The sequence below is a fragment of the Gemmata sp. genome (genome assembly GCF_051859125.1).
Lineage (GTDB): Bacteria > Planctomycetota > Planctomycetia > Gemmatales > Gemmataceae > Gemmata.
Genome location: NZ_JBHYGG010000271.1, coordinates 1 through 42,447, shown reverse-complemented (window position 1 = coordinate 42,447; position 42,447 = coordinate 1). Strand labels below are relative to the sequence as shown.

Below are 42,447 nucleotides of genomic sequence, written 5' to 3'. Positions count from 1 at the left end.
TACCCGCCACGCGGCGGGTGCGCACCGGCACCGAGCTTATCGTGAAGAACATCTACTGTCGTCCCTCCGGGACTGAAAGCATTGAGCCCCCGAACGGGGGCGGCAGTCCGTAGCCCAGGGTGCGAACCCTGGGTCCGAGGGGTGCGAACCCTGGGGTTCCTGGGTGCCAACCCTGCGTCCCCTCGCCTCTGGAAACACGCCCCAGATTGTGGACAATGGCGCGACCCACCCGAGGTGCGCCATGCTCCGTGTCACGCTCGCTGCACTTCTCGCGCTCCCCGCGCTCGCGTCCGCCGCGCCGCCGGACTTCGACAGGGACGTTGCCCCAATCCTCGCGGCCCGCTGCATTGACTGCCACTCCGGGCCGAAACCGAAGGGCAAGTACGACGTGTCGCACAAGGCGAACGTGGACGCGGTCGAGCTGTGGAAGCGCGTCGAGGCCGGCAAGATGCCGCCTAAGAAGCCGCTGCCCGAGGCCGAAGCGAAGGTGCTCAAGGCGTGGGTGGACGGGGGCGCGAAGTGGGGCACCGACCCCATCGACCCGTTCCGCATCACCACCGCGACGCGGGCCGGGTACGACTGGTGGTCGCTGCAACCCGTGAAGCGCCCCGCGGTTCCCGATGTCGCGAATCCGAAGCTCGAAGTCCGAAACGAGATCGACCGGTTCGTACTCGCGAAGCTGAGTGACAAGGGGTTGTCACCGTCGCCGCCGGCCGACCGGCGCACGCTCATTCGCCGCGTCACGTTCGACCTCATCGGTCTGCCGCCGACGCCGGAGGAGGTGGAAGCGTTCGTCAAAGACGACGCGCCGGACGCGTACGAAAAGCTGGTCGACCGCCTGCTCGCGTCGCCGCACTATGGCGAGCGCTGGGCCAGGCACTGGCTCGACGTGGTGCGGTACGGCGAGACCGACGGGTTCGAGCGCAACAAGCCGCGGCCGAACGCATGGCCGTACCGCGACTGGGTGATCCGCGCTCTCAACGCCGACCTGCCCTACGACGAGTTCGTGCGGTTGCAACTCGCGGGCGACGTGCTGAAGCCGAACGACGCCGACGCGGTGCGAGCCACGGGGTTCCTCGTCGCGGGGGTTCACAACACGGTGCTCGGCAACGAGCAGATGCGGCTCATCGCCCGGCAGGACGAACTCGAAGACATCGTCGGTGCGGTCGGGCAGACGTTTCTCGGCCTGACGGTGAACTGTTCCCGCTGCCACGACCACAAGTTCGACCCGATCTCGCAGACCGACTTCTACCGGCTCGCGGCGGCGCTCGCGGGCGTCGGCTTCGGCGAACGGGCGATCCCGAACACGAAGGCGACGCAGGAGCTCGCGGCACTCGGCAAGCAACTCGACGAGATCAAGGCCGAGTTGGCGGGCCTGGAGGAGCCGGTGCGTGTGGCGGTCCTCAAGGACAAGGGGATGGCGATGCCGGGTGCGGCGGTGCCGGCCCCGGTCGCCGCGTGGGACTTCCGCAAGTCGGCCGACGACCTCGTCGGCAAGCTGCACGCGAAGCCCGAAGGCGGTGCGAAACTCACGGCGGACGGTGCAGTCCTCGACGGCAAGAAGGGGTTCCTCCGCACGCCAGTGATCCCCTTCGAGTTGAAGGCGAAGACGCTCGAAGCGTGGGTGCGGCTCGACAACCTCACGCAGCGCGGCGGCGGCGTCATCTCGATCCAGTCGCCGGACGGGGTGGTGTTCGACGCGATCGTGTTCGGCGAGCGCGAGCCGGGCCAGTGGATGGCCGGCAGCGACCAGTTCGTGCGGACCAACTCCTTCAGCGGCCCGCCGGAGCCAGACGCCACGAAGGAGCCGGTCCACTTCGCGATCGCGTACACGGCCGACGGCGCGATCACCGGATACCGCAACGGCAAGCTCTACGGCAAGGGGTACGCTTCGCGCGGGCTCCAGACCTTCGCACCGGGCAAGGCGGTGATCCTGTTCGGGTGCCGGCACGAGCCGTTGGGCGGGAACAAGATGCTCGCCGGGACCGTCAGCGTGGCGCGAGTCTATGATAGCGCGTTGTCACCGGAGCAGGTCGCCGGGTCGTTCGCGGGCGGGGCCGGGTTCGTCACCGAGGCCGAGATAGACGCCAAACTCACCGCCGAGCAGAAGGCGACCCGTGCCGACCTTCGCAAGCGCTCAGCACAACTTACCGCGGAACTCGACCAAATGCGGCAGCGGGCCGTGGCCGATAAGACCTACGCGAACGTGCCCGGGAAGCCGGCAGTCACGCGGTTCCTGGTCCGCGGCGACATCGCCCAGCCCGGCGAGGTGGTCGCGCCGGCGGCGCTCGCTTCGGTGAGCGGCCCGAAAGCCGACCTCGGCCTCGCACCCACCGCAAGTGACGCCGACCGCCGAAGCAAGCTCGCCGAGTGGGTGACGGCCGCGAACAACCCGCTGTTCGCCCGCGTCATCGTGAACCGCGTGTGGCACTACCACTTCGGCAGCGGGCTGGTCGAGACGCCGAGCGACTTCGGCTTCAACGGCGGCCGCCCGAGCCACCAGGAAATGCTGGACTGGCTCGCCGCGGAACTCGTCGCACGCAAGTTCAGCCTCAAGGCGATTCACCGGCTCATCGTCACTTCGGCGACCTACCGCCAGGCCTCGGCCCCGCGGAAGGCCGAACTCGCCGCCGATGCTGAGAATCGCTTGCAGTGGCGATTCCGCCCGCACCGGCTGGAAGGCGAGGCGGTTCGCGACGCGATGCTCGCGGTCTCAGGCCTGCTGAACCAGGAGGTCGGCGGCAAGGGGTTCAGCGACTACAAGACGCGGGACTTCAACGGCACTGCGTACTTCGAGCCGATCGACCCGGTCGGCCCGGAGTTCCACCGACGCAGCGTGTACCGCTTCACGCCGCGGGGCGCGAACCAAGGGCTGCTCGACGCCTTCGACTGCCCCGACCCGGCCTCCGCGGCCCCGCGGCGTGCGGTCACCACCACCCCGCTCCAAGCGCTCTCGCTGTGGAACAACGGCTTCGCGCTGCGAACCGCCGAAGCCTTCGCGTCGCGCGTCGCAAAGGACGCCGACTCGCTCGACAAGCAGGTGGTGCGTGCGTGGCAGTTGGCGTACCAGCGCTCGCCAACCCCCGACGAAGCGAAGCTCGCCGCGAAGCTCGCGACCGACCACGGCCTCAAGGCGCTGTGCCGGGCGCTGTTCAACAGCAACGAGTTCGTGACGGTGGAGTGACACGGCGTGACCGCAACACGCACGGAGCGTGACCCATGACCGAGAAGAAATGGCTTGCGTGTGCTGACCCCAGCCCAATGGAATTGTTCTTGATCGACCGAGGTCAACTCGGGAGCCGGAAATTCCGACTCTTTGGCTGCGCCTGCGTGCGAGATGTCTGGGACATTTTGCCTAGTGACGTGCTTCGCCAGGCGATCGTGACGTGTGAACGATTTGCGGACGGCTTGGCAACTGCGAAGGAACTCAAGAAAGCGCGTGACCGGGCCGACCGCACCTATGAGGGTATGGGTGATCTCGTTGCTGACCACAGTGCGATCGCCGTCACGGCGCTTTGTGATGCCGACCCTTCGTTCCCGATGGGTGAAGGGTCGGCGTCGGGCATCTCTGCAGTCGCGGCTGAGGCAAGATCGAATAAGAGAACCACGTGGAGCGCCGCACGGAAGCAAGCAAGGCACCTGCACGCTCAGCTTTTTCGCGACATCTTCGGCAACCCGTTCCGGCCGGTGGTTGTCGATCCGGCGTGGCGGACGTCCACGGTGCTCGCGCTGGCACATGGCATCTACGATGAGCGGGCCTTCGACCGGATGCCGATTCTCGCGGATGCGCTACAAGATGCGGGATGCGACAGCGACGACATCCTGACGCACTGCCGCGGGCCGGGGCCGCACGTCCGCGGGTGCTGGGTCGTCGATCTCGTGCTGGGCAAGGAGTAGGGTGCGTCGAGGCCGGCTCTGCGGCCGAGCCGCACCGTGAGGCGATTGCGGCGTGTGGTGGGCGTATTGCATTCGAGCCACGGGGTTCATCCCCGTGGTGCCTGGAAGCGCGGAACACCACGGGGACAAGCCCCGTGGCTCGAAAGACCAGGGACACGCACGCGCCCCACGGTGCGGCTCGCCGCGAAGCGCGGCTCGACGCACCCTACCGCCGACGCCGCACGTTCGCGCTCCGCGGTTCAGCGTACTGGGGGAAGGATGAACGCTCTCCATCGCCGCGAGTTCTTCAACTGGTCCGCACAGGGGCTCGCGGCCACGGCGTCGGTCGCGCTGCTGGTGCGGGACGGCGTCGTGACCGCCAACACCGGCCCCGCGGCGAGGGCGAAGCGGGCCGTGCAGATCTCGCTCGTCGGCGGGATGAGCCACATCGACAGCTTCGACCACAAGCCTGAACTCGCGAAGCGGCACGGCCAGCCGCTCGGGTCCGATAGCAAGCCCGACGTGTTCTTCGGGCAGGTCGGTCTGCTCCGGAAGCCCGACTGGGAGTTCAAGCAGCGCGGCGAGTCCGGCCTGTGGGTGTCGGAGCTGTTCCCGCACGTCGCCGGCGTCGCCGACGAACTCACCGTCATCCGCTCGATGACCGCCGACAGCGCGAACCACACGCCCGCGTTGTTCGTGCAGAACAGCGGGTTCCAGTTCAACGGCTACCCGGCCCTCGGCTCGTGGCTCAGCTACGGTCTCGGCAGCGTCGCCGACGACCTCCCGGCGTTCGTCGTGCTACCCGACGTCCGCGGCGACGCCAACGGGGCCGCGTCGAACTGGTCGAGCGGGTTCCTCCCGGCCCAGCACCAGGGCGTCGTGTTCCGCGGCGGCGACTCCCCCGTCCGCGACCTGTTCCCCGACACGCCGATCACGCCCGGCGAGGAGCGCGACTCGCGCGACTTCCTGGCGAAGCTCAACGCCGCACACCTCGAACGCAGCGGCCACGAGGCCGACCTCGCGGCGCGCATCAAGAGCTACGAACTCGCCGCCAAGATGCAACTCGCGGTGCCGGCCGTCGCCGACCTGTCGAAAGAGACCGCGAAGACGAGAGCGATGTACGGCACCGACGATCCCGTCACAGCAGACTGCGGGAAGCGCTGCCTGCTCGCTCGGCGGCTGCTCGAAAAGGGCGTGCGGTTCGTGCAGGTCTATAGCGGCGGGCCGATCGCCGGCGCGCCGCGGACGAGCTGGGATGCCCACGAGAACGTGAAGGAGAACCACGGGGCCGAGGCCGCCCGCATCGACAAGCCGGTCGCCGCACTCATGGCGGACCTCAAGCAGCGCGGCATGCTCGACGACACGCTCGTGATCTTCACCACCGAGTTCGGCCGCACGCCGTTCACGCAGTCGGCCGGGAACGTGGTCGGCACCGGCCGCGACCACAACAAGTACGGCTTCTCGTGCTGGCTCGCGGGTGCGGGGCTCAAGCCCGGCACCGCGTTCGGCGAGACGGACGAGATCGGCTGGAAGGCCACCGAGCACCCGGTCGCGTGGCACGACTTCCACGCCACCGTGCTGCACCTGCTCGGCATCGACCACGAGAAACTGACGTACTACCACAACGGCATCAAGCGCCGCCTCACCAACGTCCACGGCGAAGTGGTGAAGGCGATTCTCGCGTAGGGCCGGCTGTGCCGGCCGCGCCTCTCGCACTTCACCACTTCGGCCGGCACAGCCGGCCCTACGAGTTCAGCGGGTACATCGGCCGCTTGATGCGGGTGTAGGTGAAGCGGGCCGGGTTGATCGCCGTGAGGCCGGGGGTGTCCACCGGGATGATCTCGCCAGCGATCGGCGCGTAGGCCGCCTTGTACGCCACCGCCGCCTTTACAACAATCGTGTGCGCCGCACTCGGATCGACGCCGAGGCTGGTGAGCTGGCCGAGGCTGAACGGCGGGGTGCGGAGCGAGTTCAGCACCAGCACGTTGCCGTCGTGCAGGTCGATCACCGCCGCGTGCCCCTGGTCGTTCGCCCGTCGGCCGCCGTGCCGCGGCTCCACCTCGACCCACTTCCCGTCGTGCAGCGACCGCACCGAGCCCTTCACCAGCACCGGGTCGCCGTGGAGCCGGTCCACCGCTCCGCCGACGTGCCCCTCAAACGCGCCGCCGATGCCGAGTTGCTTTGCGTCGGCGACCGCCCCGGGAGCGTACAGAACCACGACGAACCGCTTCGCCTCTTGGGCGAGCAACTCCGCGAGCAGCACCGTTCCGTCACCGGCCGAGCCGCCGCCGATGTTGTCGCCCAGGTCGATCAGCAGGACGGGTGTGTCGGTCGAAGCGATCGCCTGCGCGACTGCGGCCGCCGGCTCGGGCGACGCCACGTTCAGTTGCTCGCGGACGGCCCACATCGCGGCCGCGAGTTTGTCGGCGACCGCCTGCGCCAGTTCAGGCTTCCCGTCGGCGACGGCGATCACGGTCGCGCCGGCGTCGGGCACGTCGGCGTACGGGAACCCGGCCATCACGCTGACCGATAGTACCCCCGGCCGCTTCTCGGCGTCGCGGGCCAGTTCCATGAGCGACGACATCGGTGCGCGTGAGGTGTCCTGGCCGAGCAGGTTGATGAACAGCGGGAGCGCCGTAACGGCGGTCACGGGTGCGATCTCCTTCTTCACCGCCCGCGTCAGCAGTTCCGCCGCGAGTACGCCGCGCTGCCGCTGATCGACGTGCGGGTACGTCTGGTAGCCGACGACGATGTCGGCGTACTTCGCGATCTCCGGGCTCACGTTGGCGTGGAAGTCGAGCGTGACCGCGAGTGGCATGTCGGGGCCGACCGCCTCGCGGAGCCGCTTCACGATCTCGGCGTCGGCCGCGGGGAACCTCGGCGTGACCATCGCGCCGTGGAGCGCGAGCAGCACGCCATCGGACTTCGCGATGCGGACGCCGGTGGTGAGCGCGTCGCAGAAGTGCTCGAAGAACTCGTCGGTGACCGGCCCGCTCGGCGTCGCCCACGCCATCCCGAGGGGCACCGCCTCGAACCCGAACCGGCCCGCCGCCTCGATGAACCCGCCGACCTCGTGGTGCGCGTCCTTCCAGGTCGGCACCATCGCGCTGCCGTGGGTCAGGCTCCCCTCCAGGAACCGCTCGCGGTCCGCCGGGAGGGGGGCGAACGTGTTCGACTCGTGCATGAAGCCGCCGATCGCGATCCGCATGGTTCTTCGGGTGGTGAGTGTCGGGGGGAGTGGCGGGCCGGGTGCGGCCCGGGGGACAGAGAAGTCATTATGCATTGGTGGCCCGTGTCAACGAGGATTCCGTATGATTTCCGGTGCGGGCACCCGGCCCGCGATTCACCCCTGGAGGTAGTTGCCGTGTCCGTGAACGTGGCGGTCGTTGGTGCGACGGGTGCTGTGGGCGATCTGATCCGAAAGGTGCTCGTCGAGCGCGCCTTCCCGGTGAAGACGATCAAGTTCCTGGCCTCGGAGAAAAGCGCCGGCAAAACCGTCGAGTTCGCGGGGAAACCGTACACGGTCGAGCCGATCCGGGCCGAGGCGTTCGCCGGCGTCCAGATCGTACTGAGCAGCACGCCCAGCTCGGTGAGCAAGGAGTTCTCGCCGATCGCCGCGCGGGCCGGGGCGATCGTCGTCGACAACTCGTCGGCGTGGCGCATGGACCCGGACTGCCCGCTTGTGGTGCCCGAGGTGAACGGCGACCAGTTGCACCACATCAAGAAGGGGATCGTCGCGAACCCGAACTGCGTCGCGATCCCGCTGTGCGTGGCGCTCAAGCCGCTCCACGACATCGGCCGGGTGAAGCGGGTCGTCGTCGCGACGTACCAGTCGTCGTCCGGCAAGGGCGCGACCGGGCTGACCGACTTCAACGCGCAGGTCGCGGCGTGGGGCACGGGCAAGCCGGTGCCGGCCCCGACCGCGCACCGGGCGCAGCTCGCCGGGAACGTCATCACCCTCGACTGGGCACTCGACCCGAACGGGTTCACCGAGGAAGAGAACAAGGTCATCAACGAGACGAAAAAGATCCTGGGCGACGCCAGCATCGGCGTGTGCCCGACGTGCGTGCGGGTGCCGGTGAAGGTCGCGCACTCGGAGGCCGTCACGGTCGAGTTCCACACCCCGATCTCGGTCGCCGACGCGAAGGCCGCACTCGCGAAGGCCCCGGGCGTCGTGTTCATGGACGAGATGAAGGACGGCAAGTTCCCGCAGCCGATCCTCGCCGAAGGCAGCGACCACACGTTCGTCGGCCGCGTCCGCCAGGACCCGAGCAACCCGAACGCTCTGTGTTTGTGGGTGGTGTCCGACAACCTCCGCAAGGGGGCCGCGACCAACGCCGTGCAGTGCGCCCAGGAGTTGGTCAAGCGCGGCATCGTGAAGTAGAGCCACAGCCACGGATGAACACAGATGAAACACGGATGAAGACAAGATTGATTTGAACTCAGTCTTCCGTCCTATCCGTGTTTCATCTGTGTTCATCCGTGGCTCACTCTTATGAGGAATTTGAAGCTCACCATCCGCTACGACGGCACCGACTTCTTCGGCTGGCAGACGCAGCCGGGGAAGCGGACCGTGCAGGAGACGGTCGAGCGGGCGGTCGCCGAGATCACGCGGGAAGAGCGGCCGCGGCTGAACTGTAGCGGCCGCACCGACTCCGGGGTCCACGCGGTCGGGCAGGTCGCCAACGTCTACACCGCCTCGAAGCTCCCGTGCGAGGTGCTGCTCAAGGCGGTCAACGCCAAGCTGCCCGCGGACGTCGGCGTCCGCGAGGTGGTCGAAGTCCCGCAGAGCTTCTGCGCGAACAAGGACGCCGTGCGGAAGATGTACCGGTACGTCGTGCAGGATGGCCGGCTGCAAGACCCGTTCATGCGGAAGTACGCGTGGTTCGTGCGGCAAAGCCTTGATCCCGAGGCGATGCGGCGGGCCGGGCGGTGCCTGCTCGGCCGGCACGACTTCCGGTGCTTCGAGACCGAGTGGCCGAACCGCCTCACCAGCGTGCGGACCATTACCCACCTGGGGGTGAACCGGTTCGGCGAGTTCATCTGGATCGAGGTCGAGGCCGACGGGTTCCTGTACAACATGGTCCGCGCGATCGCGGGAAGCCTCGTGCAGGTCGGCCGCGGGTTCTGGCCCGAGACGCAGATCGCCGACGTGCTGCACGCGATGGACCGCCGCCTCGCCGGCCCGACCGCCCCGAGCGAGGGGCTGTTCCTGATGCGCGTGACGTATCCGGGCGAGCGGGGGACGTGAGTCCCCCGGTTTCCGACCTCACCAGATGGTAATTCCACCGGGGGACTCACGTCCCCCGCTCGCCAAAGACTCGATTCATGTCCGAACACACCTACCCGCCTGAACTCGCCGTCGCCCCGCTCGCCGCGGTCCCGTCGCTGACCGTTCGAGTCCCCGGCAGCAAGAGCATCACGAACCGGGCGCTCGTGCTGGCGGCCCTTGGGGGAACCAACTCCTGCGAGCTTCGCGGGGCGTTGCACAGTGAAGACACGGCGGTGATGATCGACGCCCTCCGGGCTCTCGGCGTGAGTGTTGAGGTTCACGACCAAGACCCCGACACCGTCTACATCTGGCGGCCCGAGCAACTCGGACACGCGCAACCGGCCGCGGACCTGTTCGTCGGCAACTCGGGCACCACGGTCCGGTTCCTTACTGCTGCGCTCGGAACGCTGAAGGGCCGGTATCGGCTCGACGGCGTGCCGCGGATGCGCGAGCGGCCGATCGAGGAGTTGCTCGACGGGATGCGGCAACTCGGGGTGGACGCGCAGAGCGAGCAGAACAACGAGTGCCCGCCGGTGGTGGTGAACGCGACCGGGCGGATGGGCGGGACGGCCCGGATTCGCGGCGACCGGAGCAGCCAGTTCCTCAGCGGCCTGCTGATGGTCGGCCCGTTCACGCCGGTCGAGACCGTGATCGAGATCGTCGGGCCGCTCGTGTCCGAGCCCTACGTCGCGATGACGCTGCGGATGATCGAGCAGTTCGGCTACCGCGTCGAGGTCGGGCCGGGGCACCGCTACCGGTTCCCGCCGAACCAGGGGCGGCACTTCTGCGGCGCGTACGCCATCGAACCCGACGCCTCGGCCGCGTCGTACTTCTGGGCGGCGGCGGCAATTACCGGCGGGCGCGTTATGGTCTCCGGGTTGACCCGCAAGAGTCTCCAGGGCGACGTGCGGTTCGTTGAGGTTCTCGAACAAATGGGGTGCCGCGTCGAGGAGACCGCTGCCGGCATTGCGGTCCAGGGCGGCGCGCTTCGCGGCGTCGATGTCGATATGAACGACATCAGCGACACCGTGATGACGCTCGGTGCGGTCGCGTGCTTCGCCGAGGGGCCGACCACGATCCGCAACGTCGGCCACATCCGCCACAAGGAGACGGACCGCATCGCGGCGCTCGCCACCGAACTCCGCAAGCTCGGGGCGGCCGTCGAGGAGCGTGACGACGGGCTGACGATCGCGCCAGGGCCGCTCAAGGGGTGTGCGGTCGATACCTACAGCGACCACCGCATGGCGATGAGCCTCGCACTCGTCGGGCTGAAGGTGCCGGGGGTCGTAATCCGCAACCCGGGCTGCGTCGCGAAGACGTACCCCGGGTTCTGGGGCGACCTCGACGCGCTGCACCGCCCGCCCGCGTGACCGGCACACCCGGCACCGCCGCGCACCGCTCCCGCCGCACCCGGGCGCAATCACCGCCGTCTGGCCGCGGCGGGTTGCACGCCCGCACAACGGATGGGATGATGCTGCTGCTCGCCCGTTAAGGACCAGAGGACAGAACCCAGAAGGGTAGAGGACAGGAGCGGACCCGGGGCCGCTTCGACACCGGCCCCTCTGTCGTCTGGTCTTCTGACCACTGGTCCCAAGGACCGTTCGATGCCGTCCGACGAACACACGAGCGACGCGCCGCACAGCCACGTCGACCCGCCGACGCACCCGGACCTCCGCCGGTTGGCGGTCCCGCTATCGCCGGCGCACACGCCGTCCGAGGCCGAGATGGACGGGACGCTCGCCGGCCGCGACCGCCTCGGTGCGGCCGCGTTCGACGTCGCGCTGAAGACCGGGCACCCCGGCCCGCTCGACGTCCTCAGCCGGGCCGAGCAACCGCCGATCATCCCCGGGTACGACATCGTCGCCGAACTCGCCCGCGGCGGCATGGGGGTCGTGTACAGCGCCCGCGACCTGGTCCTCGAGCGCGAGGTCGCCATCAAGACGCTGCTGCCGGGCATGGCCTCCCGGTTCGAACTCGTCGCTCAGTTCACCCGCGAGGCCAAGATCACCGCCCGGCTCCAGCACCCCGGGGTGCCGCCGATCCACGCCCTCGGCACCCTGCCCGACGGCCGGCCGTTCCTCGTCATGAAGCTGATCCGGGGCCGCACGCTCCAGGAGGAGATCGAGAACCGCGACCGGGCGCACGACCTGCCCCGGCTCGTCGGCGTCTTCGAGCAGATCTGCCAGACGGTCGGGTACGCGCACAGCCTCGGGATCATCCACCGCGACCTGAAGCCGCTCAACGTCATGGTCGGCGCGTTCGGCGAGGTTCAGGTGATGGACTGGGGGCTGGCCCGCGAGGTGCGCGGGGTCCGCCGCGACCTGCCCGACGAGTTGCCCCTGGACATGACCCGCAAGGGCGGCCCGCCCACGCCCACGACCGGCTCGACCCGCATCGGCCGGGCCAAGGGCACGTCGTCGTTCATGCCCCCCGAGCAGGCCCGCGGGGACTGGGACAGCGTGGACGCCCGGGCCGACGTGTTCACCCTGGGCGGGGTCCTCTGCACCATCCTCACCGGGAAGCCGCCGTACACCGGGCCGAACGGGCAGGCGGTCCTCGGGCTGGCAGTCGAGGGGAACCTGGACAGCGCGTACGAGCGGCTCGAAGCGTCCGGGGCCGACCCCGAACTGATCGCACTGTCGAAGCGGTGCCTGAGCCCCGAGGCCGCCGACCGGCCCGGCACCGGGAAGGTCGTGGCCGAGGCCGTCGCCGCGTACCGGTCCAGTGTCGAGGAGCGGGCGCGGCTCGCGGCCACCGAGTCGGCCGTGTCCGCGGCCCGCGCCGAGGAGGCCGCCCACGGGCACGCCCTCGCGTACTGCACCCTCGCCAGCGCGCTCCAGGACAAGGGCGACCTGCCGGCCGCCATCGAGGCGTACCACGAGGCGCTGCGGCTGAACCCGAACTTCGCCCCGGCCTACGCGAACCTCGGGGTCGCGCTCCACGACACCGGCGACCTCCCCGGCGCGATCGCCGCGTACCGCGTGGCCATCGACATCGACCCGGCCGACCCGAAGGTCCACTCGAACCTCGGCATCGCGCTCCGGGAGGCCGGGAACGTCGCCGGCGCGATCACCGAGTTGAAGCAGGTCGTCGAGCTGGACCCGGAGAACCCCGAGGCCCACTTCGACCTCGGGAACCTGCTCCAGGCGGTCGGCAACCTCGACGCCGCGATCGACCGGTTCGAGGAGGCCCGGTTCCTGGCCCCGGACAACTCGACCGTCCTCCTGCACCTCGCGGTCGCGTACCTCGTCAAGAAGCGGACCGACGACGCGGCCGACGCGGCCCGCGAGTCGATCGCGCTGAACCCGCTCGACCCGAACGCCGACACCGCCCACGCCGTCCTCCTGCTGGCGCAGGGCGACACGTTCCGCGGCAAGGCGGCGCTGGGCGAAGCGGTCCGCCACGACCCAACCCGCTGGGAGGGCGTGTTCCGCCAGCTCTTCCCGGACGCCCCGCTCCCGTCGCGCCCGCTCGACCTGTAATCCGGCCCCCGCTACGGCCCCGTTGCGTCGGGTTCGTCTTCGAGCGGCACCGGTTCGCGGCCGCTCGCCAGAATCCACCGCAGCGCGGTGAGCGCGATCAGCCCGAGCGCCGGCGCGCCGACCGCCAGCAGCCACAGATCGTCCCAGGTCAGCAGGTACGCGACGACGGACCCCATCGCGGCCGCACCGAGCAGGAACACGAGCCACGGCGTCCACCGCCACGGGTCGCCGCGGTCCACGGGGATGAAGTGCGGGTCCGACGCCTCGGCCGACCTGGCGAGCGTGAGGAGGAAGCCGCCGGGCGGGAACGCGACGGGCCGGTGGCACACGCCGCAGGTGAACCCCGGGTGCGGCCAGCCGACGGGGAGGTGCGTGGGAGCGGCGCAGAACGGGCAGGCGAACGACGGCACGGCGTCACCGGGGCGAGGTGGGGGCGGGGGTGGACCGCAAGGATAGCACCACGTCCCGGGCCGTTCCAAGAGTGCCCGATCAGTTTGTCGCGCGATAGCGCCTTCGCGGGGTCGGGGCTTGTCGGGCGTTCCGGCGGCGTGGCATAATGACACCTCTCCCGACGCGACGCCACGTTTCCGCCCCCGAGGATGCACCCGCAATGTCCCTGCGACACCACGCCCCGGCCGTTCTGGCCGGGTTACTGCTCGTTCTCAGCGCACACCCCGCACCCGCCCAGATGCCGTTCGACGACCCCGTCCTCGAGCGGATGCGGAAGGACGTCTTCTTCCTCGCCGGTCCCGAGTGCGAGGGCCGCGGCGTCGAAACCAAGGGCATCGAGAGGGCCGCCGACTACGTCGTCGCGGCGTTCAAGGACGCCGGGCTGCGGCCCGCGATGAAGGACGGCTCGTACTTCCAGCCGTTCACCATCACCGCCGGCGTGAAGCTCGACAAGCCGACCAAGCTCGTCCTCACCGGCCCGGCCGGCGACGCGAAGGAACTTAAGCTCGGCACCGACTTCAACCCGATGGGGTTCAGCCCCACGTCGAAGGCCAGCGCCGGCCTCGTGTTCGTCGGCTACGGCGTTACGGCCCCGAAGCTCAAGTACGACGACTATGAGGGGGTCGAGGTCGCCGGGAAGATCGTCGTGATGCTGCGGCGCATCCCGCGGTACGGCGAAAAAGGCGAGAAGCGGTTCGACACCACCGCGCCGAGCGCCGACGAGAGCGAGTTCGCACCGTTCGCGGCGAAGATCGAGAACGCGGTCGCGCACAAGGCGGCCGGCATCATCATGGTGAACGACACCACGGCCGCCGGCCCCCGCGACCCGCTCCCGCAGTTCCTCAACCACGCGATGGGCACCGAGCCGGCCCCCTTCCCCGTCATGTTCGTCAAGCGCGAGGTGCTCGACCCGCTGATCGCGACCGGCCCGGTCCGCACCGTGGCCGACATCGAGGCGCTCATCGACAAGGACCTGAAGCCGCGGTCGTTCGACATCAAGGGGTGGAAGGCCGACGCGGAAGTGTCGGTCGTGAAGACCGAGTTCAAGTGCAAGAACATCGTCGGCGTGCTCGACGGGCACGGCCCGCTGGCCGAAGAGACGGTGGTGATCGGCGCGCACTACGACCACATCGGGTACGGCCAGTTCGGGAGCCTCGGCGGCGCGGCCGGCAACGGGAAGGTGCACTACGGGGCCGACGACAACGCGAGCGGCACCACGGGGCTGATCGAGCTGGCCCGGCGGTTCGGCGCGGTGAAGGACCGGCAGGGCCGGCGGCTCGTGTTCATCGCGTTCAGCGCCGAGGAGCGCGGCCTGTTCGGGTCGCAGTTCTACTGCAAGAACCCGCTGTTCCCGCTCGACACCACCGCCGCGATGATCAACATGGACATGATCGGCCGCACCAAGCCGGTGCCCACCGACTGGCTCGGGGTCGCCGAGAAGAAGGACCGGCTCATCGTGTACGGCACCGGCACCGGCGACGGGTTCGAGAAGCTGGTGGACGCGGGCAACGCCAGGACCGGCGACTTCCGGCTCACGAAGCTCGCGGCCGGCAGCGGCCCGAGCGACCACGACTCGTTCTACCGCAAGAAGGTGCCGGTGCTGTTCCTCTACACCGGCACGCACGGCGAGTACCACCGGCCGACCGACGTGCCGGAGAAGATCAACGTGCCGGGGATGAAGAAGGTCGCGGACCTCGTCGAATACCTCGCGGCCGAGTTGGCGACCCGCGACCGGCCCAAGTACTTCGCCACGAAGGACCCGTGGAGCGACCCGACCGAGACCCGCAGCGCCCGCCCGGCCGGCCCGAAGCTGAGCGTGCTGCCGGACTACAACTACGAGGGCGAGGGGATGCGGCTCGAGGGCGTGAACGCCGGCGGCCCCGGCGACAAGGGCGGCCTGAAAGAGGGCGACGTGATCGTCGAGATCGGCGGCAAGCCGGTGAAGAACGTCGGCGGGTACATGACCGCGATGAGCGGCACCAAGGCCGGCACCGCCACCGACATCGTGGTGCTGCGGAAGGAGAAGCGGGTGACGCTGAAGGTCACCCCGGAGTGACGGCGAACCGAGAAGACAGAGTTATCCGCAGATTACGCAGAAGACGCAGATTTGAAGACAAAGGACGTAGGAAATCCGCTTCCGGTCCTGTCTTTGAAATCTGCGTCTTCTGCGTAATCTGCGGGTAAACCCCTTCTCCGAGGTTCCCGTGGACATCCCGCACGTTCAGCTCGTCCGCCAGACCGCCCAACAGCCGACCGTCGCCGACGTCGCCGGCGAGGTCCGCAACCAGTGGCTCACCTCCAAAACCGCCAAGCGCATCAAGCCGGGTATGCGGGTCGCCGTCGGGTGCGGCAGCCGCGGCATCAAGAACTACCTCACCATCGCGAAGGCCACGATCGACGCGCTCAAGGAACTCGGGGCGGTGCCGTTCGTCGTCTCCGCGATGGGCTCGCACGGCGGGGCCACGCCGGCCGGCCAGCGCGAGCTGCTCGCGAGCTACGACATCGACGAGGCGCACCTCGGCGTGCCCGTGCTCACCGACATGGACGCGGTCGTGATCGGCACCAACACCGTCGGCCAGCCCGTGTACTGGGACAAGAACGCTCTGGCGGCCGACGCCGTGGTGACCGTGTCGCGGGTGAAGCCGCACACCGACTTCCGCGGCAACTTCGAGAGCGGCATCCTCAAGATGCTGGTCATCGGGTTCGGCAAGCGGCACGGGGCCGACCAGGTCCACAGCTTCGGCCCCCGCGGGCTCCGCGACATGATCCCCGCCGCCGGCCGCGTCATCCTGGAGAAGACCCCGTTCATCGGCGGGCTCGCGATCCTGGAGAACGCCAAGGAAGAAACGGCGAAGCTCGAGGTCGTGGACCGCGACGACCTGTGGGACCGGGAGCCGGAGCTGCTCGTCGTGGCCCGCGGGCTCCTCGGCCGGATGCCGTTCAAGGCGCTCGACGTGCTCATCATCGGCGAGTGCGGGAAGAACTACTCCGGGGCCGGGATGGACCCGAACGTCGTCGGCCGGATGCTCATCGAGGCGTCGCCCGAGGTCGAGACCAACGACCCGCGAATCACCCGCATCGGCGTGCTCGACGTGTCCCCCGAGAGCCACGGGAACGCGACCGGCATCGGCATCGCCGACCTGACCACGAACCGGGCACTCACCGGCATCGACCAGGGCGCGTTCCGCATGAACAACCTGACCGCCCGGTCGCTGTGGCGGAGCAAGCTCCCGATCGGGTTCGAGACGGACCGCGAGGTGATCGAGGCGTGCCTCGACACGTGCTGGCAGCCGGACATCCCGAACGCGAAGTTCGCCCTGATCCCGAACACGCTGGAGGTGGTCGAACTGTGGGCGTCGGCCCCGCTCGTCGCCGAGGTCCGCGGCCTGCCGCACATCGAGGTTCTGGGCGGCCCGCGGCCGCTGCCGTTCGACGCGGCCGGGAACCTGCTCCAAGAAGCGCTGTTCCCGCACAGCGTCCGCGGCCGCCGGACCGGCGCGCAACACTGACCCCAGGGGCAGTGCTCCGATCCGATCTGGACCCGGCCTCGGTGGGGCCGGACTGCCCTGTTGAGTCGTTCGCCTCAGTCGGGCCGCCCTCCGTGGCGGCCCGACTGAGGCCGAGGAATTCGATCGAGCAACTGCGTGAATCGGGGACACGGGCACACCCGCGAGTGAGTCTTGCGCCCCAAGTCTTGTAGCTGAATTGAGATCGGGCCCCGGCAATCCGTTGAACGATCTTTCTTCGGGACGGGTTATTGGTTTCGGTTTGATTCCGGACATGGGTGTGCATGTCGTCCGGAATCAATGAGAGCGGTGCGATCGACCCCAGGTCCGCGACAACGCACGGGTCCAGAATCGCGGCCCGTCTGGTGAGAGCGCCGCGTCGAAGTTGGGGTTGAACCCGGTTCCGGCGTGTGGTGAAATCTGCCTTCACCACAGAGTCCACGGACGGACCACACCATGAAGACGACCGCCGCCGTCCTCGTTGCGCCCGGCCGGCCGCTCGAACTCGCCGACCTCGAAATCCCCGCTCTCAAGCCCGGCCAGGTTCTCGTCGAAGTCGCGTTCTGCGGCGTGTGCCACACGCAGGTTCTGGAGGCCCGCGGGCACCGCGGCGAGGACCGGTACTGCCCGCACTGCCTCGGCCACGAGGGCAGCGGCACGGTCCGCGAGGTCGGAGCCGGCGTCGCGAAGGTGAGGCCCGGCGACCGCGTGATCCTGTCGTGGATCAAGGGCAGCGGGGCCGACGTCAACAGCACCGTCTACGACTGGAGCGGCCGCCCGGTGAACGCCGGCGGCATCACCACCTTCGCCACCCACACCGTCATCAGCGAGAACCGCCTCACCGTCGTCCCCAACGGCATGGACATGCGGCTCGCCGCGCTCGTCGGCTGCGCCGTGCCGACGGGGGCGGGCGTCATCTTCAACACCGCCAACCCGCGGCCGGGGGAGAGCCTCGTGGTGTTCGGGGCCGGCGGCATCGGCTCGTGCGCGATCGCGGCCGCCGCGCTGGCCGGGTGCGTTCCTGTCATTGGGGTCGACGTGAACCCAGACAAGCTCGGCCTGGCGAAGCAACTCGGCGCGACGCACACGATCAGCGCCCGCACCGGCGACCCGGTTCAGCAAATCCGGGCGCTGTGCCCCGGCGGGGCCGACTTCGCCGTCGAGGCGACCGGCAACCCGGCCGTCATGCAGCAGGCGCTCGCGTGCGTGCGGCCGCAGGGCGGCACCGCCGTCGTGGTGGGGAACGCGAGGCACGGGCAGACGCTCGAGATCGACCCCCGCGAACTCAACCAGGGCAAGCGGCTCCTCGGCACCTGGGGCGGGGACAACAACCCGGACCGCGACTTCCCGCGGTACTGCAAGCTCATCGCCGCCGGGAAGCTGAACCTCGAACCGCTCCTGTCGCGGACCTACGCACTGGCGGACGTCAACGCGGCGCTGAACGACCTCGAACACGGCCTGTGCGCCCGGCCGCTCATCAAGGTCGCGGGGTGAACCATGCTGATCGGCCTCGACTTCGACAACACGATCGTCCGCTACGACCGGCTGTTCCACCGCCTCGCGGTCGAGCGCGGCCTCGTGCCGGCGGCGCTGCCCGCGACGAAGCAGGCGGTCCGCGACCACATGCGGACGAGCGGCCGCGAGGACGACTGGACCGAGCTCCAGGGCGTCGCGTACGGCCCGCGGATCGCGGACGCCGAGCCGTGGCCGGGCGTCCGCGAGTTCCTCGGGCTGTGCTGGGACGCCGGGGCGCAGGTCGCGGTCGTCAGCCACAAGACGCGGCACCCGTACCGCGGCGAGAAGCACGACCTGCACGCCGCAGCCCTGCACTTCCTCGAGGCGCACGGGTTCTTCGACCTCGGCCTGTCGCGCGACCGCGTGTACCTCGAACCCACGCTCGCCGAGAAGCTCGCCCGCGTCGGGGCGCTCCGGTGCGCCGCGTTCGTGGACGACCTGCCCGAGGTGCTCGCGGAGGCCGCGTTCCCGGCCCGCGTGCGGAAGGTGCTGTTCGACCCCGCGAACGCGCACGGTGCGAGCCGGAGCGTCACCCGCGTGACCTCGTGGCACGCCTGCGCCGGCGCGCTGCTCGTCGCCCGGGAGGTGGCCGCGTGACAGACCCCGTCACCGATTCCGTCAGGCGCATCGTCCGCAACGCCGGCCTGGGCGCGGTGCGGGCGCTGGTGCCGCTCGCCGGCGGGAAGAACAACCGCGTGTACCGCGTCGAGGCCCAGAACGGCGATGCCGTTCTCAAGTCCTACTTCCGCCACCCCGACGACCCCCGCGACCGCCTCGGGGCCGAGTGGGCGTTCGCGCGGTTCGCGGCCGGGTGCGGGGCCAACCGCACCCCCGAGCCGCTGTCGGCCCTGCCGGACGCGGGACTAGCGCTGTACGAGCTGCTGGCCGGGCGGCGGCCGACCGCGGCCGACGTGACCGACGATATCGTGGCGCAGGCAACGGACTTTGTGGAGGCCCTGAACGCGGCACGGTGGCGGCCGCTCGGGGCCCGGCTGCGGGTCGCGTCGGAGGCGTGCTTCAGCGTGGCCGAGCACCTCGGCACCGTCGCCCGCCGCGTCGACCGGCTCGCGGGCGTCGCCGACCCGGTCGCGGCCGCGTTCGTCCGCGAGGAACTCCTCCCGGCGTGGCGCGAGGTGCGGGCCGCGGTGGGCGGCCCCGCGTCGGTCGGCCGCCCGCTGGAGCCGACCGAGCGGTGCGTGTCGCCGTCCGACTTCGGGTTCCACAACGCCCTGATCGGGACCGACGGCCGGGTGCGGTTCCTCGACTTCGAGTACGCGGGATGGGACGACCCCGCGAAGCTCGTGTGCGACTTCTTCTGCCAGCCCGCGGTGCCCGTTCCCGAGCGGTACTTCGAGGCGTTCGCGCACGCCGTCTCGGTGTACTTCCAGAAGCCCGCCTCGGTGCTTGCCCGGGTCCGGGCGCTGCTGCCCGTGTACCGGCTCAAGTGGGTGTGCATCCGGCTCAACGAGTTCCTCCCGACCGACGGCAGCCGCCGCACGTTCGCCCTGCCCACCGAGGACTCCGCGGCCCGGCGGGCCGCCCAGCTCGACGCGGCACGGGCCGCACTCCGCCACCTTCAGGTTCAGGGGGCCGCAGCATGAAAGTCGTCGTCCTCGGGGCGAACTCGTTCTCGGGCCAGGACTTCGTGGACCTGCTCCTCGACGACCCGGCGTACTCGGTGGTCGGCGTCAGCCGCTCGCCCGAGCGCGGGCCGCTGTTCCTGAAGTACCGCACGCGGCCGAACCTCGCCCGGTACCAGTACCACCGGCTCGACCTGAACCGCGACGCGGGCGACCTCCTCGCCCTGCTCGACCGCGAGCGGCCCGAGGCGGTCGTGAACTTCGCCGCCCAGAGCGAGGTGGCCCCGAGTTGGGACCACCCCGAGCACTGGTTCCAGACGAACACCGTCGCGCTGGCGAAGCTCGTGAACCACCTGCGGAAGCAGACGTACCTGAAGCGCTACCTGCACGTCTCGTCGCCGGAGGCCTACGGCACCTGCGTCGGCCGCGTGACCGAGGACGCGCCGCTGAACCCGAGCACCCCCTACGCCGCGAGCAAAGCGGCCGCCGACTTTCTGCTCAACACCTACGCGAAGCAGTTCGGGTTCCCCCTCCTCACCGTGCGGGCGACGAACGTGTACGGCGCGCGGCAGCAGTTGTTCAAGATCATCCCGCGTTCGGCGATCTACACGAAGCTCGGCACGCCGATCGAACTGCACGGCGGCGGCCGCGCCGTGAAGTCGTACGTCCACATCCGCGACGTGTCCCGCGGCGAAAAGCTGATCCTCGAGCGCGGCCGCGTGGGGCAGATCTACAACCTGTCGCCGGACGCGGGGGTCGAGGTCCGCGAGGTCGTTCGGCTCATGTGCGAGCGGCTCGGGAAGCGGTTCGAGGACGCGACCCGCACCGTCGAGGAGCGGCCCGGCCAGGACGCCGCGTACGTCATCGACTCGACCAAGGCCCGCACCGAGCTCGGCTGGGCACCAACCGTGCCGCTCGCCGAGGGGCTCGCCGAGGTCGTGGCCTGGGTGAACGAGTACTGGGCCGAGATCCGGAACGAGTCCCTGCAGTACAAGCACGCCGCGTGAGGAACACCATGAGGCACCCGTGCCGCGTCTGCGGCCGCATCGGCGTCCGCGAGCACCTCGACTTCGGCCCGCAGGCCGTGCGGAACCGCTTCCTGCGGAGTGCCGACGAGGTGGAGTACACGCACCCGCTGAGCATCGGCTACTGCGGCTCGTGCGGGGTCGTTCAACTCACCGCTCCGCCGCCGGTCGATGAGTTGCGGCCGCTCTTCGAGTGGGTGAGTTACAACGAACCCGAGCGCCACCTCGACGATCTCGTCCGCACGCTGACTCGGCTCCCCGGCGTCACCCCGAACTCGACCTTCGCCGGACTGACGTACAAGGACGACTCGACCCTCGCCCGGCTCAACCGCCTCGGGTTCGCAAACACCTGGCGGCCGGACGTCCGCACCGACCTGGGGATCGCCGCACCGTTCGCGGGCGTCGAATCGGTCCAGGCCGTGATGCGGCCGGAAGGGGCGAAGCGGCTCGCGGCGAAGTTCGGCCGGCCCGACGTGCTGCTCGTCCGGCACGTCCTCGAACACACGCACGACACCCAGGCCGCACTCGCCTGGGCCGCGGAACTCGTCGAACCGGGCGGGTACGTCGTGTTCGAGGTGCCGGACACGGTCCGCGCCCTGGAGCGGCTCGACTACACGACCGTGTGGGAGGAGCACACGCTGTACTTCACGCCGGTGTCGCTGCGGGCGTGCGTCGGCCGCGCCGGGTTCGACGTGGTGGCGCTGGAGACCTACCCGTACACGCTCGAGAACTCGCTCGTGGTGATCGCCCGCGCCGGCGACGCCCAGCACCGCACGGTCGCGAACGACGTGGCCGGCATGGCCCGCGCCGACCGGTTCGTGAGTGAGTTCCAGCGCGTCCGCTCCCGGACCCGCCGTCTCCTGTGCGGCCGCGGCCGCGTCGCCATGCTCGGGGCCGGGCACCTCACCGGTGCGTTCGTCAACCTCTACGGCCTTGCGGGGCAGATCGAGTTCGTCGCCGACGACAACCCGCACAAGCACGGCCTGTTCATGCCCGGCTCGCGGCTCCCGGTCCGACCCACCTCCGAACTGCTCACCCGCGGCATCGACCTGTGCCTGATGACCGTCCGGCCGGAGATCGAGGACGCGGTCGCGGCCAGGAACGGTGCGTTCACCGCGGGCGGCGGCGTGCTCGCGTCGGTGTTCCCGGACAGCCCCTACGCCCTGGAACGCTCCGAGCGCCTCGCGGGGGTGCCGGCATGACGGGCGTGCGGGTCCTCAGCAACGAGGTGCTCGTCGCGACCACCGGCGTGGTGCGCGTGACCGCAGCCGACGCGGCCGAGGTCGTGCGCCGCGGAACCAGCAGCGAGCGGAAGCGCGCAAGGTTGTGCGCGCACCCGGCCGCGACCGACCCGCTGCACGAGATGCTCATCTGCCTCGCACGGGGCACATACATCCGCCCGCACCGGCACTCGGGAAAGTCCGAGTCGTTCCACGTCATCGAGGGCGAACTCGATGTCGTCCTGTTCGACGACGGCGGCACCGTCCGCGACGTGATCCGCATGGGGCCGTACCCGTCGGGGCGCACCTTCTTCTACCGGCTGGCGGAACCGACGTACCACACGGTCCTGGTGACCACCCCGCACGTCCTGTTCCACGAGACGACGAGCGGCCCGTTCGACCCCGCCGGCTCGGAGTTCGCGCCGTGGTCGCCCGCCGAGGGCGAGCCCGCAGCGGACGAGTACCTCGCCGCGCTCCGCACGACAATCGGCCACCCCGCGGGGGCCGTGGCGTGACGCGGAAGCACTCCATCATCATCGGCGGCACAAAGGGCGTCGGCCGCGAGCTGGCCGTGCTGCTCGCGACTACGGGTCAGTACGTCACCGCCGTCGGCCGCACCCCGGGCGAGTTCCCCACGGTCCCGGGCGGCGAGGTCGAGGGCTTCGCGGGCACTGCCGAAGACCCCGAGGCGCTGCTCGCGGCGCTGCGGCAGCAGGTCGAGCGCCGCGGCCAGCTATCGAGCCTCGTGTTCCTCCAGCGCTACCGCGGCACCGGCGACACCTGGGCCGGCGAACTGGCCGTCGCGATGACCGCGACCAAGACGCTCCTCGAAGGGCTCGTGCCGCACCTCGCGGCCGACGGGGACCGCTCGGTGTGCGTCGTGACGTCGAACGCGGGTTCGCTCGTCGCGCGGAACCAGTCGCTCGGCTACCACACGTCGAAGGCCGCGCTTCGGCAGATGGCCCGGTACTACGCGGTGAAGTACGGCCCCCAGGGCGTCCGCGTGAACGTGGTTGCGCCGTCGGCGTTCGTGAAGTCCGAGTCGGCCGCGTTCTACGCCGGGCACCCCGAGTTGCAGGCCGTGTACGCGAGGGCCACGCCGCTGGGTCGCATGGGCACCGCGAAAGAGGTCGCGAGGGCCGTCGCGTTCCTGTGCGGGCCGGACGCCGCGTTCATCACCGGCCAGGAACTCGTCGTTGACGGCGGGCTGTCACTGATGATGCAGGACGCGCTCGCCCGTGAGGTCGCGGGGATCGCGTAAGTCACCACCCACGAGAACCGTCATGACGACGACCACCGCCCCGCGCACCGCCGCCCCCGCGACGCACTACAAGGCGACCCACTGCCTGCTCTGCGGGTCCGGCGACCTCTCACTCGCGCTGCCGCTCGCGCACTCGGCGGTGGGGAACGACTACCTCACCACCCGGCAGCCGCAGCAGCGGTTCGCGCTCTCGCTGCACCTGTGCGGCGGGTGCGGCAACGTCCAGATCGAGGACGTGGTGAACCCGGACCTCCTGTTCCGCCAGTACACCTATTCGACCACCTCGTCGCTCGGGCTGGTCGAGCACTTCCGCAAGTACGCGGCCGAGATCGCGGGGCAGGCCGGGCTCGCGGCCGGTGCGCTGGTCGCCGACATCGGCAGCAACGACGGCTCGCTGCTGAAGGCGTTCGCCGAGCGCGGGTGCCGGGTCGTGGGCGTCGACCCCGCGGTCGAGATCGCGGCACGGGCGACGGCCGAGGGCGTGCCGACCGTGCCCGAATACTTCACCCCCGACGTGGCGGCCCGCGTCCGCGACGAGCACGGCCCGGCGAAGCTCGTGACCGCGAACAACGTGTTCGCGCACTCCGACCAACTCCCGGCGATGGCCGACGGCGTCCGCCTGCTGCTCGACCGCGACGGGCTGTTCACGTTCGAGGTGTCGTACCTCCTCGACATCGTCCAGAAGATGCTGTTCGACACGGTGTACCACGAGCACCTGTGCTACCACTCGGTGCGGTCGCTGAAGGCGTTCTTCGCGCGGCACGGGCTCCAACTCGTCGACGCCCGCCGCATCCCCACCAAGGGCGGCTCGCTCCGCGGCACCGTGCAACTCGCCGGCGGCCCTCGGCCGGTCTCGCCCGAGGTCGCGCGCTTGATTGAGTGGGAAACGCTGACGCGGCTCCACAGCACCGAGACGTTCCGCGCCTACGCCCGCCGCATCGAGACCGCGAAGGATCAGTTCGGCGCGCTCCTCGACCGCTGCCGGGCGACCGGCAAGGTGGTCGCGGGGTACGGCGCGTCCCCCACCGTCACGACGCTCATCGACCAGTTCGACCTCGCCGACCTCCTCGATTTCTTGGTGGACGACAACCAAGTGAAGCAGCACACGTTCAGCCCCGGGCACCACGTGCCGGTCCACCCGTCGGACGCGATCTACGAGCGAGAGGCCGACGTGGTCGCGGTGCTCGCGTGGCAGTACGCCGCGCCGATCACCGCGAAGCACCGCAAGTTCACCGAGGCCGGGGGCCGGTTCGTCGTCCCGCTGCCGCAGGTGCAGGTCGTCTGACCGGTCCGGCTTGAACCCGTCGGGCGCGGCGCGGTAGCTTGTCGCACCGCACCCGCCAGCAAGGAAGCGCACATGGTCATCTTCGACGAGATCAACGACGGCCCGGGGTTCTGCCTGGAGGAGCTCGCGCCGGCGGAACTCGACTTCGTCCGCGGGCTCATCACCGCCCAGTACCTCGACCGGATCGGCGCGCTCCAGCACGACCTCGTGCCCATCGCCCGCGAGCGCGGCATCGCCCGGTACCACACGCTGCCGACCACGTTCGAGCACGGGAAGTCGTGGCCCAAGGCGGCGCGGCTGCTCGACCCGAAGTACGTCACCGACTTCGCCCGCATGGGCTTCTTCCGCCGCGTCCAGGCGCAGTTCGGGGCGTCGGCGGCCATCAGCCACGGCGAGCTGAACTGGCGGCTCGTGCGGCCGAACCAGCCGGGCGACGTCGGGCCGATCCACGCCGACAAGTGGTTCTGGGACGCGGGCTACGGGTACGGGTCGATGCCGGCCGGGTTCGACCGGTTCAAGATCTGGGTCGCGGTCCACACCGAGCCCGGCGCGAACGGGCTGTGCGTGAAGCCCGCGTCGCACCGCCAGGAGTGGAAGCACCACTTCGAGACCAAGGACGGCGTCTCGAAGCCGGTGTTCGACGAGGACCCCGACGCCATCGAGACCGAACTGCTCCCGCTCGCGGCCGGGGGAATGGTGATGTTCCACGACGAGTTACTGCACGGCGGCGTCGTGAACCGCGGCAACACCTGCCGGGTGAGCATCGAGTTGACCGTGCTGTTCGACCGCGCCGAGGCCGTCGCCCGTGCGGCCGCGCTCCGCGGCGAACTCGCCCTCGCCTGAACCCGGCCCGCGCCCGCGACCCGGAACGGAGGCCGGGACCGATGTTCCTACACAAGCTCGTTTCCGGCTCGCACCTCGCCCTGCTCTTTGCGTGGGCCAACCTGTGCGTCGCGCTCGGCGCACTGCGGCCGTCGCGCCCGGCCCTCCGGCGGTTGCGGCAGGTCGCGGTCCGCACCGCACTCGCGGCGCACGCCGTTCTGCTCCTCCGCGGCAAGATCCGCGTTACCCGGTTCGTGCGGCTGTGCCGGTCGAGCGGCGTCCCGCGGCAGGCACTGGAGCGGAACCTCGAGGCCGCGGTCGCGCTCGCCGAGTGGGACGTCGGCCGGCAGAAGTTCGACCGGGCCGAGGCGCTCATGACCCGGCACATCGACGCGAACCCCGAGCACCCGCGGGCCGCGAAGTGCTACGGCATGAGGTCGATGGCGCACATCTGGCGGGGCAACCAGCGCGAGACGATCGCCGACCTGACCCGGTGCGCCGAACTGCGGCCGAGCTACGCCCGCGGGTTCAACTACCTCGCGAACCTGGCGCAGGTCCACGGCATCCGCGGTGAGGTGGCGCAGGCCCGCCGGGCGATGGCCGTTCAGTGCAAGGTGCGCAAGACCGAGGACGCGACCGAGTACCTGGCCCGCATCCTCATCGACCGCACCGACCGCTACCTCACCAACATTCCCGGCCGCGACACCGTCGGCGTCCTGTTCGGCGCGTACCACCACGCGCTCGGCCACGCGGTCCTCGACCCGTTCCACTTCTACAACCTGTTCCGGCACCGATTCGATCACCTCGTCGTGCTCCACCCGGACATCCTCTCGTACTCGCGGGCGTCGGCGCAGATGCTCGCGGTGATGCAGCAGTACCTCGACCAGACCGGCGTGCTACCGGGCGACCTGAGCCTGTTCCCGTGGCAGCACCTCGGCGAGATCACCGCCGGGCGCGTCACGTTCCTGTGCCACAACTACTGGTCGCTGAACCGCCTGGCGTACCACGCCCGCCGCGACCCGAGGCACCCGATGAGCGGCGGCCGCCGGTACGTCGAGCTGCCGCCGAAGATCGTCGACCGCGCGCAGTGGGCGTGCCGCAAGAACAAGCTCGACCTGTCGCGGCCGGTCGTCGTGCTGCACGCCCGCGCCCACGGCTACCACAAGCTCCAGGTGCAGTCGTTCCGCAACGTGAACATCCGGAACTACGTCCCCGCGGTGCGGCGGCTGATCGACCTGGGCTACAACGTCGTGCGGATCGGCGACAAGGACATGGCGAGCATCCGCGACGAGGTGCCCGGCGTCGTCGAGTTGCCCACGCTCGCGCACTACGACCACGCGCTCGACCCGTTCTTCCTGGCCCGCTGCAAGTTCATGATCAGTTGCCAGTCGGGGCCGTGCTCGGTGGCGCGGGCGATGGGCAAGCCGAACCTCGTCGTGAACGCGGTGTACCACCACACGATGCTCCCGGAGGTCGAGGAGGTGTTCGCGTTCAAGCGGTACCGCAACGCCGGCGGCGACCTCGGCCTCGAAGAGCTGCTCACCCGCGGGTGCCACCTGTTCGACCGCACCTCGCACTTCACCGACGCCGGGATCGCGCTCGAGGACTGCTCGGCCGACGAGATCCTCGCGGCCACCGAGGAGATGCTCGCCGGGCTCGAGAACTCGGACCGCTACGACACCCCGGCCCAGACGACCTTCCGCAACCTGATGCTGCGGTTCGCGAACCCGGCCCAGACCACGCACCCGCTGGCGCACGCGATGACCGACTACATCGGGTACTCGCTGCCCGAGGGCCGCGTGTCCGACGCGGTGTGCCTGATGCGGCCCGGGTACGTCCCCGCCCCGCGGCGGGGCGCGGCGAAGGTGGCCTGAGTCATTCACCCTGAGAGGGAGCACAATGCCGAGCCTCACCGGTCACCTCGAGTACTACACGCGGCACGGGATCAACCCGGTCCGGTACGACGTCGCCGACCCGCGGTTGCACTTCGAGCGCCGCGCGTCGCTGTACCGCACGCTCGGCGTCACCCCGCTCGCGGTCCGCGGGTCGCGGGTGCTGGAGGTCGCGCCCGGCACCGGGCAGAACAGCCTGTACCTCGCGGCGCAGCAACCCGCCAGCCTGACGCTCGTGGAGCCGAACCCGGCCGGCCAGCGCGACATCGCCGCGGTCTACGACAGCGCCGCCGGGGTGGTCCAGCCCCAGGTCGTCGCGTGCCGCCTGGAGGAGTTCGAGCCCGACGAGCCGTTCGACCTCGTGATCTGCGAGAACTGGCTCGGTGACTCGGACCACGAGCGCGGCCTGCTCCGCAAGCTCGGCACCCTCGTCGCCGACGGCGGGCTGCTGGTGGTGACGGCCGTGTCGCCGGTCGGCGTGCTGCCGAACCTCCTGCGCCGCGCACTGTGCAGCCGGCTGGTATCGGCCGGCGACTCATTTGCGGACCGCACCGCGGTCCTGAGCCGCGCGTTCGGGCCGCACCTGCGAACGGTCGGCGGGATGACCCGGAACGTGACCGACTGGGTCCACGACAACATGCTGAACCCGGCGTACCTCGGCGTGATCCTCACCGTGCCGATGGTGCTCGACGACCTCGGCGGCGGGTTCGACGCGCTCGGCACCAGCCCGCGGTTCGCGGCCGACTGGCGGTGGTTCAAGGGGCTGTGCGGGGAGAAGCGCGACTTCAACCGGCACCTGCGGGAGCAGTACCACTCCGAGTTGCACAACTTCCTCGACCACCGCACCGTGCTGCCGGCGCGCGACGCGGGCCGCAACCGGCAACTCGAAGCGGCGACGCTGGCGGTCGCCGGGACGCTCCGCCGGTGCGAGGCCGGTGAGGCCGACTGGGACGAACTGGAGACGGCCGTGAGGCGCGTGATGATCGGCATCGGCGACATGCCGGCGACGTGCTCCGCGGCGATCGACGAGTTCCTCGACGCCTTCGCCGCCCCGGTCCTGACTCCCGAAGCCGTCGCCGAGTTGCCGCACTTTGGCACGCTCTTCGGCCGCGAGACGCTGTACCTGTCGTTCGAGAAGCGGTGATCGGCGGACCGCAAACGAAGAAGCCCGCGGGCCGGTGCCCGCGGGCTTCTTGTGCATTGAAGCCGTCACTTCGGGCCGCAGCACAGCGCGAACAGGTAGTGGGCCATCGGCGTGAAGCCGGTGTGGACCACTTCGTCGTTCATGGAGAACAGGAACACGTTCTCGAAGTGCCGCTCCATCACGCGGCGGTACTCCTTCCCGTCCTTGCAGTTCACGTGCCCGGCCTTGCTGCCCTCGGAGGCGTAGGCCTGCGACTGGAGCGACGGCGAGCCGATCACCGCCGCGCCCGTGCGCGTCAGCGACCTGGCGATGTTCCGCACAAAGGTGTCTTCTTGCTCGGGGACGATGTGCTCGAACACGTCGAGCGAGTACGCGGCGTCGAACCCGCCCGGCGGCACGGGGCCGCTCAGGATGTCGTGGACGAGCGTGTCGCACTCCCAGCCGTCGGTCGCCATCCGCTCGCGGGCGTCGGCGAGGAACACCGGGTCGAAGTCGGTCGCCGTGACGGACCGCACCTCCTGCTGCACGAGCCGCGTGCCGAAGGCGTCGGCGCACCCGACCTCGACGACGCGGCCCTTCCCGCTCAGCATCTTCGCCACGAACTTGTAGCGGGCCAGCACGAACAGCAGGCCGCGGGGGTCGTCGCGCCACCGCTGGTTGCTCATGATGCCGAGCCGGGCGATCCCGTCGCTCAGCGCCATGTCCACTTCAAACTGGTACTGCGGCTCGCGGGTCCGCGGGTGCGCGGCGGGGGCGCGGGTGTCCATTTCGGGGCTCCTCGGAATCAGGCCGCGGCCGGCGGCTCGAAGTAGATGAACTCGTAGTCGCCGGTGTACCCGGCGCGGTCGAACAGCCAGGTCCAGCTCTCGGGCCGGAAGAACGTCTCGCACGTCAGCGCCCAGCACTGGAGGTTGAACAGCTCCTCGGTGGTGCGGAAGCTCTCGACCACCAGGAACCGGTTGCGGGCGACGCGCTGCATCTCGGTTAGTGCGCGAGCGACGTCCTGCGGCGGCAGGTTGTGCAGCGCGTTGATCGAGATCACGAGGTCGAACGACTGGTCCGCGTGCGGGAACGGGTCGCGGGCGTCGTGCTTGAACAGGTGCGGCCGCACCTCCTCCTTCGCCGTCTCCAGGCCGACCTCGGAGACGTCGAAGCCCGCCACGGTGCAGTCGGGAAGCAGTCGCTGGAACTCGTGGAGCAGGAACCCGCGGCCGCAGCCGACGTCGAGGATGCGGGCGTTCGCGGGAAGGGAGTAGGTCTGCACCAGCGCCTGCGCGACGACGCTCCAGCGGCCGTCGTACTTGTACCCGCCGTAGCCGTACCGGCGGTCGCCGTCCCAGTAGTCCCGGTCGAACCGCCGGGCGACGTCCGAGCAGTGGACCTTCGCGTCGGCCATGCGTGCGAGGTAATCACGCGCCGTGCGGCGGTGGAGTTGGTTCACGACGTTGAGCAACCGGCCCATGCATTCCTCGAACATTCGTTCAAATTGCCGCACCGCGAGCTGTCGAGGCCTCGCGTGAAGCGGTTGCGACGGGTCGGGGGGAGGGGTCTCCGCAATCGATGCCAGCTCCTCGCAAGCGATGCCAACTCCTCGCGAACGATCCTCGACTCCTCGCGAACGCCCCCCGGGCCGAGCCCGTAGAACCAAGAATTACGCCGAGACCCGGTGCCGGCGGGTGCGGGTCGCGCGGAGTTCCTGGACGGTCGCGGCGACCGCGTCGGCCGAGATCCCGTGCCGCCGCATCATCCCGGCCTGGTCCCCGTAGCCCGACGGAAACACGTCCGGGAACCCGATGCGGCGGAACTTGCGGTGCGACAGCAGGTCCGCTTCGGCGAGGTACTCGGCGACGGCGCTGCCGAGCCCGCCGATGACGCTGTGCTCCTCGACGGTCACGATCACCGGCACGCGCTCGGCGGCCGCGGCGAGCGCCTCGGTGTCGAGCGGCTTGATCGTCGGCATGTGCAGCACGGTCGCGTCCACGCCGGCGGCGGTGAGCTGGTCCGCGGCCGCGAGGCACACTTGCAGGCCGACGCCGGTGGTGACGATGAGCGCGTCGTGCCCGTCGCGCATCGGCACGGCCCGGCCGATCTGGAAGTCGCCCGTCTCGGTGGTGACCACCGGGTCGTGCCCCTTCGCGACGCGGACGTAGACCGGCCCATGGTGATCGACGGTCGCGCGAGTGGCCCGCTCCATCTCCTCGGCGTCGGCCGGGGCGATGATCGTCATGTTCGGGATCGCCCGCATGATCGCGATGTCGTCGGTCGCGAGGTGCGTCGGCCCGAGCGGGGCGTACACCACGCCGCCGCCGTTGGCGACGAGCCGCACGTTCGCGTTGTGCATCCCGAGGTCCACGACGACCTGCTCGTAGCACCGGCGGGTGAGGAACGTCGCGATCGTGTTCAGGTACACGACGCGGCCCTCCATCGCCATGCCCGCGGCGAGGCCGACGAGGTTCTGCTCGGCGACCCCCTCCATGAAGAACCGGTCGGGGCACGCGGCCTTGAAGTCGGCCATCACGCCGGCCCCGAGGTCGGACCCGACGAACACGATCCGCTCGTCGGTCCGGGCCAACTCGGTGATCGTCTTCAGGCACCGCTCACGCATGACTGCCCCCCTGCTTCGATGGCGGCCAGCAGGTTCTCGACCTCCTGGTCCGTCACCTTGTTCTTGTGGTGCCACTTCATGTTGTTCTCGGCGAACGCGGCGCCCTTGCCCTTGACCGTGTGCGCGATGATGGCGGTCGGCTTGTCCGGGTCGAGAGGCAGCGAGGTGAACAGCGTGCGGAGGTCCCCGACGTTGTGCCCGTCGACCTCGCGGACCGCGAACCCGAATGCCCGCCACTTGTCGGTGAACGGCTCCAGGTCCTGCACCTCGCGGGTGCTGCCGTACGCCTGGTGCTTGTTGTAATCCACGACCGCGGTGAGGTTCGCCATGCGGTGCTTGCCGGCGCACATCGCGGCCTCCCACACCGAGCCCTCGTTGCACTCGCCGTCGCCCAGCACCACGAACACCTTCGCGCTCGACTTCACGATCCGCAGGTGCAGCGCCATGCCCAGCCCGATGCTCAGCCCGTGGCCGAGCGCGCCGGTGCTGGCCTCGACGCCGGGCACCTTGGTCGCGTCCGGGTGGCCGCCGAGGATGCCGTCGGCGGCGCACACGCGGTCGAGTTCCGACACGGGGAAGTAGCCCTTGTCGGCGAGCAGCGCGTACAGCGCGAGGCACCCGTGCCCCTTGCTCAGGATGCACCGGTCGCGGTCGGGCCACTTGGGCCGCTTCGGGTCGAACCGCAGGACGTCGTCGTACAGCACCCGCAGGACGTCGATGGCGGAGAACGCCGAGCCGACGTGCCCGCGGCGCGCGCCCTTGAGCATGCGGACGACGAGCCGGCGGAGGTCCTGCGAACGCGCGTCGAGCGGCGGAGTTGTTGTGGTCATCATGCTGAGCGTCCTTGCTGTTACCGGAACCGGCCCGCGGGGTGCAGCCCCACGGCCGTCCGAAGTCGGCGGCGGATCATCCCGCCCGCCCACTGCACCTTCCCCATGACCCCCGGCGGCGCGGCCCGCAGCCGGGTGAGCTGGATCTCCTCGACGAGCCGGCGGTTCTCGGCCTCGAGGTCGGCCCGCCGCGCGATCACCTCGCGCCACGGGTCCTGCAGGAACACCGCGGCGAGTTCGCGCACCGCGGGGTCTTCGTCACTCGCGGCGAGCGACTCGTACACTTCGGGCGCGAAGCCCGCGAGCAACCCGAGGACGTTAGCCTCGCGCCGGTCGGCCCGGAGCGCCGCGGCGCGAAGCAGGTCCGGCCCGAAGTGGCACGCGGCCCCATTCCTGCGGAAGTACGGCGAAACGTCGGCGTACTCGGGCGACACCAACAGGTCGAGCAGTGCGCCGAGGATGCGGACGTTCTCGGCCCCGGGCCGGCTGTTGGTCGCGTAGGAGCCGCGGTGCAGCACGTGGACCCCGAGCGTCTCGGGGATGTGGACCGCACCGTGCCGGAACGCGACCACGAGGAACGCGAACCAGTCGGAGTACCACGCGAGTTCGCTGCGGTAGCCGCCCGCGGCCCGGACCGCATCGGCCCGCACCACAATCGCGCTGACCGGCAGCGTGTGCCACACGCGGCGGCACACGTCGTCCGGCGCGAAGTACGTCGGCTGGTCGCACCAGCCCGGGTCGTTCACCACGAGCGGACCGTCGTCGCCGTCGGTGCAGGAGCCGTGCGCCACGCACACGCCCGCCTGCGGGTGCCGCTCGAACTCGCGGACCGCCTTGGCGACGAACCCCGGCAGGACGTAGTCGTCGGCGGCACCGGGGAGGACGTACCGCCCGGTCGCGAGCGCGAACCCGTGGTTGTAGCTCGCGGTGACACCGCGGTGGCACTCGTTCTTCACGAGCCGAACGCTCGGGTGCCTCGCGGCATACCGTTCGAGCACCTTGAGGCTGTCGTCGGTCGAGGCGTCGTCGAGGACGATCACCTCCCGCGGGGGGAGCGACTGCGACAGCACCGCGTCCAGCGCCCGCGGCAGGAGCCGGGCGTGGTTGCGGTTCGCCATCACGACGCTGAGGTCCGCGGTGCGCATCTGAGCTGTCCGGCCCGAGTTTGCGGTACTGAGTCGTTCGCCTCACGCGGGCCGCCACGGAGGGCGGCCCCTACAAATCAAAAGCAAATCTCTGGTAGGGGCCGCCCTCCGTGGCGGCCCGCCAGCCGCCGATAACAACAGCCAGTCAGCGTCGGCCTCACCCCACCTGCCGCTGCGACGCGAGGTAGGCGTTCATGGTCTTGATGTTGAAGTACCGCGGGTCGGTGAGCGAGTTCGGCACCCGGCCGGCCTGGAACGCGGCGACCAGTTCGCGGACCGCGTCGGGCACCGTGTACCGCGGGGTCCAGCCGAGCTCGCGGCGGATCTTCTCGCTGGAGACGTGGTACGACCGCAGGTCGTTCGTCGGCGACGTGACGATCTTCACGTCCTCGCCGACCTCGCTCCGCACCAGTTCGGCGATCGCGTTGATCGACAGGTTCTGCCACCCGGCGTTGTAGATCTTGCGGTCGATCTTCGCGGCGGGCCACCGGAGCGACTGAACGTACAGGTCGGTCATGTCCTGGATGTGCAGGTTCGGCCGCCGCTGCACCCCACCGAACACTGTGATCTCGCGCTTGTGGAAGGCGAGGTTCGTGAGGATGTTCACCGACAGGTCGAGCCGCAGCCGCGGGGAGTACCCGCACACGGTCGCGGGCCGCAGGGTGAGCGTCGTGAACCCGGGCTCGCTCTCCCGCTGGAGCACGTCCTCGCACATCGCCTTGTACTTCGAGTAGTCCGTCAGCGGCTTCAGCTCCAGCTCCTCGGTGACGTTCTCCTCGTCCTTGATGCCGTACACGCTCGACGACGAGGCGTAGATGAACCGCTGCACGCCGTGCTTCTTCGAGAGCTTCACGAGCGGCAGGAAGGCGTCGTAGTTGATCGACTTGCCGAGCAGCGGGTCCAGCTCGAAGCTCGGGTCGTTCGACACGCACGCGAGGTGGATCACCGCGGTGCAGCCGGCCAGAGCCTTGTCGAGCGCGTGCTTGTCGCGGAGATCGGCCCGCACCAGCGAGAAGTTCGGGTGGCTGCGGACCGCGGCGAGCGGCTCGGTGCCGAAGTAGCAGGCGTCGTACGCCTTGACCGCGTGGCCCGCGGCCAGGAGCTTCGGCACGAGGACCGCGCCAACGTACCCCGCGCCGCCCGTGACCAGGACCGTAAACTTTTCGGCTTCGTTCATGTTGTCATCCGTGACTGACGGGAACGGTACTCAAGCGCTTCTCATTGGTTCCGGGTGACAGGCACACCCCTCGTCCGGAACCATCCTGAAGTCCGGAATCAACCACACTTGTCCGTAATAAAGATCGTTACGACGTCTTTTGCTGTTCGGGCAACAGTCGCAACTGCTATCATTCCAATGCGTTGTGCGCGTCACGTGCGATCCGAAACCGAGCCGAACCCGGGCTCGCGTCGTTTCGGATGACCGGAATCATCCCTTCGGGGGAACCCGCACGGCCTTCACGCGGCGGTCGCCGCCACTTCCGCCGCCGACGCGGACCTTCTTCTTCCGCGGGAGCGGGTCGAGCGGCTCGGCCGCGGCCTTCGTGTGCATCTTCAGCAGGCACTCGACGTGGCGGAACAGCGGGACGCGCTCGATCGACCGCTGGTTCCCCAGAATGGCGACCGCTTCCGCCCCGACGACGTTGCCGAGGAACGCGGTCACCTCCGGCGGGGCGTCCATCGCGGCGCACAGCGAGGTCGCGCACAGCACGGCGTCGCCGGCCCCGACCCGGTCCACGATCTTCGTCGCCAGCGCCGGCACCCGGGTGAACCGGTCCGGGGTGGTGTGGAACAGCGTGCCGAGGCTGCCCCGGGTGATCATGACGCGGGGGCAGTCGAGCTTCTGCGAAACGTGCTCGGCCATCTCCTCGGGCGTGAGCTGCTGGTTGCGGGTCTCCAGGGCGACCTCGCGCTGCGCGAGGCAGACGTAGTCCGCCCGCGGGTACTTCGAGACCATGTTGAAGCCGTGGTTCCCGGCGTTCGACTGCGTGTTCACCGCGAGGAACCGCGAGCCGCGGCACAGCACGTCGATGGCGGCCGGCGAGAGCATCCCGTGGCCGTAGTCGGCGACGACCACGAGGTCGTAGTTCGGCAGCAGCTTCTGGAGCCGCGCGCACAGGTCCGCGTCCGCACGCGCGTCGAGCGGCGCGTCGTTCATGCGGTACACCTCGAACATCTTCTGCGAAAGGTACTTCTCGACGAACCGCTGCTTCACGATGGTCGGCGACCCGGGCTTCTCGACGAAGTGCGGGGTGACGTTCGCCTTGAGCACCCCGCGGACGAACGGCTCCTCGTCGCCCCCCTCGCCGAGTTGCGTGAACACGTCGACCTGGTTGACGAACCCGGCGAGGTGGTTGGCGCACGCCAGCACGCCGCCGCCGAAGCGGTCGGTGCCGAGGAACCGGCTCGCCAGCACGGGCTCCTTGCCCGACTTGCCGATCGCCTCGCAGTACGTGTACTCGTCAATGATCGTCTCGCCGACGACCAGCACGCGGAGGTCCTCGGCGGCCCGGAGCGGGGCGAGCACCTCGTCGGCCCCGTACCGCCCGGCGAACGCCGAGAGGTAGTCCTTGACCGCGTCGGGGTACGGCGACAGGTACTGGTTGATGAGGCCCGACGAGCTGTAGACGATGTCTTCGGTGAACGCGACCTCGCCGCCGACGTCGCGGACCGCCTCGGCCTCGCGGGCGACGTGGCCGATCGTGTCGGACAGGCCGCGGAACTCGCTCCCCTTGGCGAATACGCTCGGCTTCAAGAGGCGGATCGTCTCGACGGCGCTGGGCCAGCGGTTGACGGCGACGTGGTCGACGCACCCGAGCGACGCGAGGAACTCGGCCCGCAGGTTCTCGGGGAACGCCGGCCGGCCAATCCCCTTGTTCACGAACCGGTCGGGGGTGAGGGTGACGACGAGCACGTCGCCGAGCTTCTTGGCCTCTTCGAAGTGCCGCACGTGGCCGATGTGGAGCAGGTCGAACACGCCGTGGCAGTGGACCACGCGGCGGCCGCGGTCGCGGTGCCCGGCCAGAACGTCGGCGAGGTCGTCGAGGGGCAGGATCTTGCCGTCGGGTGCCATGCGTGCGGTTCCTTGCACGGGCCGGCCGCGTCGTGCGGTCGTTGTTCGGGCGGAGTATCAGCGTTCCCAGAGTTTAGGCGGCGCGCCGGGGCGAAAAAAAGCCCAACTTCGCGGACCGGGGGAAATCCCCTGCGGCGGTCCCGCGAGCGGCGCGACGCGAGCCCGCCGGTTGAGCGGAACCCACCGGTGGGTCGCGCCGCTCGTACCCTACTTCACGAACGGCAGCTTGCCCTCGCCGCGGGGCTTCGGCTTCGCGTACCCGCCGACCTTTTCGTACACGCGGACGTAGTCGACCTGCATCTCGGCGGGGAACGCGGTGGTCTTGTCCGGCTTGCCGAGGAACTTCCCGCCCACGGCGACGTTCATGATCAGGTAGAACGGCTGGTCGAACGGGGCCGGCCACGGGTTCAGGTCGCCCTCGCCCTTCGGCTTCTGCCCCTTCCCGCCGTCGGCCCTGCTGCTGCTCCACCAGAACGTCTGGGCCGCGTACGGCTTGCCGTCGACGAGCCACTTGATCTCGCCCGGCTCCCACTCGACCGCGTACACGTGGAAGTCGGCGATGGTGCCCCCGTCGGGGAAGACGAACTCCGTGCCGCTGTGCGTGTTCGCCGGCCAGCGCGCCCCGTGGTGGAGCGTGCCGAGCACCTTGGTCGGCTCCTGGCCGCGGGCCTCCATCACGTCGATCTCGCCCGACGCCGGCCACGGCCCGTACTTCTCGTCCTGCGGGAGCATCCACAGGGCCGGCCACACGCCGCGGCCGGTCGGCAGCTTCGCCCGGAACTCAAACCGGCCGTAGGTCTGGCTGAACAGGGCGCTCCCGTCGCGCTTCCTCGACCGCAGCCGGGCCGAGGTGTACCCGCACCCGTGCAGCGACTCCTTGACGGCCCGGATGCGGAGGACGCCGTCCTTGACCGAGGCGTTCTCCGGCTCGCGGGTGTAGTACTGCAGTTCCTCGTTGCCCCACCCGGCGATCCACTGGTTCGCGTCGTAGTTGAAGAACCCGTTGCCGGTGTCGAAGTCCCACTTCGCGGGGTCGATCCCCTTCCCGTCGAACTCGTCGCCCCAGGTGAGCTTCCACCCGTCCGGGGCCGGGGCGGGTTCCGGGGCGGGCCGCCCGCGTGCGGCGGGGAGCAGCGCCGCGACGCCGAGCGCGAGGGTGCAAGCCAGGAAGAGTCCGCGGCGCATGATCGTCCTTCGGATGTGGGGGAGTGCGGGCGGGGCGGCTGGTCAGGTCTTCAGCTTATAACCCTTGCCGCGGACGTGCGCCACGTCGTCCATCTCGCCGAGGTGCTTCTTGACGATCGCCGGGAAGTCGGCGCTCGACGTCTTGTACCCGCCGGACCTCACGCGGGCGGCGACGGCGGGGCCGGTGAGCGGGCCGCGGGCGGCGCGGAGCGCCTTGCGGATCTCGTCCTTCAGCGTCGTGGCCTTCGGGCCGGGCGGCACCGTGACGCGCGCCGCGGTCGCGGGGACCGGCGGGGCCGCGGGCGCGGCGCCCGCGTCGGGCCGGCCGTTGAACCGGTGGAGCGCGGCCGTCATCGACCGCTCGACGAGGGCGATGTCGCTCTCGACGGCGCGGAGCTGCGCGCGGAGTTCGTCGCGCTGCTGCTGGAGTTCCGCGAGCCGCTCGCGCTGGCGGCGGAGGTGGTCGATCTCCTGCTCCCGCTCGCGGAGCAACTGCTCCTGGTTCTGGATCTGGGCGTCGAAGTGGTTCAGCAGGTCGCTCATCTGGTGTGGCTCGGGGGAACGGGAGCCGTCGGGCGGGTGCTTCAAGTGTCCCGCGGGCGTCCGACGAATCAAGCCCGTACCATTCTATCCCCCCGGGTGCCGGCCCGGGGTCCGCGGACAGCCGTCACCCCCGGTACAACGCTCCCCGCCCGCGAAGTTCGCCGCGCCCCCCCGCGTCGCCGGACCGCCCCGGGCGCAGTCCGCGTTGACGCCGGCACGCGGTTTCGGCTATTTACCCGGCGAGTTCGCACACACCTTCAGGCTCACGGAAGGGCCGCCATGCAGACCAGCGCGTCCCGATCGCCCGCCCCGCCCCCGGCCCTGACCTGGGAAGAGACGCACTGCCTGCTGTGCGGCCGCGACGAGGCGACCCCGCTCGCCGAGGCGACCGACCCGACCCCCGCCAGCGGCCCCGGCCTGCGGTTCGCGGTGGTCCGGTGCCGGCACTGCTCGCTGACGTACACGAACCCCCGCCCATCGGCCGACACCATCGGCGGCTTCTACCCGCCGGGGTACGCCCCGCACGACCCGAAGGCGACTGACCGCGGGGCCGGGCTCCCGTCGCGGTTGCAGAGCCGAATCCTGGGCCACCCCTGCCCCGAGCGCCGCGGGCTGCTGCCGCTGAAGCCGCCGGGCCGCCTGCTCGACTTCGGGTGCGGCGGTGGCAGCTACCTCACGCGGATGGCCGAACTCGGCTGGACGGTGACGGGCCTCGACTGCTCGCCGGACGCCGTGCGGACGGTCCGCGAGAAGCTCGGCCACGCGGCGCACCTCGGCACGCTCCCGCACCCGGACCTCGCGCCCGGCTCGTTCGAGGTGGTGACGCTGTGGCAGGCGCTGGAGCACGTCCACAAGCCGGTGGAGGTGCTGCGCGAGGCGTACAAGCTGCTGGTGCCGGGCGGGTGCCTGGTGGCGGCGGTGCCGAACTGGGACAGCTACGCCCGGAGTTGGTTCGGCGAGCACTGGTTCGGTATGGACCTGCCGCGGCACCTGACGCACTTCACCCCGGCGACGCTCCGCACGACGCTGCAAGCGGCCGGCTTCCGGGTCAGTGCGGTACGCGGGCTGACGCACGCCGGTTGGATCCGCTCGAGCGCCCGGCGCACGACCGCCGCGGGTGCGGGCGGCTCCGGGGCGAAGCTCCTGCGCTGGCGACCGCTGGCCCGCCTCGCGGCCTGGGCCGCCTACGCGCTCGGCGGTGCGGACTGCATCGTCGCCGTCGGCGAGCGCCCGAAGTAAGCAGTAGGTGCGGCGTCGGCGGTAGGGTGCGTCGAGCCGCGCTTCGCGGCGAGCCGCACCGTGGGGCACAGGCGTATCTCCCGTCTTTCGAGCCACGGGGCTTGCCCCGTGGTGTTCCGTCCTTCCATGCACCACGGGGGCGAGCCCCGTGGCTCGGAAGGCCACGACCACACCACACCCCGCCTTCGTCTCACGGTGCGGCTCGGCCGCAGAGCCGGCCTCGACGCACCCTACCCCTTGCCCAAGACCAGATCGACGACCCAGCACCCGCGGACGTGCGGCCCCGGCCGACGTTTCTCATCGTCTAGCGGAGCACTGCCGCCAGTAAAATCAGGCCGAACACTAACGCTAAACATGCAACACACCGGAGGAAGAGGTAGCCGTGGTCAGCGGACACCGGAATCTTCGATCCCGCCATTCCACCGAAGACGCATCCGGCAACCCCACAGACGAACCCTGAACAATTGCAGAGCGTGTCAAAGGTCTCGGCCGCGTCGCCACCACCGCCCGCCCAACACTCGCCTGGGATTACTGCAAGCACGCCGTAGACGCCGAAGAGCAGCCCTCCACCAGCACCCCAACAACCACAGAAGAGGATAAGGCCCACACGACCGACGGCCGCGAGCGTTCCGGGCGCTGAGAGCAAACCGGTTGGGAACATCCGTGTTCACCTCTGCTTCTCAAGGATGACGAATACAGCGATGACCTCCGCTCACGGGGTTGCGACACGACCCGCCTCACCGGATCACGTCTTTCAGGTCGAGCACCTGGGCGGTGGCGGTGCTGTTGCCGAAGGTCTTGTGGTCCTTGAAGGTCCAGACAACCTTCTTGTCGCGGGTCACCTCGATGAGCTGCGGTTGGTCCGGGCCGGCGTGGCAGTTCCCGATGATGACGTTGCCGTTCGGCAGCGCCTGAACGGTCGTCACCCACGCCAGCGTGATGCCCGGCAGCTCCTTCTGGTCGACGCTCCACACGACCTTGCCGTCCTTGTCGACTTCGACGACGCGGTTGTTGTTCCCGCCGCCGATGAGCGTGTTGCCGCTCTTCAGCCGCACGGCGCTGTACACCTCGGTGCCGTGCCCCTCCGGCCCGTGCCCGCCCGACCGCGGCCGGTCGTTCAGGTCGAGCTTGTACTCCCACACCACCTTGCCCGACCCGTCGTACTCGCGGACGCACCCGTCGCCCTCGTGCGCCACGAGGTAGTTGCCGGTGTCGAGCTTGCGGGCGTTGCGGGTGTCGCGGTGCGGGTCCGGCTTGTTCACCGTGAGCGGAACCTCCTTCACGACCTTGCCGTCCCGGTCCACCTCGACGATGCGCTTGTTGCCGGTCTCGACCACCATCGTGTTCCCGTCGGCGAGCCGCTGGCAGGCATGAACCTCGACGCGGCCCTTGTTGCCCGGCGTCGGCTTCGCCTCGTACTTCCAGACGACCTCCTTCTTCGGGTTCACTTCACTCACCGCAGCCCCGCCCGAGTTGAACAGGACGTTGCCGTTCGGGAGCATCTGGATGTCGTGCGCGTTGTGCTTGCACTCGACCTCCCACTCGACCTTGCCGTCGGGGCCGACGATGGCGATGTGGCCCCGGTCCTGGGCGAGCACGCGGTACTTGGGTGCGTCTTGTGCGGCGGCCGCGAGGGAGAACGCGAGTGCGACCGCGGAGAGGAGGAATCGCATGGGTGGAACCTCGGGAAAGAGGGAACGCGGATCAAGGCATGAAGAGATTGGCCGCAAAAAAGCACAGAAGGCACAAAAGAAGACGTTGATGACGAAACCCGTGCTTCGGGTCTCGTGTCATTCCTCCTTTTGTGGCTTTTGTGCCTTGTTGCGGCCAATCTGTCTTCGATCTTCTTCATCCGCCGAGCGCGTCGAGCGCCGCCTTCAGTTTAGCCCCGGCGTCGGGGCGGACCATGCGAACGAACGCGATCTTGCCCACGAGCCAGGCGCGGAAGTTCGGCCGACCGTCGCGGTTCTGCGCCTCCAGACCCTCGCTCTTGGCACGGTGCAGGATCGCACGCAGGCGGCGCAGCTCGTCGCGGTCGATCGACGGCTTGTCGTTCACCACCACGCCCGTCACCGTCTGCGCCGCCCCGCGGCGCATCACGCGCGTCTTCTTCTCGTTGACGGTGAACCCTTCCTCCTGCGCGACGTGCCGCACCTTCGCGAGCAACCAGCCGGTCTTGCTCGTGAGTTCCTCGCCGCCCGAGAACGTCAGGTCGTCGGCGTAGCGGGTGTAGGTGAGGCCGAGCTTCGCCGCGACGCCCATCAAGCGCCGGTCGAGCTTTCGTGCGACCTGGTTGGAAAGCGCAGGACTCGTCGGCGCGCCCTGCGGGAGGCCGCGGGGGCCGGTCGCCGCCTCGTACTTCACCCCGGCGTAGGTGACCGCCGCCCGCGGGCACTCGGTGCAGAGCAGTGCGAGGACGGTCGCGACGCTGCCCGAGTAGCCGTAGCGCTCGAAGACGGCCCGCACCCGCGGGAACACGACCGACGGGAAGAAGTTCTCCAGGTCGAGGTTCACGACCGCCGTCTTGCCGACGTGCGGGCTCGCGTTCGAGACGATCCCGCGGCCGGCGACGAACCCGTGCGCCGCCTCCGTCACCGGGAACCGCGAGGCGATGTTCGCGAGGATCGCGTGCTGCGCGGCCTTGAGCGTCTGGTGCGGGGCGGCGAGGGTCCGCATTCCCCCGGACTTCTTCGGCACCTGGAACTTGACGTAGTGCGTGCGGGTGGCGACGTCGGTGTGGAACGCGAGCCAGCGGAGTTGCTTGATGGTGAGGTTCAGGAACGTCGCGACGTCGGCCGGCGCGTGCATTACCGGTAAGCCGCGCTCGGCGAGCTTCGCCTCGTCGCTGAGCCGCAGGTGCAGCTTCCCCGAGACGCCGCGGCCCAGGAAGATGATGTCGGTCTCGCGGCGCAGCTTCACCGCCTCGATACGTTGCTTCTTCTTCTCGACCGACTCGGCCTTCTTCTGCGCCTTGCGGCGCTCTTTCTCGGCGCGGTACGCCTTCACCGCCGCTTCGCCCGCAAGCCCCGCGGCCGCGGCCATCCCCGACTCGGTCGGCTTGACCGCCTCGTACTCGTCGCCGACGCGGTGGATCTCGGTGAGGTCTTCCGAGCTAAGCAAGCCGTTGGTGACGAGCGCGCGATCGATGAGCTGCGTCCGCGGGTCGCTCGCCGGCGGGATGATGCTCGGCCGGCCGAACTGGAACGCCGTCGAGAGCAGGTTCCCCTTCCCCGCCGCGTCGACGATCTCGGCCCGCGTGACCGGCAGGAACTCACTGCTCATCGGGTCGGCCGCGGGTGCCTTTGGCGCTGCGGGCGCGCTCGCGGCCGGCACTGGTGCCGGCGAGCGGGGGGCGTCAGCCCCCCGAGGTTCGGGCTGTGGTTGGGGCGCGAGCGGCTCGCTCTCGGGGGTGCGCTTGCGGCGGAACAGCCAGTCGAACGCGCTCATGAAGCACCCAACTGGCGAACCCTGAGCGCGAGCGAGGGGGTAACGTTACCCCC

General features: G+C 69.9%; 34 protein-coding genes. 21 read left to right on the top strand and 13 right to left on the bottom strand.

The annotated features are described in order from the left end of the window. Window positions 1-241: 241 nt before the first annotated feature. The 3 genes from ACTIGN_RS27070 (at window position 242) to ACTIGN_RS27060 (ending at window position 5,562) form a co-directional block, all read left to right on the top strand. Window positions 242-3,184, top strand: coding sequence for a DUF1549 domain-containing protein (locus ACTIGN_RS27070; RefSeq protein WP_439629753.1), 2,943 nt, complete (start codon window positions 242-244; stop codon window positions 3,182-3,184). A gap of 35 nt (window positions 3,185-3,219) precedes the next feature. After that, window positions 3,220-3,897, top strand: a complete 678-nt coding sequence (locus ACTIGN_RS27065; protein WP_439629751.1) for a hypothetical protein — start codon at window positions 3,220-3,222, stop codon at window positions 3,895-3,897. Window positions 3,898-4,155: 258 nt separating this feature from the next. Continuing rightward, window positions 4,156-5,562, top strand: a complete 1,407-nt coding sequence (locus tag ACTIGN_RS27060) for a DUF1501 domain-containing protein (RefSeq protein ID WP_439629749.1) — start codon at window positions 4,156-4,158, stop codon at window positions 5,560-5,562. Between the two features lie 58 nt (window positions 5,563-5,620). Here ACTIGN_RS27060 and ACTIGN_RS27055 read toward each other — a convergent pair whose 3' ends face one another. Then, window positions 5,621-7,084 carry a M81 family metallopeptidase gene (locus ACTIGN_RS27055; RefSeq protein ID WP_439629747.1) on the bottom strand — a complete coding sequence of 488 codons (1,464 nt, stop codon included), beginning with the start codon at window positions 7,082-7,084 and terminating at the stop codon, window positions 5,621-5,623. 156 nt (window positions 7,085-7,240) lie between these two features. Between ACTIGN_RS27055 and ACTIGN_RS27050 the strand changes: the two genes are divergently transcribed. The 4 genes from ACTIGN_RS27050 (at window position 7,241) to ACTIGN_RS27035 (ending at window position 12,630) form a co-directional block, all read left to right on the top strand. Then, a complete protein-coding gene (locus ACTIGN_RS27050; RefSeq protein ID WP_439629745.1) occupies window positions 7,241-8,260 on the top strand; it encodes an aspartate-semialdehyde dehydrogenase in 1,020 nt (339 codons plus the stop codon). Between the two features lie 111 nt (window positions 8,261-8,371). Then, a complete protein-coding gene (gene truA, locus ACTIGN_RS27045; protein WP_439629743.1) occupies window positions 8,372-9,127 on the top strand; it encodes a tRNA pseudouridine(38-40) synthase TruA in 756 nt (251 codons plus the stop codon). A 77-nt stretch (window positions 9,128-9,204) separates the two neighbouring features. Next, entirely contained in the window at window positions 9,205-10,518 is a 1,314-nt protein-coding gene (gene aroA, locus ACTIGN_RS27040) for a 3-phosphoshikimate 1-carboxyvinyltransferase (RefSeq protein ID WP_439629741.1), read from the top strand. Window positions 10,519-10,752: 234 nt separating this feature from the next. Beyond that, on the top strand, window positions 10,753-12,630 hold the full coding sequence (locus tag ACTIGN_RS27035; RefSeq protein ID WP_439629739.1) for a tetratricopeptide repeat protein: 1,878 nt from the start codon (window positions 10,753-10,755) through the stop codon (window positions 12,628-12,630). Between the two features lie 11 nt (window positions 12,631-12,641). Here ACTIGN_RS27035 and ACTIGN_RS27030 read toward each other — a convergent pair whose 3' ends face one another. Beyond that, window positions 12,642-13,040 (bottom strand): hypothetical protein, encoded by a 399-nt coding sequence (locus tag ACTIGN_RS27030; RefSeq protein WP_439629737.1) that lies wholly within the window; start codon window positions 13,038-13,040, stop codon window positions 12,642-12,644. A 200-nt stretch (window positions 13,041-13,240) separates the two neighbouring features. Between ACTIGN_RS27030 and ACTIGN_RS27025 the strand changes: the two genes are divergently transcribed. The 13 genes from ACTIGN_RS27025 (at window position 13,241) to ACTIGN_RS26965 (ending at window position 28,330) form a co-directional block, all read left to right on the top strand. Next, a complete protein-coding gene (locus ACTIGN_RS27025) occupies window positions 13,241-15,136 on the top strand; it encodes a M28 family peptidase (protein ID WP_439629735.1) in 1,896 nt (631 codons plus the stop codon). A 148-nt stretch (window positions 15,137-15,284) separates the two neighbouring features. Further along, on the top strand, window positions 15,285-16,589 hold the full coding sequence (locus ACTIGN_RS27020; protein WP_439629733.1) for a hypothetical protein: 1,305 nt from the start codon (window positions 15,285-15,287) through the stop codon (window positions 16,587-16,589). Window positions 16,590-17,042: 453 nt separating this feature from the next. Beyond that, window positions 17,043-18,080, top strand: coding sequence for a zinc-binding dehydrogenase (locus ACTIGN_RS27015; protein ID WP_439629731.1), 1,038 nt, complete (start codon window positions 17,043-17,045; stop codon window positions 18,078-18,080). Window positions 18,081-18,083: 3 nt separating this feature from the next. Next, window positions 18,084-18,698: a haloacid dehalogenase-like hydrolase gene (locus ACTIGN_RS27010; RefSeq protein ID WP_439629729.1), complete on the top strand. Its 615-nt coding sequence runs from the start codon at window positions 18,084-18,086 to the stop codon at window positions 18,696-18,698. Next, window positions 18,695-19,702 (top strand): aminoglycoside phosphotransferase family protein, encoded by a 1,008-nt coding sequence (locus ACTIGN_RS27005; RefSeq protein ID WP_439629727.1) that lies wholly within the window; start codon window positions 18,695-18,697, stop codon window positions 19,700-19,702. Before ACTIGN_RS27010 ends, ACTIGN_RS27005 begins: the two co-directional genes overlap by 4 nt. Continuing rightward, window positions 19,699-20,688 carry a GDP-mannose 4,6-dehydratase gene (locus ACTIGN_RS27000; RefSeq protein ID WP_439629725.1) on the top strand — a complete coding sequence of 330 codons (990 nt, stop codon included), beginning with the start codon at window positions 19,699-19,701 and terminating at the stop codon, window positions 20,686-20,688. The genes ACTIGN_RS27005 and ACTIGN_RS27000 overlap by 4 nt, the downstream gene beginning before the upstream one ends. An 8-nt stretch (window positions 20,689-20,696) precedes the next feature. Next, a complete protein-coding gene (locus ACTIGN_RS26995; protein WP_439629723.1) occupies window positions 20,697-21,908 on the top strand; it encodes a class I SAM-dependent methyltransferase in 1,212 nt (403 codons plus the stop codon). Further along, window positions 21,905-22,441, top strand: coding sequence for a WbuC family cupin fold metalloprotein (locus tag ACTIGN_RS26990; protein WP_439629721.1), 537 nt, complete (start codon window positions 21,905-21,907; stop codon window positions 22,439-22,441). The genes ACTIGN_RS26995 and ACTIGN_RS26990 overlap by 4 nt, the downstream gene beginning before the upstream one ends. Continuing rightward, window positions 22,438-23,187, top strand: a complete 750-nt coding sequence (locus ACTIGN_RS26985; RefSeq protein ID WP_439629719.1) for an SDR family NAD(P)-dependent oxidoreductase — start codon at window positions 22,438-22,440, stop codon at window positions 23,185-23,187. Before ACTIGN_RS26990 ends, ACTIGN_RS26985 begins: the two co-directional genes overlap by 4 nt. 22 nt (window positions 23,188-23,209) lie before the next feature. Beyond that, complete coding sequence (locus ACTIGN_RS26980) at window positions 23,210-24,472, top strand: class I SAM-dependent methyltransferase (protein WP_439629717.1); 1,263 nt, start codon at window positions 23,210-23,212, stop codon at window positions 24,470-24,472. Between the two features lie 72 nt (window positions 24,473-24,544). Further along, complete coding sequence (locus ACTIGN_RS26975) at window positions 24,545-25,315, top strand: phytanoyl-CoA dioxygenase family protein (protein ID WP_439629715.1); 771 nt, start codon at window positions 24,545-24,547, stop codon at window positions 25,313-25,315. A 41-nt stretch (window positions 25,316-25,356) separates the two neighbouring features. Beyond that, the gene (locus ACTIGN_RS26970) at window positions 25,357-27,168 is read left to right on the top strand and encodes a TIGR04372 family glycosyltransferase (protein ID WP_439629713.1); all 1,812 of its coding nucleotides are present in this window, start codon (window positions 25,357-25,359) and stop codon (window positions 27,166-27,168) included. 25 nt (window positions 27,169-27,193) lie between these two features. After that, window positions 27,194-28,330, top strand: a complete 1,137-nt coding sequence (locus ACTIGN_RS26965) for a class I SAM-dependent methyltransferase (protein WP_439629711.1) — start codon at window positions 27,194-27,196, stop codon at window positions 28,328-28,330. Between the two features lie 65 nt (window positions 28,331-28,395). Here the strand turns inward: ACTIGN_RS26965 and ACTIGN_RS26960 are convergent, their stop codons facing one another. From ACTIGN_RS26960 to ACTIGN_RS26920, 9 genes are all read right to left on the bottom strand, one after another. Next, on the bottom strand, window positions 28,396-29,097 hold the full coding sequence (locus tag ACTIGN_RS26960; RefSeq protein ID WP_439629709.1) for a class I SAM-dependent methyltransferase: 702 nt from the start codon (window positions 29,095-29,097) through the stop codon (window positions 28,396-28,398). Window positions 29,098-29,114: 17 nt separating this feature from the next. Then, window positions 29,115-29,792 (bottom strand): class I SAM-dependent methyltransferase, encoded by a 678-nt coding sequence (locus ACTIGN_RS26955; RefSeq protein WP_439629707.1) that lies wholly within the window; start codon window positions 29,790-29,792, stop codon window positions 29,115-29,117. Window positions 29,793-29,981: 189 nt separating this feature from the next. Further along, a complete protein-coding gene (locus ACTIGN_RS26950) occupies window positions 29,982-30,935 on the bottom strand; it encodes a transketolase family protein (RefSeq protein ID WP_439629705.1) in 954 nt (317 codons plus the stop codon). Then, entirely contained in the window at window positions 30,917-31,765 is an 849-nt protein-coding gene (locus ACTIGN_RS26945) for a transketolase (RefSeq protein ID WP_439629755.1), read from the bottom strand. Before ACTIGN_RS26945 ends, ACTIGN_RS26950 begins: the two co-directional genes overlap by 19 nt. Window positions 31,766-31,785: 20 nt before the next feature. After that, window positions 31,786-32,910: a glycosyltransferase family 2 protein gene (locus ACTIGN_RS26940; RefSeq protein WP_439629703.1), complete on the bottom strand. Its 1,125-nt coding sequence runs from the start codon at window positions 32,908-32,910 to the stop codon at window positions 31,786-31,788. Window positions 32,911-33,067: 157 nt separating this feature from the next. Further along, window positions 33,068-34,087, bottom strand: coding sequence for an NAD-dependent epimerase/dehydratase family protein (locus ACTIGN_RS26935; protein WP_439629701.1), 1,020 nt, complete (start codon window positions 34,085-34,087; stop codon window positions 33,068-33,070). 249 nt (window positions 34,088-34,336) lie between these two features. Continuing rightward, window positions 34,337-35,980, bottom strand: coding sequence for a PfkB family carbohydrate kinase (locus ACTIGN_RS26930; protein ID WP_439629699.1), 1,644 nt, complete (start codon window positions 35,978-35,980; stop codon window positions 34,337-34,339). 207 nt (window positions 35,981-36,187) lie between these two features. Further along, on the bottom strand, window positions 36,188-37,165 hold the full coding sequence (locus tag ACTIGN_RS26925) for a glycoside hydrolase family 16 protein (protein WP_439629697.1): 978 nt from the start codon (window positions 37,163-37,165) through the stop codon (window positions 36,188-36,190). 42 nt (window positions 37,166-37,207) lie between these two features. Then, window positions 37,208-37,708: a hypothetical protein gene (locus ACTIGN_RS26920; RefSeq protein WP_439629695.1), complete on the bottom strand. Its 501-nt coding sequence runs from the start codon at window positions 37,706-37,708 to the stop codon at window positions 37,208-37,210. A gap of 279 nt (window positions 37,709-37,987) precedes the next feature. Between ACTIGN_RS26920 and ACTIGN_RS26915 the strand changes: the two genes are divergently transcribed. Then, complete coding sequence (locus ACTIGN_RS26915; protein WP_439629693.1) at window positions 37,988-38,947, top strand: class I SAM-dependent methyltransferase; 960 nt, start codon at window positions 37,988-37,990, stop codon at window positions 38,945-38,947. A gap of 737 nt (window positions 38,948-39,684) precedes the next feature. Here ACTIGN_RS26915 and ACTIGN_RS26910 read toward each other — a convergent pair. After that, a complete protein-coding gene (locus tag ACTIGN_RS26910) occupies window positions 39,685-40,620 on the bottom strand; it encodes a beta-propeller domain-containing protein (RefSeq protein WP_439629691.1) in 936 nt (311 codons plus the stop codon). A 175-nt stretch (window positions 40,621-40,795) separates the two neighbouring features. Continuing rightward, complete coding sequence (locus ACTIGN_RS26905) at window positions 40,796-42,394, bottom strand: reverse transcriptase family protein (RefSeq protein WP_439629689.1); 1,599 nt, start codon at window positions 42,392-42,394, stop codon at window positions 40,796-40,798. Window positions 42,395-42,447: the final 53 nt, after the last annotated feature.

Excerpts from the sequence above, each read along its gene's own strand:
- ACTIGN_RS27025 (WP_439629735.1), top strand. The coding sequence starts at position 13,241 with ATGTCCCTGCGACACCACGCCCCGGCCGTTCTGGCCGGGTTACTGCTC.
- ACTIGN_RS26935 (WP_439629701.1), bottom strand. The coding sequence starts at position 34,087 with ATGAACGAAGCCGAAAAGTTTACGGTCCTGGTCACGGGCGGCGCGGGG.
- ACTIGN_RS26995 (WP_439629723.1), top strand. The coding sequence starts at position 20,697 with ATGAGGCACCCGTGCCGCGTCTGCGGCCGCATCGGCGTCCGCGAGCAC.
- truA (WP_439629743.1), top strand. The coding sequence starts at position 8,372 with ATGAGGAATTTGAAGCTCACCATCCGCTACGACGGCACCGACTTCTTC.
- ACTIGN_RS26955 (WP_439629707.1), bottom strand. The coding sequence starts at position 29,792 with ATGGGCCGGTTGCTCAACGTCGTGAACCAACTCCACCGCCGCACGGCG.
- ACTIGN_RS26915 (WP_439629693.1), top strand. The coding sequence starts at position 37,988 with ATGCAGACCAGCGCGTCCCGATCGCCCGCCCCGCCCCCGGCCCTGACC.
- ACTIGN_RS26945 (WP_439629755.1), bottom strand. The coding sequence starts at position 31,765 with ATGACCACAACAACTCCGCCGCTCGACGCGCGTTCGCAGGACCTCCGC.
- ACTIGN_RS27015 (WP_439629731.1), top strand. The coding sequence starts at position 17,043 with ATGAAGACGACCGCCGCCGTCCTCGTTGCGCCCGGCCGGCCGCTCGAA.
- ACTIGN_RS26975 (WP_439629715.1), top strand. The coding sequence starts at position 24,545 with ATGGTCATCTTCGACGAGATCAACGACGGCCCGGGGTTCTGCCTGGAG.
- aroA (WP_439629741.1), top strand. The coding sequence starts at position 9,205 with ATGTCCGAACACACCTACCCGCCTGAACTCGCCGTCGCCCCGCTCGCC.
- ACTIGN_RS26950 (WP_439629705.1), bottom strand. The coding sequence starts at position 30,935 with ATGCGTGAGCGGTGCCTGAAGACGATCACCGAGTTGGCCCGGACCGAC.
- ACTIGN_RS27000 (WP_439629725.1), top strand. The coding sequence starts at position 19,699 with ATGAAAGTCGTCGTCCTCGGGGCGAACTCGTTCTCGGGCCAGGACTTC.
- ACTIGN_RS27065 (WP_439629751.1), top strand. The coding sequence starts at position 3,220 with ATGACCGAGAAGAAATGGCTTGCGTGTGCTGACCCCAGCCCAATGGAA.
- ACTIGN_RS27035 (WP_439629739.1), top strand. The coding sequence starts at position 10,753 with ATGCCGTCCGACGAACACACGAGCGACGCGCCGCACAGCCACGTCGAC.
- ACTIGN_RS26910 (WP_439629691.1), bottom strand. The coding sequence starts at position 40,620 with ATGCGATTCCTCCTCTCCGCGGTCGCACTCGCGTTCTCCCTCGCGGCC.
- ACTIGN_RS26965 (WP_439629711.1), top strand. The coding sequence starts at position 27,194 with ATGCCGAGCCTCACCGGTCACCTCGAGTACTACACGCGGCACGGGATC.
- ACTIGN_RS26980 (WP_439629717.1), top strand. The coding sequence starts at position 23,210 with ATGACGACGACCACCGCCCCGCGCACCGCCGCCCCCGCGACGCACTAC.
- ACTIGN_RS26940 (WP_439629703.1), bottom strand. The coding sequence starts at position 32,910 with ATGCGCACCGCGGACCTCAGCGTCGTGATGGCGAACCGCAACCACGCC.
- ACTIGN_RS26905 (WP_439629689.1), bottom strand. The coding sequence starts at position 42,394 with ATGAGCGCGTTCGACTGGCTGTTCCGCCGCAAGCGCACCCCCGAGAGC.
- ACTIGN_RS27010 (WP_439629729.1), top strand. The coding sequence starts at position 18,084 with ATGCTGATCGGCCTCGACTTCGACAACACGATCGTCCGCTACGACCGG.
- ACTIGN_RS26925 (WP_439629697.1), bottom strand. The coding sequence starts at position 37,165 with ATGCGCCGCGGACTCTTCCTGGCTTGCACCCTCGCGCTCGGCGTCGCG.
- ACTIGN_RS27055 (WP_439629747.1), bottom strand. The coding sequence starts at position 7,084 with ATGCGGATCGCGATCGGCGGCTTCATGCACGAGTCGAACACGTTCGCC.
- ACTIGN_RS27070 (WP_439629753.1), top strand. The coding sequence starts at position 242 with ATGCTCCGTGTCACGCTCGCTGCACTTCTCGCGCTCCCCGCGCTCGCG.
- ACTIGN_RS26930 (WP_439629699.1), bottom strand. The coding sequence starts at position 35,980 with ATGGCACCCGACGGCAAGATCCTGCCCCTCGACGACCTCGCCGACGTT.
- ACTIGN_RS26920 (WP_439629695.1), bottom strand. The coding sequence starts at position 37,708 with ATGAGCGACCTGCTGAACCACTTCGACGCCCAGATCCAGAACCAGGAG.
- ACTIGN_RS27060 (WP_439629749.1), top strand. The coding sequence starts at position 4,156 with ATGAACGCTCTCCATCGCCGCGAGTTCTTCAACTGGTCCGCACAGGGG.
- ACTIGN_RS26970 (WP_439629713.1), top strand. The coding sequence starts at position 25,357 with ATGTTCCTACACAAGCTCGTTTCCGGCTCGCACCTCGCCCTGCTCTTT.
- ACTIGN_RS26960 (WP_439629709.1), bottom strand. The coding sequence starts at position 29,097 with ATGGACACCCGCGCCCCCGCCGCGCACCCGCGGACCCGCGAGCCGCAG.
- ACTIGN_RS26990 (WP_439629721.1), top strand. The coding sequence starts at position 21,905 with ATGACGGGCGTGCGGGTCCTCAGCAACGAGGTGCTCGTCGCGACCACC.